Below are 56499 nucleotides of genomic sequence, written 5' to 3'. Positions count from 1 at the left end.
GCTGGCCGGCGACAGGCTGCGTACAACCCTGGGCGAGCGCGCGCCGCGCGCGGGCTTCTGCCTCATGGGCGCCTGCCAGGACTGTTGGGTGCAGAACACCTCCGGCCAGCGCCTGCGCGCCTGTTCGACATTGGCGGAAGACGGCATGAGGCTGGTCGAGGCTTTGCCGGGAGAATGCCCATGACCACGCGAACCGACGCAATCCCTACGCCGCGGATGGTAGTGGTGGGCGCCGGACCCGCCGGCGTGCGGGCGGCGCATACCCTGCTGCGCCACGGCGTGCGGCCAGTAGTGATCGACGAAGCTTCCCTTCCCGGCGGCCAGATCTACCGCCAGAGCGCATCTCCGCGCGGCAGCGCGCGCGCACGCTATGGCTTTGAACACAAGCGCGCCGCCGCCATCCACGCAGCCGGCGCGCAACTGCGCGACCAAGCCGATTACCGCGCCCAGACGGCCGTCTGGAACGCCGCGCCCGGGCATCTGGATCTCGTTTGCGACGGGGAACTCGATAGTCAGCCCTACACGCATCTCCTGATCGCCACGGGCGCCACCGACCGCGTCCTGCCCTTTCCCGGGTGGACCCTGCCCGGCGTCTTCTCATTAGGGGGGGCCCAAATCGCCCTGAAGGGGCAGCATTGCCTGCTCGGGCCGCGCATCGTCTTCGCGGGCAGCGGACCGTTGCTGTATCTCGTCGCCTATCAGTACGCACGCGCGGGCGGCCAGGTGCAAGCCGTGCTCGATACCGCGCCGTTCGCCGGACAAGCCAGCGCCCTGCCCGCGATGATGAGCCAACCGGGCACGCTGGCCAAGGGCCTGTACTACCTGGGATGGCTGCGCGCGCACGGCATTCCCGTGCACCATTCAGCGAACCTGGCGGCCGCGCAGGGCACGGTCCGCGTGGAAGGCGTACGCGCGCGGATAGGCGGGGTCGAGCGCGACTTCGCCTGCGATGCCCTGGCGGTCGGCCACGGACTGCGTGCGGAAACCCAGCTGGCCGATCTGCTCGATTGCGCCTTCGATTTCGAAGCCGCGCAGCGAGCCTGGTTGCCAAGGCGTGACGCTGACGGCCGCAGCACTGTCGCGGGCGTCTACCTTGCGGGAGACGGCGCGGGCATCTCTGGCGCCGCGATGGCGGAACTGGCCGGCGAGCGCAGCGCCCTTGCCATGCTGGCCGACTGCGGCATCGGCATAAGCCTCGCACGCCTGCGCTGGATTAAGCGCAAGCAGGCTGCGCTGGTGCGTTTTCGACAGGAACTGGACCGGGCATTTCCGCTGCCTCCCGCGGACGCGGACTGCGATGACGGCGTTATCGTCTGCCGCTGCGAAGAAGTGCGGGCCGGCGAACTGCGCGCCGCCGCCGCGCAGTTCGCCATCGACGACCTCAATCGACTCAAGGCCCTGACCCGCATCGGCATGGGCCTGTGCCAGGGCCGCATGTGCCAGAGCGGCGCCGCCGAATTGCTGGCTGACTGCCGGCGAATCCCTCTATCGGCAATCGGCCGCCTGCGCGGCCAGGCCCCGGTCAAACCGCTGCCGCTATCCTCCCTGGGCAGCAGCCAGCCATGACCCTACTTCATACGCAAGTCGCCATCATCGGAGCGGGATTGGTCGGCTCCAGCGCCGCCCTGGCCCTGCGGCGCGCCGGCGTTGCCACTGCGCTGATCGAACGCGGCTTGTGCGGCGCGCGAGCCAGCGGCATCAACTTCGGCGGCGTGCGGCGCCAAGGCCGCAGCATCGAACAGCTCCATCTTGCCCAGCGCGCCCACGGCGTCTGGGCGAGGCTGCCCGAACTGATCGGCACCGATGCCGAATACAGGCGCACGGGCCACCTCAAACTTGCCCGTTCACAGTCGGATCTAGACAAGCTTGTCGCCTATCGCGAAAGGGTCCGGGATTTCGACCTGGACCTGCACATCCTGGACCGCGCCGCCCTGCGCAAGCGTTTCCCGGCCCTGGCAACAGACATCGTCGGCGGTTCGCTGTGCCCCGAGGACGGCCAGGCCAACCCCCGCCTGGTCGCGCCAGCTTTCGCCCACGCGGCAGCATGCGCCGGCGCCGATCTGCTGGAACACTGCACCATTGCCCAGGTGGACACCCTGGCCAGCGACTTCCTGCTGACCGCCGCAGACGGCCGCCGCATCCGCGCCGCCACGGTGATCAACGCCGCCGGCGCGTGGGGCGGGGTCGTCGCGGGCTGGTTTGGCGACATCCTGCCCTTGCAGGTCAAGTACCCGACCATGCTCGTCACCGAACCCCTGATGCGCCTGATTGGCGTCTCCCTGGGTGTCGAGGGCGGAGGGTTCTACGCGAGGCAGACCCCGAGCGGCAACATCGTCATGGGCGGCGGCTACGGTCATGCCCTGCCGGGTGACCGCAGCCGGCCCGGCCCTGCCGCCCTGGCAGAACTCGGCCGCAATGGCCCCGCCATTCTGCCCGCCCTTTCCCGCGCCAGCGTCATCCGCTGCTGGTCCGGAATCGAAGGCTACTTTCCCGACAAGAATCCCGTTATCGGTTTCAGCGCCAACGTGCCCCGGCTTCTGCACGCATTCGGATTCTCGGGGGGAGGCTTCCAGATTGCCCCGGCGGTGGGAGAGGTTCTTGCCGACATGGTCCTAGGAAGGGCGAGCTTGAAGATGGAGGAAAGGTTCTCCCCCAGCAGATGGAACGCCCTGACGGCCGGATAGCCTTTCGCTCCGTCGGAGCGAATACGCATCAAGGCCGATCCGCTGTCAGCCCTTCAAGCCAATGCGGGCGCGCCCCACCGCCCCTACTGCACCACCGCATCCACCGGCTGGAACCGCTTGAAATCCCAATGCCTGCCCGGCGCGGCCTCCAGCAGCTGGCGGGTGTAGCCGTCGCGCGGCCGGGTCAGCACTGCTGAAGCCTCCCCCGCCTCGACGATCTGCCCGGACTTCATCACCACGATGGAATTGCAGATCTGCGCCGCCACGCGCAGGTCGTGGGTGATGAACAGCACCGCGGTGTCGGTGCGGGCGCGGATGTCTTCGATCAGTTCCAGCACCTGTGCCTGCACCGACACATCCAGCGCCGACACGGCTTCGTCGGCGATCAGGATGTCGGGCCGCAGGGCCAGGGCCCGCGCGATGCAGATGCGTTGACGCTGCCCGCCCGAAAACTGATGCGGATAGCGGTCCATCGTCTCCGCGCCCAATCCGACGATATCGAGCAGCTCGACGGCCCGCGCGCGGGCCTCATCTTCCGGCACGCCGAAATTGCGCATGCCTTCGACGATGGAATCGCCCACGCGGATGCGTGCGTTGAGCGACCGGTACGGATCCTGGAACACCACCTGGATGCGCTTGCGCACCGGATGGAATTCCCGCTTGGTGGCGGTGGCGATTTCCGTGCCGTCCAGGCGCACGCTGCCGGCGCTGGGATCGATCAGCCGCGCGATGCAGCGTGCCAGCGTGGACTTGCCCGACCCAGACTCGCCCACGATGCCGACGATCTCCTTCTTGCGCAGCGTGAAGCTGACGTCTTGCACGGCATGCACCGTGCGCTTGGCCTTGAAGAAGCCGCGCTCCGAATAGGTCTTCCGCAGGCGCTTCACGACCAGCACCGGCTCGCCTTCGGGCGCCTGCCGCGCCGCCGGCGCCAGGCCCGGCACCGACGACACCAGCATGCGGGTGTAGGCTTCTTTCGGACGCGCCAGGATCTCGTCGCGCGTGCCCACTTCGACCAGCCTTCCCCGGTTCATCACCGCAATACGGTCGGCGATCTCGGCCACCACGCCAAAGTCGTGCGTAATGAACAGCACCGCCGTGTTGTGCGAGCGCTGCAGCTCCTGGATCAGCGCCAGGATCTGCTTTTGCGTCGTCACATCCAGCGCGGTGGTGGGTTCGTCCGCGATGAGCAGCTTGGGATTCAGGATCAGCGCCATGCAGATGACGATGCGCTGGCGCTGCCCGCCGGACAGCTGGTGCGGATACGACTGGTAGATGCGCTCCACGTCGGGCAGGCGCACCGATTCCAGCATGTCCAGGATCTTGCGCTTGCGGGCAGCGGCGTCCATGCCGCTGTGAGTGCGCAGCACCTCGTCGATCTGCCAGCCCACCGTGCGCACGGGGTTCAGCGCCGTCATGGGTTCCTGGAACACCATGGACATCCGGGTGGCGCGCAACTCGCGCAGCCGCTCCGGCGTGCAGGCCAGCACGTCCTCGCCGTCGAGCAGGATGCGGCCCGCGCTGGGCCGCAGCGCATCGGGCGCAAGCAGGCCCATCACCGAAAACGACGTGACGGACTTGCCCGACCCGGACTCGCCGACCACGCACAGCGTCTCGCCGGCGCGGATATCGAAACTGATGCCTTCGACTACGTGGCGCGGCTCGTCCTGTGGCGCGCCCACCAGCGCGACCGACAAGTTCTGCACCTGCAGCACGGGCATTGTGGAATCGTTCATGTCAGACCCTCCGCGCCATCTTGGGATCCAGGGCGTCGCGCATCGCGTCGCCCAGCATGTTCACGCTGAGCACCGTCAGCGCCAGGAACAGGCCCGGCAGCAGGATCAGCTCGGGCCGGACCTGGAAGTACATGCGGCCCTCGGCGATGACATTGCCCCACGACGGAAATTCCGGCGGCATGCCCACGCCCAGGAAGCTCATGACCGCCTCGGACAGCATGGCGGACGCGAAGATGAAGGTGCCCTGCACGATCAGCGGCGCCATCGTATTGGGCACCAGATGGCGCATCATCAGCACGCGGGTGGGCGTGCCCAGCGAAATGGCCGCTTCCACATAGGGTTCGTCGCGCAGGCTCAGGATCAGGCCGCGCACCAGGCGCACCACCCGCGGAAACTCCGGCACCGCAATCGCGATCAGCACCGTCAGCAGGCTGGCGCCGGTAACGGCGACCAGCGCGATGGCCAGCAGGATGCTGGGCACGGACATGATGCCGTCCATGATCCGCATGATGACCATGTCGGCCGCACGGAAATAGCCGGCGATCACGCCCAGCACCAGTCCGGGGATCAGCGCCGCGATGGCGGTGCCCGCGCCGATCATCAGCGAGATGCGCGCGCCGTGGATCACGCGCGACAGCACGTCGCGCCCGTAGGCGTCGGTGCCGAACCAGTGCTCGGCGGAAAACCCCTTCAGGCGCTGCATGGGGTTGATGGCCATGGGATCGGCCAGCCCCAGCAGATTGGCCGAAATAGCGGCCAGCACGATGACCGCCAGCATGACCAGCGCGGCCATGACCGGCCAGGTGGACAGCGTGCGGACCAGCGCCGACCGGGGCCGCTTGCGGGCGGCAGGGGCGACCCCGGCCCCACCCGCGATCGAGTGTACGGAAGTGGACATGCGGATTCCTTCAATAACGGATGCGCGGATCGAACACCGAATACAGGACGTCGATGGTCAGGTTCACGCCGATATAGACCAGCGAGAACAGCAGGATCAGCCCCTGGATCAGCGGATAATCGCGGGCCAGCACGGACTCGACCACCAGCCGGCCCAGGCCGGGCAGGTTGAACACCGATTCCGTGACGACCACGCCGCTGATCAGCAGCGCTATGCTGACGCCGATCACGGTGATGATGGGCACGGCTGCGTTGCGCAGCGCGTGCGCCATCATCACGGCGCGTTCGGTGATTCCCTTGGCGCGGGCGGTGCGGATGAAGTCTTCACCCATCACCTCCAGCACGCTGCTGCGGGCGATGCGCGCGATCAGCGCCACAAAGCCGGTGCTCAGCGCGATGGTGGGCAGCAGCAGGTGCATGCCGAAGGCCACCAGGCCCGCCGACGGCGATTTGTAGCCCTGCACCGGCAGCCAGCCCAGCTTCATGGCGAACAGCAGGATCAGCGCGTAGCCGGTGACGAAGATCGGCACCGAAAACCCCAGCACCGAGAACGCCATCACCGCCCGGTCGGCGCGGGTGCCGCGCCGCCACGCCGAAAAAACGCCCAGCGGCACCGCGATCAGCGTGGACAGCAGGATGGTCGACAGCGCCAGGGCCAGCGACGGCCCCACGCGGCTGCCGATCATCGCCGTGACCGGCGTGCCGGAATGCAGCGACGTGCCCAGATCGCCCTGCAGCACCTGTCCGCCCCACCGCATGAACTGGGTGGCCAGCGACCGGTCCAGTCCCATGTGTTCGCGGATCTGCGCCAGCTGCGTCTCGGTGGCCGCATCGCCCGCCAGGATCAGCGCCGGATCGCCGGGCGTCAGCCGCAGCAGGCAGAACACCAGCACGGCCACCGTCAGCACCACGGGAACCGTGGCCAGGACGCGTCTGAGGATGTAGCTGAACATGGCTTACTTGCTGGCTTTCTTGATGTTCCAGAACACCGGCGCGGGCGAATCCAGCACGCCCGACAGCTTCTTGCTGTAGGCCGCCGCGGTCTCGATCTGGCCCAGCGTGATGGCCACGCCTTCGTCCAGCATTACGTCCTGCAGCTGCTCGGCGATCTGCTTGCGTTCCGGTTCCGTGGCCGCCACCAGGAACTTGTCGCGCAGCGCTTCCACCTGCGGCACGGTCGGCCAGCCGAACCAGGCCTTCTCGCCGTTGGCCGACACGCCGTAGTTGCGCAGCGGATCCATGATCTCGCTGACGTGCCACGTGGTCACGAAAATGCTCCAGCCGCCCTTGGACGTCACGTCGCGGTTGGCGCGGCGCGACAGCATGGTCATGAAGTCCATGGCCTGGAGCTGGACGTTGAAGCCGGCTTGGCGCAGCTGCTGCGCCATCACCACGGGTATGGCCGAGGCCATCGCAATGTCGGTGGCGTGCAGGATCACGACGGGCGCGCCGTCGTACTTGGCTTCCTTCAGCAGCGCCTTGGCCTTTTCGATATTGGACGGCACGATCATGTCGGCGCGGGTGTTGCTGGAGTACGGCAGGTTGCAGCCGAACACCGCGCCGCAGGTCTTGAAGAATTCCGGATCGCCGACCTGCGCCTTCAGGATGTCGTCCTGGCCCACCGCGTACATGGCGGCCTGGCGCACCAGCTTGTTGTCGAACGGCGCATGCAGCTGGTTGAAGCGGTACATGGGCTGGTAGCCCATCTTGTCCAGGATGCGCAGCGTCAGGTCGGGCGAGCTCTTCACCATCGGCACCAGGTCGAACGGCACGGTCTCGATGTAGTCGACCTCGCCGCCCAAGAGGGCATTCACCGTCGTCATCGGGTCGGCCATCGCCACCCACTCCACGCGGTCCACGTTGACCACCTTGCCGCCCGCGGTCCAGCTGGGCGCTTCCTTGCGCGGCACGTAGTCGGTGTTCTTTTCGTAGACCGTCTTCACGCCCGGCTGGAATTCTTTCTGCACGAACTTGAAGGGGCCGGACCCGGTGTAGTCGGTGATGGCCTGCGCCACCGGCGTCTGCGCCACGCGCTTGGGCATCATGAAGCTGGGCAGGCCGCTGGGCTTGCCCAGCGCCGCCAGCACGTCCGCCGGCGCCGTCAGCACGATCTTGAAAGTCTTGTCGTCGACGACGTCCATCGACGCCACCAGCGGCATGAGCTGGCGGCCGGTCTTGTCCGACTGCGCCCAGCGCTGGATGGACGCCACGCAGTCCTCGGCCTTCACGGGCGTGCCGTCATGCCACTTCAGGCCGTCGCGCAGCGTGAACGTGTAGGTCTTGCCGTCGGGCGAAATTTCCCACTTGTCCGCCATCTGCGGCTGGATCTTGTTGTCCGCGTCCGTCGCCAGCAGCGTGTCGTAGATCATGTAGGCGTGATTGCGCGTCTGGTGCGACGCCGTCAGCACCGGATCCAGCACCGTCAGCTTGCTGGCCATCACCACGGTCAGCGTTTCCGCCTGCGCGGGCGCCCAGGCCATGGCGGCGGCGCAAGCCAGCGCCGCGCCGACGCGGCCAAGGCCGTAGCGGGTTTCAAGTCTTTCAGCATTCAGATAAGCCATGTCATTCCCTTGAAGTTTTTATGGATGAACGGGGCCTGTGGCCGGCCCCTCGGGTCAAGTTGCGATCGGATCAGACGATGTCGAACGACAGCGGCGACATCTGTTCGGCGCTGCGGCCGGCGACCAGGTCGCGCGACGGCACCAGCGCCTCGGCGCGGCGCTGGGCCTCGTCCACCTGTTCCGCGGCCTTGCGGTAGTCCAGCGAATTCACCTGCCCTTCATGCACCACGCGCCGGCCGTCGATGTACACGGTGTGCACGGCGCGGTCCGCGGCCGCATAGACCAGGCTGCGCACGGGGTCGCGCGACGGGCGCATCAGGTGGTGGGTCATGTCCACCATCACCAGATCGGCGCGCGCGCCCACCGCGATGCGGCCCAGGTCCTCGCGGCCCAGCGCCGTGGCGCCCCCGACGGTCGCGGCGTGGAAGACTTCGCCGGTGGTGACGGCGCGCGGCGTCTGCGCCATCAGGCGGGCCAGATAGCCCACGTGGCGCATTTCCTCGATCATGTTGTGCGGATAGGTGTCCGTGCCGATGCCCAGGTTGATGCCCGCGCGGCGGTAGCGCCCGAAGTCGCGCAGCGCCATGCCCCGGCGCATGAAGACCGTGGGACAGTGCGCCACGCTGGCGCCCGTTTCGGACAGGATGGACAAGTCGGTGGCCGTGCTCCAGTGCGTGTTCGGGTGGTCGTCCACGAAGATGCCGTGGCCGACGATGCTGCCCGGATCCAGCACGCCCAGGCTGTGCAGCCACTGCACGGGCGTCAGGCCATGGCGGCGCGTGATCTCGTGGAACTCAGGCAGGGACTGCGCGGCGTGCGTCTGCCAGCCGATGCCGCGGCGCTTGGCCTCCTGGTGGCTGGCCTTGAGCAGCTCCGGCGTGCAGGTGTCGATCTGCGCCGGCACCAGCATGCCCGTCAGCCGGCCGCATTCGTGGGCCTCGGCCTTGTCGATCAGCGCCAGCGCGCGCTCCATGCCGGCTTCGCCCGCCTTCTCGTTCCAGTCGTATTCCACGACGTGGCCGTTGCGCGTGTACCAGCGCGCCGAGCGGAACATCGGCGCGATGTACGCGCGCAGCCCGCTCTGCACCATGATGTCGATCCAGTGCTCGTGCGCCACCGACATGTCCACCACCGTCGTCACGCCGGACATCAGCAGTTCCGCGGCGGCCAGCGTGAGCTGCGCGGGCGCGGCTTCCTCGTCGCCTTCCATCGTGGGCATGTACTCGTACAGGTTGGAGTTGTACAGGCCCGCCGATCCGGTCTCGTCCGTGTAGCCCTTGTTGATGGGCTCATGCACAAGGTGGCTGTGGATGTCGACCAGGCCCGGCATCACCATCATGCCGCTGCCGCTGACGATCTCCGCGCCCGGCGCCGCCGCCTGCGCGCCCGGACCGACGTGCGTGATGCGTCCGTCCGCGAACGCCACGTCGGCGTTCTTCATGTACACGTGCCGCTGGCGCGCCTCGTCCCAGGCAACCACAACCTCGGCGTTCTTGATCAGGGTAGTCTTCAACGCAATATCCTCCGAAATGAATGACCGGTATCCGTGCGGCGCGCTAGCGCCAGGCGGGCTGCGCGCCCTTGCGGGCGCTGGGCGGCGCCAGGCTGGGCAGCCCGCGCGGCAGAAACTTTCCTTGGCCCGGCGCGCCCGCAAAGCGCGCGCCGTCCCAGACGATCTGGCCACGCAGCAGCGTCATCGCGGGCCATGCCCGCAACTGCATGCCCGCGTATGGCGTGTAGTCCACCGCGTGGTGCAGGTGCTCGTTGGCGAGCGTGAAATCGCGCTCTTCCCAGATCACCAGGTCGGCGTCGCTGCCGATGGCCAGCGTGCCCTTTTGCGGGTACAGGCCGTAGGCGCGCGCGGGCTGGGTCGCGGTCAGTTCCACGAAGCGGTTCAGGCTGATGCGCCCACCCAGCACGCCTTCGGAATACAGCAGCGGCATGCGGGTTTCGATGCCGGGAATGCCGTTCGGGATGTGGCGGAACGCCACCTCCTGGCCGCCGGGCGTCTTGCCGTTGTCGCCGGTCAGATTGAAAGGCGAGTGGTCGGACGAGAACACCGTGAAAAGGCCGTCGGCCAGGCCCTGCCAGATGTCTTCCTGGCTGGACGCATCGCGCGGCGGCGGGCTGCACACGCAGCGCGCGCCGAAATAGCTGTCGTCCGTGCCCAGGTCGGCCGCGGTCAGCAGGATGTATTGCGGGCAGGTTTCTGCGTAGACGTTCAGGCCCTTGGCGCGCGCCTCGCGGATCTGCGCCACCGCCTCGCCGCCCGAGATGTGCACCAGCAGGATGGGCACGTCGATCAGTTCCGACAGCGCGATCGCGCGGTGCGCGCCTTCGCGTTCCACCAGCGTCGGCCGCGATACCGCATGAAAGCGCGGCGCGGTGCGGCCCGCGGCTTCCAGGCGGCGCGTCAGCCAGGCAATGCAATCGGAGTTCTCGGCATGGATCATCGCCATGCCGCCGTGCGTGCGCGCCACCTCCAGCACATCCAGGATCTGGCCGTCCGACAGCTTGAGCGCGTCGTAGGTCATGTACAGCTTGAACGAGGTGTAGCCCGCCTCGATCAGGCGCGGCAGTTCCTCGTTCAGCACGGCCGGCGTGGGATCGGTCAGGATCAGGTGGAAGGCATAGTCCACGCACGCGCGGCCTTCGGCGCGCCGGTGGTAGTCGTCGATGGCGGCCTGCACGGTGCCGCCCTTGCGCTGCGCCGCGAACGGAATCACGGTGGTCGTCCCGCCGCAGGCGGCCGAGCGCGTGCCGGTGAAAAAGTCGTCCGCCAGCTTCACGGGCGGCGCCATCGGCTGGTCCAGGTGGCAATGCGCATCGACGCCGCCCGGCGTCACCACGCGTCCGGCGACGTCGATTTCGCACAGGCCCGGCGCCAGGCCGCGCCCGATCTGCACGATGCGGCCGCCTGAAATCCCCAGATCCGCGCGGCACGTGTCGCCGGCGGTCGCCAGCACCGCGTCGCGCAGCACCAGATCAAAACCCTGCTTCGTCATATGCGTCAGCCCGTCTGATCCGCCCGTTTCCTTGCCGCGAAAGCGCGGCCGGATGGACATGTTGTGAGCGGATTCTAGGCCGAATACAAAAATGATTACGCTAGTGATAACCCTGAAATATACATTTCAACGGCAAATTGTTAACATTATTTTTGACTGCGCCAGGCCGGGGTTCACAACGACGGCGTCCGATCGGGTATCTTCACGTTCACCCGTCAGGTTGCAGACAACATGACGTCTACAAGCGGCAAAGAACCGCTCATTACCCACGGCGGCGATCCCGCCCTGGCCTCCCGCGCAAACCAAGAACGAGCCCATGGCATCAGACAAACGCGAAACCTCGGTCACCGGCATCTACGAGTGCATCTACCGCGCCATCCTGGACAACCGCCTCAAGCCCGGCACCAAGCTGGTCGAAGAGCGCCTGGCCGAAATCTTCGAAGTCAGCCGGCCGCGCATCCGCGAGGTCCTGGCGCGCCTGGCCCACGAGCAGATCGTTGAACTGTTCCCCCAGCGCGGGGCCTACGTGGCCAAGCCCTCCATCGAAAAAGCGCGCGACGTCTTCGAGGCGCGCCGCCTGATCGAGCCCGCCGTGGTGCGGCGCCTGACGCAGAACCTCACGCCGGAAAAGCTCGCGCGCCTGCGCGAGCACGTGGTCCTGGAACACGACGCCCGCAAGCGCGACGACAAGCGCGCCATCATCCGGCTGGCCGGCGAATTCCACATCCTGCTGAGCGAACTGGCGGGCAACGGCGAACTGGCGCGCACCATGCGCGAACTGTCCACGCTGACCTGCCTGGTCATCTTCCTGTACAACCTGCCCACCGCCACCAGCTGCCGCGACGACGAACACGAACTCATCACCGAGGCCATCGCCGCCCGCGACGCGCAGCGCGCCGAGGAACTGACCCTGCACCACCTGGAGCACATCGAGCAAAGCGTGAAACTGGAATCGGTGGAAGAGTCGGTCGACCTGGAAGACGTCTTCAAGTTCTGACCCCGTTCACGCAAAAAACCCCGGCGGAAAGGCTTTCCGCCGGGGCTTTTTATTGAACCAGGTGTCTGACACCCAGGGTGCGCTGGCCCCGGCATGAAGCGCATCTCACGCGGATGTCAGACACCGTCCTATAGCGAAGGCCGGGATTCAGCAGCCCTGCATCGCCAGCTTGCGGCGGCGGACATTGCTGGCGCGCTGCACCAGCACCAGCGCCAGGCCGGCCGTCGCGATCACCGCGCCGGCGATCGGCACCGCCGCATAGCCCATTCCGGCCGAGATCACCGCGCCCCCGGCCGCCGCGCCCACCGCGTTGCCCAGGTTGAACGCACCCACGTTCATCGACGACGCCAGTCCCGGCGCATCGGTCGCGGCGCGCATCACGCCCATCTGCAGCGGCGGCACCACCGCGAACGTCGCCACGCCGAAGATCAGCAGCGCAACCGCCGCGCCGACCGGCGTCGAGGCCAACCAGGGAAACGCCAGCAGGTCCACGATGACCAGCACCAGGAAGAAGATCAGCGTGCCGTCCAGCGAACGGTCGGCCATGCGCCCGCCCACCCCGTTGCCCAGCGTGAAACCCAGGCCAATCAGCACCAGCATGCCCGTCACGAAGGCCGGCGACGCGCCGGTGATTTCCGCCAGTGTCGGCGCGATATAGGTGTACAGCGTAAACATCGCGCCCGCGCCCAGCACCGTGGTCAACAGCGCCAGCAGCACGGCAGGACTCTTGAGCACCGCCAGTTCATGGCGCACATTGGGCCGGCGGCCCGCCTCGCCCGCCGGCAGCGCCAGCCACAGCGACAACATCGCAATCAGGCCCAGCACGGCCGTGGCGGCAAACGACATCCGCCAGCCGATCGCCTGCCCCAGCCACGTCGCGGCCGGCACCCCGCCCACGTTGGCGATCGTCAGCCCCATGAACATCGTCGCCACCGCGCTGGCCTGCTTGTGGCGCGGCACCACGCTGGCGGCCACCAGCGAGCCCAGGCCGAAGAACGCGCCGTGGTTCAGGCTGGTCACCAGCCGCGCCAGCAGCAGCGTCGTGTAATTGGGAGACAGCGCCGACAGGATGTTGCCGATGGTGAAGATCGCCATCAGCAGGATCAGCGCCTTGCGGCGCGACCAGCGCGAGAACGCCAGCGTCATCAGCGGCGCGCCAACCATCACGCCGATGGCATAGGCGCTGACCAGCATCCCGGCGCTGGGAATCGACACATTCACGCCATCGGCGATCACGGGCAGCAGGCCCATGGGCGAAAACTCGGTCACGCCGATGCCGAAGGCGCCGACGGCAAGCGCCAACAGCGGCGGGCCGGCCTTGACCGGCTGGGTATCTTGGGGATTCATGCAAGTTCCTTGGTTTCGACGGCGCCGGCAGGACGTTCCTGAGGCGCGGCCGGCCAGAATTGGCCGGCGCATCGGAAAGACAGGGGTGCAGTATGACCGCCCGATCCTTGCAGAAAAAGCCGTCTGGCAGGCAAACACTTTTGACTTGGGATCATTAATCGAGAGATGCCCGCCCATCGGGCAGGCATGCCCTCAGGTCTGCAAACCCCAGCGTTTGGCATGTTTGCGGGCGTTCGTCGTCATCCATTGCCCCAGCCGCTCCAGCAGCGTGCGTTCGGTTCCTGCGCTGGCCTGTTCCATCAATGCGGCCTGGACCTGCATCAGCGCGCTTGGCAACGCCGAGACCAGGGATTGCGCCTCCGCGGCAACATAGCGCGCACCAAAGCCCAGGTCGCGCGCCATTGCCTCCAACTGCTCCTTGCCAACGGCCCCCGGTTTGTCTTCCCCGCCGATGGCAAACGCAAACCTGGCGCTCAATCCCGGATACATCGCCGTACACATCAGGTCATAGAACGGCGCAAGGCGGTAGCGCCCATCGCCATCCAGGATCACGGACAGGTTCTTTGCATGGCTGTCGTTGTTGCCTACCAGCAGATTGAACAGCACCCAATGCAAAAACCGTTTCACGTCCGCACCGCCCACACCCATCGCCGCCAGCAGTTCGCGGCAATCCGCCAGCGTCGGACCGCCATCCGATTCGTATTTAACGTCCGACGGCTTGCCTGCCAACTGGCACAGGTCAAGCTGATGAAATCGTCGCAATCCACCCTGCCCATCCGGCTCGCGGTCATAGCGCCGGATCAGGCACGCACGCGTGTCGGGTTGATAGACGGCCTGCGCCACCCCAAGCTCGAGCCTTTGCGCCAATTGCATCACCAGCGTCTCATTGAGGGCCGATGCCCACACGCCGTCCAGGCCGCGGATGTCCGGCTTGAGAATATGCGAAGACGGCGCCGCGCCTTCCGGCAGCATGGGTGATCCGTCCGGCAGGACTGTCAACAGGAGCTTGTCCTGCGCGCCCGCCAGCGAAATCCTCGTGCCCTCGACATTCTCGGCCACGAGCGCCGGCACGCCCGCTTGCTGCAGGCGTGCAGCGATGTCCGCCCAGTTCGTCGGTCGATACCGCGCCGGCGCCGGTGATTCCCCCTGCGGCAGTATCGTCAGCCCGCTGGCGGTATCGCCCCCAACGCTGCGCAGCAGTCCAAACACCGTCGTCGCATGACGGCTGACCTGCAGGAACTTGCGCACATGGCCTTCGGGCAGCAGGTTCTCGAAGTAGGCATGAACGGCTTCATTCGATTGGTCGCCGGGCTGGAGCGGTATCGATGGCGCGATCGGGCGAACACCCGGGTAGCCGAGCCACGCGTCGTCGTAGACGAAACGCAATGGCCTTTCGTCGAACAGGCGGCCAACTTTTCGTCCGTCCTGATACAGATCGAGTGCGTCCACCGTTGTCATGGCAGCCTCGGGCGCTTGGGCGCCACTTGCACTTCCAGGCCCAGCAGATCCAGCATGTCCAGCACCTTCTGCAATTGCAGCGTGGGCTTGCCTCGCTCCAGGTCCACCACGAAGCGGTTGCCGGTGCCGGAAAGTCCGGCCAGATCCGCTTGCAGCAAGCCTTGCGAGCGCCGAACGGCTTTCACCAGTTCGCCCAATTCGACCGAAGAATGGACCGTCACGGGAAACGCGTCGACTTTGGGGTCCATAACCGCCTCCGTTATTACCGTTCGGGAATTTTATCTATCTTTCAGCCAGGTAGCGATAGATAAATTACCGATCGGTAATTTATCTTCCGAATAGCCGATCAAATAACTGAATCATTACCGATCGGTAATATTATGAACACTTCGGATGGGACACCGAGAAGAAATTACCGAGCAGTAATTTCCGGACAGTAATTTCCGATTGAAAGGGCTGGAACAAAAAGGGCGTCCTCTCGGACGCCCCTCTCGTCAGCCCTGCCCGCCGCTTACTTCAGCAGCAGCGCATTCAGCCGCTTCACGAACGCCGCCGGGTCCGCAATCTGCGCTCCTTCGGCCAGCAGCGCCTGATCGAGCAGCAGGCGCGCCCACTGGTCGAACTCGCCGTCTTCCGCCGCGCGGATACGCGCCAGCAGCGGGTGTTCCGGGTTGATTTCCAGCACCGGCTTCACGTTCGGCGCTTCCTGGCCGGCGGCCTTCAGCATGCGCAGCAGATGCGGGCTGAGTTCGTTCTGGCCCACCACCACGCACGCCGGCGAATCCACCAGGCGCAGCGTCACGCGCACTTCCTTGACCTGCTCTTCCAGCGTCTTCTGCAGGCGCTCGACCAGCGGCTTGAAGTCCTCGGCCACTTCGGCCTGATGCTTCTTTTCTTCCTCGTCGGCCAGTTCCGCCAGGTCCAGGCCGCCCTTGGCCACCGACACCAGCGACTTGCCGTCGAATTCACGCAGGTACGACAACATCCACTCGTCCACGCGGTCCGACAGCAGCAGGACTTCGATGCCCTTCTTGCGGAAGATCTCCAGGTGCGGGCTGTTGCTGGCCGCGGCGAACGTATCCGCCGTCACGTAGTAGATCTTGTCCTGGCCTTCCTTCATGCGCGACACGTAATCGGCAAACGACACCGTCTGCGCCTGGTCGCCCGAATTCGTCGATGCAAAACGCATCAGCTTGGCGATGCGCTCCAGGTTGGCCGAGTCCTCGCCCGCGCCTTCCTTCAGCACCTGGCCAAATTCCGACCAGAACGTGGCGTAGTCTTCCGGCTTGTTTTCGGCCATGTCTTCCAGCAGCGACAGGATGCGCTTGGCCGAGCCCTCGCGGATGGCGCGCACATCGCGGCTTTCCTGCAGGATCTCGCGCGACACGTTCAGCGGCAGGTCCGCCGAATCGATCACGCCGCGCACAAAGCGCAGGTACGACGGCAGCAGCTGGTCGGCGTCGTCCATGATGAACACGCGCTTCACGTACAGCTTCACGCCGTGGCGGCCGTCGCGGTCCCACATGTCCATGGGCGCGTGCTTGGGCACGTACAACAGCTGCGTGTATTCGCTGCGGCCTTCCACGCGGTTGTGCGTCCAGGCCAGCGGGTCGTCGTAGTCGTGCGACACCGTCTTGTAGAACTCGCGGTACTGCTCTTCCGTCACGTCCGACTTGCTGCGGGCCCACAGCGCATTCGCCTGGTTCACCGTTTCCAGCTCGTCGGTCTTGACCTGTTCGCCCTTCTCTTGATCCCACTCTTCCTTCGCCATGCGGATCGGCAGCGAGATGTGGTCGGAATAGCGGCGCAGGATCTCGCGCAGCTTCCAGCCGTTCAGCAGTTCGTCTTCGTCGGCGCGCAGGTGCAGCGTCACATCCGTGCCGCGGCCGGCTTTTTCAGCGGCGGCGATGGTGAATTCGCCCTGGCCGTCGGATTCCCACTGGATCGCGTCCGAGGATCCGGCGCGGCGGCTCACCACCGTCACCTTGTCCGCCACGATGAACGACGAATAAAAGCCCACGCCGAACTGGCCGATCAGCTGCGCATCCTTCTGCTTGTCGCCCGTGAGTTGCGAGAAGAACTCGCGCGTGCCCGAGCGGGCGATCGTGCCCAGGTTGGCCACGGCCTCTTCGCGCGACAGGCCGATCCCGTTGTCCGAGATCGTGATCGAGCGGGCCGCCTTGTCATAGCTGACCGTGATCGCCAGTTCGCCATTGCCTTCCAGCAGCTCGGGCTGGTCGATGGCCTCGAAGCGCAGCTTGTCGCAGGCGTCCGACGCGTTCGACACCAGCTCGCGCAGGAAGATTTCCTTGTTGCTGTACAGCGAATGGATCATCAGGTGCAGCAGCTGCTTCACCTCGGCCTGGAAACCCAGGGTTTCGGACGCGGAATTCGTGGCGGTTTGGCTCATAGTTCTACGTAGCTTTGAAAATAAATTAGGGACGGAACAATCGACGACTGGGGCAGTGCGCCCGCGCAGTCTCCGGGAAACCCTACTGATGTGGGGGCCAATGGGAACTTTTCAAGGCCGGGTGGCGGCGCAGCAACCTGACATCCGCCTGTCCTCGGTAAAATCCGGCACTTTTCTACCCTACCCCTCCCCGGCCGGCACTCCGCCATGCAACCCGCCTCCCTGACCCAACCCGCTCCCCACAGCGCGCCCGACGACGCCGACGCCAGCCACGACCTGGTCTACGGCCCCGACGACCGCCCCGCGCCCCCCGTCGCCTTCATCGCCGCCCTGCAGCACCTGCTGGCCATCCTGGTCCCCATCGTCACCCCCGGCCTGCTGATCTGCCAGGCCCTGGGCGTCAGCAGCCGCGACACCACCCTGATCGTGTCCATGTCGCTGGTCATCTCCGGCATCGCCACCTACGTCCAGTGCAAGCGCTTCGGCCCCCTGGGCGCCGGGCTGCTCATCGTGCAGGGCACCAGCTTCAACTTCGTCGGCCCGCTGATCGCCGGCGGCTCGGTCATGGTCAAGCAAGGCACCCCGGTAGAAGCCGTCATGGCCGCCATCTTCGGCGTCGTCATCGCGGGCTCCTTCGTCGAAATGGGCATCAGCCGCATCCTGCCCTTCGTCAAGCGCCTCATCACGCCGCTCGTCACCGGCATCGTCGTGCTGCTCATTGGCCTGACCCTCATCAAGGTCGGCCTTATCAGCATGGGCGGCGGCTTCGGCGCCATGGCCAACGGCACGTTCGCCAGCGCCGAGAACCTGACCCTGTCCGGCCTCGTCCTGGGCACCATCATCCTGCTCAACCGCGTGCCGGTCGTCTGGATCCGCAGCACCGCCCTGGTCCTGGCGCTGGCCGTCGGCTACATCGCCGCCGCCTACATGGGCCGCCTGGACTTCACCGGCGCCCGCGAGGCCGCCCTGTTCCAGGTTCCGGTTCCGCTGCATTTCGGCCTGGGCTTCTCGTGGGCCCTGTTCGTGCCGATGCTGATCATCTACCTGGTCACGTCCCTGGAAGCCATCGGCGACGTCACCGCCACCAGCAAAGTGTCCAAGCAGCCCGTCGAAGGCCCGCTGTGGATGCAGCGCATCAAGGGCGGCGTCCTGGTCAACGGCGCCAACTCGCTCCTGGCCGGCGTCTTCAATACGTTCCCCAGCTCCGTCTTCGCGCAGAACAACGGCGTCATCCAGCTGACCGGCATCGCCAGCCGCCACGTCGGCGTCTGGATCGCCGGCATGCTCGTCCTGCTGGGCCTCTTCCCGGTCGTCGCCGGCGTCCTGCAGGCCGTCCCCGAACCCGTCCTGGGCGGCGCCGCCATGGTCATGTTCGGCGCGGTCGCCGCATCCGGGATCAACATCCTGGCAGGCATCCAGCTCGACCGCCGCGCGCTGCTGATCATCGCCGTATCCCTGGCCCTGGGCCTGGGCGTGTCGCAGGTGCCGGAAATCCTGTCGCACCTGCCGCACTCGGTGAAGAGCGTCCTGGAATCGGGCGTCGCCACCGGCGGGATCTGCGCGCTGGTGATGAACTGGTTCCTGCCCGAGAAGAAGTGATTGGCGGGGCCCGGGTCCCGGTGCGCACATGGTTGCGCGGCCCGGGACGGCCCCCCAGGCAGGCGGTCCGCCGAGGCGGCCGCCTGACAAGATAGGAAAGACCGCATATAATCGCGGTCTTCGCATCTCCCGCAGCCGTCATCTGGACGTGCTCGCGACCCCCTTGCCCGGGTGGTGAAATTGGTAGACGCAGGGGACTCAAAATCCCCCGCCGCAAGGCGTGCCGGTTCGATTCCGGCCCCGGGCACCATCTAAAGATCCCTAGAAACTACAGTTATCTAGCGCGAATCTTCGTCTTTCCCTAACGCTGGGAAAGCTTCAATCTATGGCCAAGTAAGTTTCGATACTGCGGCACAACGCCCAGAGTACGTCGCGAAGCTTTTGTTCGTATATCTATTACTGTCAAAACCTCTTCAGAGTTCGTGACAACCGCCCGTTCTCACAACGGAGACCGGGATTCGAAGCTGCACGCAGCAAGCTGCCCTATTGCGATTTGACCAATCACGAATGCAAGCCGCAGGCTAGCGAGCTATCATCCTGCCAGCCCTCTCTGAAAAAGGCAGGACATGCATAAAGCAATTCAGCGACTGCGACAGTTCCGCGACGACCGGAATTGGCAGCAGTTCCACAATCCTAAAGATTTGGCATTGGCGCTCAGCATCGAGGCCAGCGAACTGCTGGAATCCTTTCTTTGGAAAACTCCTGAAGCCGCTGACCCTGAGAAGGTGAAGGAGGAGCTTGCCGATGTGCTGGCCTATGCCCTTCTACTCGCTGATGCGTACAACTTCGACGTCGAGAAGATCGTTCTGGAAAAAATAGAAAAGAACGAAGAAAAGTATCCCGTTCACAAGGCAAAGGGAACCGCAAAAAAATACAATGAGCTATGAGCCAGGCCCAACTTGTCGAAGTGAACCGATATCGGTTTTCTGCAGAAGCGCTGACGGAAATTGAGAATAACGCTTACGCAGCCAACAACTGGCCGCTTGTATATATCCTTAGCGACGGGGCTACGCGCCGTGCCTACGTCGGCGAGACTACGGACACGATCACTCGGCTGGGTACACACCTTAAGCACCACCAGAAGCAAACCCTGACGACGGTGCACGTTGTCAGCAGCGAGCGTTTCAATAAGTCGGCCACACTCGATATCGAGTCTTCCCTTATAAAGTACATGGCGGCGGACGGCCGTTTCAGCCTGTTGAACGGCAATTTGGGCTTGAGCGACCACAATTACTACCAGAGGGACGAACTCTATTCAAAGATATTTCGTGAGACCTGGGACAGGCTGCGCAGCCAGGGAATTGTGGAAAGGTCGATTGAAGTCATCGACAACCTGGATGTTTTCAAGTACTCGCCGTACAAGTCGCTGTCCGCGGATCAACAGCAAGGCCTGATCGAGATAATGCGGTCCCTGGTCGACCCAACGCTGAAAAACATCGTCGTTCAAGGTGGCGCCGGCTCCGGGAAATCGGTTCTGGCAATATTCCTCTTCAAGCTTATTCACTCCGACCTCGAAGAGCTGGACCTGCGCGAGTTTTCGGAAGAGGAAAGGGAAGTGCGGGAGCTCCTGCGACAGATCAAGCGGCGGATGCCAAGCCCGCGCATGGCTCTGGTGGTGCCAATGAACTCGTTTCGAAGCACCCTGAAGAACGCATTTCGTAATGTTGAGGGCCTGCACCCCGACATGGTCATCAGCCCCTCTGAGCTGGCGAAGCATCATTACGACATCGTCTTGGTGGACGAATCACACCGGTTACGTAAACGCGTCAACCTGGGAGCCTACTACCGCTCCTTCGACAATGCTTGTGCCGCTTTGGGTTTGGACAAGAACACTTGCAGTGAGGTGGACTGGGTCACCCGCCAATCAGACAAGGCCGTCTTCTTCTACGATTCGAATCAGAGCATCAAGCCATCTGACGCCAACGCATCGGACTTCGACTACATCAAGTCTGCGCCGGATAGTAAGGTCATGACGTTGGTCTCGCAGTTCCGGATTCGCGCAGGGCTGAGCTATGTTCGATTTGTCGACGAGCTCTTGAATGTTCGGCTTCCAGCAAGCAAAAAATTCCGCTCAAGCAAATACGAATTTCTCGTCTTTGACGAGCTATCCGACATGGTGAGGGAGATCGAACGCAGGAACAGCAAGTACGGCTTGGCACGTCTGGTGGCCGGCTATTCATGGCGTTGGGTTTCCAAAAACACCCGGGAGTCGTTCGACATTGAGATCGGCAACGTTCGGTTGCGTTGGAACAGGACAAATAAGGACTGGATCAATACGGAGGGCGCCGAGGGCGAAGTGGGCTGCATCCACACTACCCAGGGCTACGATCTAAATTACACGGGGATCATCTTCGGTCACGAGATTCGCTACGACAAGAAGCGGGACCAGATCGTCATCGAAAAAGACAATTACCATGACCGCCTAGGAAAACAGGCGATTGAAGATCCCAATGAACTCAAGCAGTACATACTGAACATTTACCGGACCATCATGCTGCGAGGGATACGCGGCACGTTTGTCTACGCATGCGACGACGATTTGCGAAACTATCTAAAACAGCATGCGGAGAGTTACGAATCCAACGTCATTGCGTTTCCGGAACTAGCGAAGCCGCTGGAACCTTACATCAATTCGGTCCCCCTCTATGATCTGCGGGCCGCCGCCGGCAGCTTCAGCGCGCTTCAACAGGTCGAGCATGAGAAGTGGGTGGCAGTACCGGATGGTATGCCGGTAGGAGAGAACATTTTCGCCTGTCATGTAGTAGGCGAATCCATGAACAAGGTCATTCCTGACGGCGCCGTCTGCCTGTTTCGCTTGAACCCGGTAGGGAGCCGAAATGGGAAAATCGTGCTGGTGGAATGCTCCAGCACCGCGGATGGCGACGGTGGTTCGCGTTATACGGTCAAGGAGTATCAGAGCTTCAAAGTGCACACCGACGAGGGGATTGAAAACCTGCGGATCGTCCTGAAGCCCCGGTCAACCAACCCGGCCCTGCCCCCAATCGAATTGAGCAATGAAGACGACGGTCATCGCTATCGGGTAGTCGGCGAATTCTTGGGAGTGATCCGTTAACTAGCCCAGCGGGGAATATTTTCCGGCCTCATCCATCAGCAGGCACTCCACATCGCAGCCATCTTTGAATAGCGTCTCGCAAGGGCTGCGCTAAATCAGCGGCTTCGCAATGATCGCCTGAAGAGGCCGGCCCGATGAATTGGCAAGGCGGTCGATGTCGCCAAGACGTTTTCCCCGATCACCGCTCCCGCACTGCACCCCGCCGGCCACCATCCGGATCTAAACCATCCCCCGACCCCACCTTGTCCATACTCCAACTTGCCCATACACATCGGGCGAGCGCAGCCAAATAATGGCTCGCATCCAGAGGCCAAATGGCCTAATCCATCGCTGATTCAACCGATGCGCCAAGCACGCCAGCCGCATGCCAGGCGCATCGCTGGACGGGTTCATCCGTCGCGCAAGGAAGTGCCTCATTCCTGATCGCGGCCTCCTCTTCGGGACATCCCGGCAACGCTGCGCCCGGCCTGCCACCCTCCTTCCGCTTCCCCCTGGTCCCAATCCCGCCGGCAGTTCCCGGCAAAGGCATCGGACCGCCCTTCGTCCGGCCATAAGGCCATCACCCTCAAGGAGCCAACGACACAAATACCGGCAGCCCGGCCGCAGTGCCAGTCAGTGCCGGGTTCCGCGCCTGCGCGCTCGTCGAGCCGCTGGGCGACCAATAACCCCATGCGATTTCCACACGGTTCTATCTAACTTTCATTCATATTGTTGGAGGACACTGTCATGTCAGGAAAGAACAACAACACCCCACGGGTGGACAACCCGGGCGAAGAAGATGAAGGCGGGCCGGCCACCGGCAAGTCCGCCTCCGGGGCGCCCGAGAACCCGGATTCTGACGCCGCCGGACTCGAAGCGCTGAGCCAAGAGGCGGAACAACAAGCCGTATTTGCCGAGGCCGGCGTTTCGGACGATCTGCTGGCGCTCAGGGACGCGATCGAGGCTCGATTGCTCTCGGCGTCCGGCGAATCCCGGGCGCAGTCGGATGGATCTTCCTCCGATGGCATCGTCGGCGTCGGGATTGGCTTGCCGGACCCGACCAACGTCACCTTCGGTGCGGGCGGCCCGGGCGAACCGGTGCTGACGATCTTCACCGAGAGCGCGATGCCGCAAGAGGCCGTGCTGGGCCAGGTGGCGCAAGCCGCCGGCACGCGCGCCCTGTCTAGCGTGCCGGTGCAGCAGGTGCCGGTGGGCGTGGTCGACGCCTATTCGCACCGCGCGCGGCACCGGCCAGCGCCCGGAGGCGTCTCGGTGGGACACGTGAATGTCACCGCAGGCACGCTCGGAAGCCGGGCGATCGGGCTGACGGCGCCATGGAACAATCGGCACCTGATTCTCAGCAATAATCACGTGCTGGCGAATTCGAACGTCGCGAGCGTGAACGACAGCATCATCCAGCCGGGCGCGGCGGACGGCGGCCGTCATCCGGGAGACCAGATTGCGGTGCTGGCGCGCTGGGTGCCGATCAACTTCGGCGGCGCGGCGAACTTCGTGGACTGCGCGTTCGGGTGGGCGTGGCACGATCGCATCCGTGGCGAGCAGTATTACCTTTCTGGCGGCAGCGCCGCCTATTACCGCACCGGCACGGCGGCATTGGCCGCGTCCCTCGGGCTGATCGTCGGCAAAAGCGGACGAACCACGGGCCTGACGCAAGGCCGCGTGACGCAGATCGGCGTGTCGGTGAACGTGAACTATGGCGGCGGCCGCGTTGCGCTGTTCCGTAACCAGATCGCCATTCAATCCGTCAACGCCAATCCGTTCTCCGCGGGCGGCGATTCCGGTTCGCTGATCTGGCACTGGGCTTCCGGCGTGCGGCCCGTCGCCCTGCTGTTCGCGGGCGGCGGCGGCACGACGTTTGCCAATCCGATCGCGTCGGTGCTTTCCGCACTGAACATCAGACTGCTGCCCTGATCCGGCCCCTACCGGCCCCCGGCCGCCCTGTCGCTAAACGGGGCGGCCGATTACACTGGATTCGACACGGTTAGAGGAGTTGGCGCCATGAACGATCCACACACCCCAGGGCCAGATTTCTCCGGCGCCGGCCCCGTCGAATACAGCCCGGCCGACACGCAAGCGAGCGGCGCGGCCGGCCAGGTGCTGGCCAGCCAGGAAGCGCGGCTTCTTGCCGTGCCAGGCGTCGTCTCGGTGGGCGTCGGCACCGGCCGCCCCGGAGAAGAGGCGATTGCCGTGGGCGTGACGGACGCCGGCGTGGCGGCGCGCCTGCCTCGGGAAATCAATGGCGTGCCCTTGGTGATTACGGTGACCGGGCCCGTGGACGCGCAGCGTCAGCGCTGACGGCAAGCCAGCTGGGGCGCTGCGACGGCAGCCCCAGAATTGAGCCGGACTCCATCACCGGAGAGCCTGCTTGATCTTGAAAGCAGGCAAGGCGGCGGCACTACCCGTCAGAATGTCTCCAACCCCCACGGCAATTCGGTGAACTGCATCACGAGGTCACGCTCAACGGCCCGGCATCGAGGGCGCGTGGCATGCCCTTGCTGAAAGCTGCCACGCCGCAGCGATGCATGCCCGTTACGCGTCGGCGCTGCTGTCCACGTACACCAGTCCCGCCGCGGCAAGCTTGTCCCGCATGCCGTAGATATCCAGCCCCAGCTCGCCGGCAGCCAGGCGCTTGCGCTTGGCCGCTTCGTTCAGGAGGCGCGCGTCGCAAGCGTCAGCGACCTCAACCGCGCGGGCACGCGGCACCACGCACACGCCGTCGTCATCCGCGATGACGACATCGCCGGGCTGCACGAGCGCGCCGGCGCACACGACGGGCACGTTGACGGATCCGGGCGTGGCCTTGACCGTGCCCTTGGCCGACACGCCTTTGGACCACACGGGAAACTGCATCTCTTTCAACGCCGCCACGTCGCGGCACCCTGCGTCGATGATCAGGCCCTGCACCCCGCGCGCCCGCATCGACGTCGCCAGCAGTTCCCCGAACATCCCATCCTCGTTCGACGATGCGCAGGCAACGACAACGATGTCGCCCGGCCGGCAGAGTTCGATGGCGACGTGCAGCATCCAGTTGTCGCCCGGCTGCGCCAGCACGGTGACGGCGCTGCCCGCGATGGAAGCGCCGGCCTGGATGGGCCGCATGTAGGGCTGCAGCAGGCCGGTGCGCTGCTGCGCCTCGTGCGCGGTGGCCACGCCGGCCGACGCCAGGCGCGCGATGACCGCGCTGTCGGCGCGCTGGATGTTGCGGACGGCGACGCTCATGCCAGTTCTCCTGTGACCTGAGGAAAGACGCGCTGGTAGCCTTCGGCGTACTTGATCTTCTGGTTGGAATTGCGCGATGCCTGCACGCCGCGCTGCAGGGCGACGCGGGTGTAGTACTCCCACAGGTGCTCCTGGGCCGCCATGGTCTCGAAGGCGCGGCGCTTCTGGTCCCAGACCTCGGAGATATCCAGCAGCACTTCAGGCTTCCATTCGCACTGCTCGGGCTGGTGCGGCTCGAAGAGGAACACGGGAGGGGCGCCCAAAACCGGCTGCTCCGGATGGTGCCCGTGGGCCTGGGCGATCACGCGGGCTTCCTGCGCGACGTGGGTGGCCAGCGGGTGGTCGAAGTTGTAGGGGTCTTTCTGCGAATGCGTCAGCACGAATTCCGGCTGCAGTTCGCGGTAGACGTCCACCAGTTCGAACAGCGCGTCGTCCGACACGCGCAGCGGATAGTCGCCGCAGTCCACGAACCGGATGTCGGCGCCCAGGATATCGGCCGCAAGGCGCGCTTCGTCGCGGCGGTCGGCCTTGACCTTGTCCAGCGTCATGCCGGGCTGCTTCCACAGCTTGGCGGATTCGCCGCGTTCGCCGAACGACAGGCACACCACGGTCATTTTCCAGCCGCGGCTGGCGTACAGGGCGATGGCGCCGCCCGCGCGCCAGACGAAGTCCGCGGAATGCGCGCTGACGACCAGCGCGTTCTTTTGCCGTTCCATTTCTATTCCTCTATGCATGAATGCCGGTGCGGCCCGCCGCGCGGCGCCGCACCGGCACGGGCGCGGCTAGTCCGCCTTGATGCCCGCGTCCTTGATGACCTTGGTCCATTTGGTGGTTTCCGCCGCGACGAAATCGCGGAACTGCGGAGCGGTGCCGGGCGTGACGACGGCGCCCATTTCGCCGAAGCGCTTTTTGACCTCGGGGTCCTTGAGGGCGCTTTGCAGGGCGCTATTCAATTTCTCCGTGACGTCCGGCGGCAGATCCTTGGGACCGATCAGGCCCCACCACACGGTGGCCATCGCGCCGGGCAGGCCCTGCGACACCACTGTGGGCACCTCGGGCAGCATGGCGGCCGGCTCGTCGTCCAGCACCGCCAGCGCGCGCAGCTTGCCGGCCTTGATGTGCGAGACGACTTCCAGCGGGTTGATGGACATGAAGGAGATACGCTGACCCAGGAGGTCCGTGACGGCCGGCGAACCACCCTTGTACGGCACGTGCAGCGCCTTCATGCCGCTCTCGCGCTTGAGCAGTTCGCTGGCCAGATGGCCGGAACTGCCGTTGCCCGCCGAGGCGTAGGTGAGCTTGTCGGGGTGCGCGCGGCCATAGTCGGTCAGATCCTTCAAGGTCTTGAACGACGATTCCACGGGCACCACCACGGCCAGCGGCGCATAGCCGATCGCGCCCACCGGCGTGAAATCGCGCGCGGGGTCGAAGGTCAGCTTGGAGAACAGGGCGCCGTTGGCGGCCAGGGTGTTCGATGCCGTCAACAGCGTGTAGCCGTCCGCCGGGGCGCGCGCGACCGCGTCCATGCCGATGTTGGTGGCCGCGCCGGGGCGGTTGTCGACGATGATGGTCTGCTTCAGCGCGTCGCCCATTTTCTGGCTGACCAGCCGGGTGACGATGTCCACGCCGCCGCCGGCGGCATACGGGACGACAATGCGGATCGGCTTATCCGGAAAGGCGGCCTGGGCGGCGGTGGGCAACGGCATCAGCGCGGCGGCGGCCAGCGCGCCCACTCCCACAGCGGTGACAAGGGCGCGGCGGGGCCGCGACGGGACGTAAGCCTTCATGGGTTGTCTCCTGTCTGTCTAGTTGGTATGCCGGCATGATGCGCGGAGTACACTCATATCGTCCAATACCGTTTTTCAAGATCATCTATTTGCTTTCCAAATTGATATGGATTTCCGCCAACTGCGCTATTTCGTCGCCGTCGCCGAGGAGCTGAGCTTCAGCCAGGCCGCGCGCCGCCTGCATGTCAGCCAGCCGCCGCTCAGCCTGCAGATCAAGGCGCTGGAAGAAGAACTGGGGTCGCCGCTGCTGACGCGCACGAGCCGCAGCGTGGAACTGACCCAGGCGGGCGCGCTGTTCCTGGACCAGGCGCGCCGCGCGCTGGCGCACCTGGAACGCGCCGGCGAAGTCGTGCGGCAGTCGGCGCTGGGCGAAACCGGCGAGATCCGCGTGGCGTTCACCGCGTCGGTGCCCATGTTCGACGCCTTCCCCCGCATCGTGCAGGCCTTTCGCACGGAATTCCCCGGGGTGGGCGTGGATCTGAGCCACCAGTCGACCGGCCAGCAATTGCGGGCGCTGGCGTCCAAGAACATCGACGTAGGCTTTCTGCGCCCGTCGATCCTGTTCGTGCCGCCGCCCAACATCGCGACGCTGCCCTTGTGGAGCGACCGGCTGATGGTCGCCATGCCGCAATCGCACCCGCTTGCGCGGCGCAGCACGCCGCTGCCGATGACGGATCTGGCGGACGAATCCTTCATCCTGTTCCCCCGCGGGCTGGGCTGCGGCCTGTTCGACCACGTAAGCGTGCTGGCCAGCCGGGCGGGGTTTGCGCCGCAGGTGGGCCAGGAGGCGCGCGAAGGCGCGACCATCATCGGGCTGGTGGCGGCGGGCATGGGCATTTCCATCCTGCCGGATACGTACATGAAGACGGGCATACCCGGCGTGGCCTATCGCGAACTGGATACGCCGGATGCCCAAAGCCAGGTCCTGCTGGCGTATCGTTCCGAAGACGGTTCCCCGCTGGTGCAGCGGTTCCGCGAGGCCGCCCAGGCCGCGCAGTAACAGGCGCGGGCGAGGCTCGCAGCGGTCATTGAAAGGCCCGCGCCATGACACTCCGCCTCTTCGCGCTCACCCTCTTCGCCATGCTGGCCTTTGCCGGCAATTCCCTGCTGTGCCGGCTTGCGCTCAAGCAGACGGCCATCGACCCCACCACCTTTGTCGCCATCCGCATCGTGTCCGGCGCCGTGATGCTGTGGCTGGTGCTGGTCCTGCGCCGGGAATCCGCGCGCCTGGAAGGCAACTGGGCGGGCGCGCTGGCCCTGTTTGCGTATGCCGTGGCGTTTTCCTACGCGTATACGCGGATCCCCGCCGGGACGGGCGCCCTGCTGCTGTTCGGGGCGATCCAGATCAGCATGATCGTGTACGGGCTGGTGATCGGCGAGCGGCTGTCGTTCGTGCAGGGCTTGGGAATCGGCCTGGCGATCTGCGGACTGGTGGGCCTGATGCTGCCCAGCGTAGGCGCGCCGCCCGTGTTCTACGGGTTCCTGATGATCCTCTCGGGGGTGGCCTGGAGCATTTATTCGCTGCTGGGCCGGGGCTCGAAGAATCCGGCGGCGGCAACGGCGGGCAATTTCATCCGGGCCACGCCTGTCGCGCTGGCGCTGTTCCTTGTGCAGTTCGTGGCGTCGCACATCCGGATCGATGCCGCCGGCGCGGCCTATGCGGTGGTGTCCGGCGCCGTGACGTCGGGGCTGGGCTACATCCTCTGGTATGCGGCGCTCAAGCAGCTGAACGTGACGCGCGCCGCCACCGTCCAGCTCAGCGTGCCGGTGCTGGCCGCGTTTGGCGGCACGGTGTTCCTGGACGAGCCGCTGACGGGCCTGCTGCTGGCCGCGTCGGCGCTGGTGCTGCTGGGCGTCGCGCTGGTGATCCTGAACAAGCGGCCGGCCTAGGCGCCAGCGCCAAAAAAAGGCCGCTCGATCGAGCGGCCCGCAAGACACCGTCACGGCCTGGTGACGGCGCACCACTTTTCAAGCGGTCACACGCTGTCCAGCGCCGACCGGTCCACGCTTGCGGCAGCCGCCTGCGCGGCCCGCATCTCCTCGATGAAGACCGGTGCGCATAGCCCGCCGATCACCGCGGCCAGATCGTGGTCGGCGTTGTCGTAGGCATGCCGTCCGCTCAGCATGTTGAGCGACCCGATCACGCGCCCTTCCTGCCGCACGGGGATGTTGAAGGCCGACTGCAGTCCGCGCTCGATCAACATCGACGCCTCGGAAAACACGGTGCGCACGTCGTCTTCGTTGCTGGCCACGTAGATCTGCCCTTCCTGCAGCACCAGCCGCGACCACGGGCCGTTGCCGGTGGCCTTGAAGCCGCCCAGCGGGCTGATGCTCTCGTCCGAGGTATGCAGCCGCTTCATCAGGCGCTCCTCTTCCAGGTGTACCAGCGCGGTGAAGAGCTTGTGGCCGAACGCTTCCTCGAGCAGCGCCGAGATCGCGGCCCACTGAGCCTGCTGGTCGCGGGCCAGGCCCAGCGTGCGGGCATGCGCGGCCAGGGCGCCCAATGCCATGACGGGTGCATTCCTCATGCGTTGATCTCCTCGAGCACGACGCCGCGCGTGTTCTTGCCGTAGAACAGGATGCCCAGCCCGCCGATCAGCAGGATGGCGGTCATCATGGCGAACACGCCCGCAAAGCCCAGCACCGGGTACGCCACGCCCACGATGGTCGGCGACGCGATGGAGCCGATGCGGGCGAAGGCCGACGCCGCTCCCATGCCGGTCGCGCGGATCGACGTGGGATAGATTTCGGCGGTGTAGGTGTACTGGCCGGCGATGACGCCGTTCATGCCGAAGGACAGCAGCATGCTCAGCATGATGATCTGGTGCTCGCCGCTGGCCAGCGCCAGGCCCAGCGCGGACAGGCACGACAGCAGCATGTAGGCCAGGATGGTGTACTTGCGGCCGATCCGGTCGTTCAAATACGCGGCCGAGAAGTAGCCGGGGATCTGCGACAGGTAGATCAGGATGGTGTACGAGAAGCTCTTGGTGATCGTGAAGCCGCGCTCGACCAGCAGGCTGGGGATCCACACCAGGAAGGCGTAGTAGCAGAACAGCACGGTGATCCAGAAGACCCAGACCAGCACGGTCGTGCCCAGGTATTGCTTGGAGAACAGCGACGCCAGCTTGGCCATCGCGGTCTGCTGGTCGGCGGGCGTGGGCGCAGCCTTGCGCGTCGCGACCGGCTTGGGCAGCGGACGGCCGGTGCTTTGCTGCACTTCGGCTTCGATGGCTTCGCAGATGCGGTTCGCCTCCGTGGTCTGGCCGGTGTGTTCGAGCCAGCGGGGCGATTCGAACAGCGACTTGCGCCACCACAGCAGGAACACCACCGGCACCGACGCGATGATCATGATCCAGCGCCAGCCGTCGTCGCTGAGCGGCACGATGAAGTAGCCCAGCAGGGCCGACATCACGAAGCCGAACGAGAAGAAGCCCGCCAGCGCGCCGGTGAAGCGGCCGCGGTACTTGCTGCTGACGAACTCGGCCAGGTACGGCGCGATGATGGCGCCTTCGGCGCCCATGCCGATGCCGGCGATCATGCGCAGGATGTAGAACTCGTGATAGTTGCGGGCAAAGGCGTTGACGAACGTGGCCACGCAGAACAGCAGCAGCGCCCACATCATGATCTTCTTGCGGCCGTAGCGGTCGCCCAGGATGCCGGAGAACAGCGCGCCGACCAGGAAGCCCACATAGGTGCTGCTGGCGATCCAGCCGATCTGGCCCGTGCTCAGCCCCCATTGGGTGCGCAGCGAGGGAATGATGAAAGCGATGATGCCGGCGTCCAGCGCTTCGAAAGCGAGGCCCAGGCCGCCGATCATCAGCAGCCGGAAATGAAAGCTGCTGAACGGCAGCCGCTCAAGGCGGTCCGATACGGAATACATGGTGGGAAGGTTCCGGAGGAAATAAAGAAAAGGGACGTCAGCAGGCGTTCTTGTGCAGCAGGCCGCGGTTCATGATCAGCTTGATCGAGTCGGGCTTGGTCAGCAGTTCGATGTCGTCCAGCGGATTGCCGTCGATCAGCAGCAGGTCCGCGTAGGCGCCTTCGCACACTTCACCCAAGAGGCCCTCGTGGTTGAGGATCTCGGCGCCGATCAGGGTCGCCTGCTGGATCACCTTGGCGTTGCCCAGCACGCGGCTGCGCAGCACCAGTTCATCGGACTGCATGTAGTGGGTCTCGCCCAGCAGGTCGCTGCCGTAGCCCATCTTCACGCCGACCTCGTCCAGGATCTCCAGCGCGGTCAGGCCCTGCGTGCGCACGGTGGCGATCTTCTTCACGGAATCCAGCGGCAGGCCATAGCGCTCGCCGTCGTTGGCCAGGCCTTCGTAGGTGATCAGGGTGGGCACCATGTAGGCGCCGTGCTCCTTCATCACCTGCGCCGCCTCGCGGTCGACCAGATTGCCATGCTCGATGGTGCGCACGCCGCAACGCACGGCGCGCGTGATGGCGCGGGGCGTGTAGGCGTGCGCCATCACGTAGGTGTTGGCGTTGCTGGCTTCTTCCACGATGGCGATCAGCTCGGCCTCGGAGAAGCCCAGGTTCTGGATGGGGTCATTGGGCGAGGCCACGCCGCCGGACGCCATGACCTTGATCTGCGTGGCGCCCTTGAGGATTTCCTCGCGCACGGCCAGGCGGCAGTTGTCGACGCCGTCGACCACGCGGCCGATGTTGCCGATCTTGACCGAGCACGGGCAGGGATCGAGTTCGTCGTTGCGCTGGCGGAAGTCGCCATGGCCGCCGGTCTGCGACAGGGCCTTGCCCGCGCAGAACAGGCGGGGGCCATCGACCGTGCCGTCCAGCACGGCTTGCGCCAGCGCCCAGTCGGCCCCGCCGGCGTCGCGCACCGACGTGAAGCCCCGGTCCAGCATGCCCTGCATGATGGGCAGCGCGCGCAGGAGCGCCAGCGCGTTGGGCAGGGCCGCGACGCGGCCCAGGTTGAACGACGACGCCACCACGTGGACGTGGCAGTCGATCATGCCGGGCATCAGGGTCATGCCCTTGGCGTCCACGACCTGCGCATCCGCGGGGGCCGATTCATCGGCGCCGATGCGGGTGATCAGACCGTCTTCGACCAGCACGGTCGCGGCGGCTTCGAGGGCCAGGGTTCGGGTATTGAGGATCCTGCAATTCTTGATGACAACCGGCTTCATAATCGACCACGTAAACAGTTCAAAGTGCCTGGAAATAACGGCATGCCGAACTCTACCGGTACAATTCGGGGGTCCGATACCGGGTCTCCCCCTATGCGTTCGACACAAATTTGAACAGCCTTATGAGCATTACTCATACCCCCTATGAGACGTCGCTGCCCCACCCTTTCTGAATTGAATGCGTTCTCCGCGGCGGCCCGGCATCTGTCGTTCTCGAAGGCGGGCAAGGAACTGTTCGTCACGCAAAGCGCCATCAGCCGGCACATCGCCACGCTGGAAAGCTATCTGGGGCACGCGCTGTTCATCCGGGGCACCAATGGGCTGCAGCTCACGCGCATGGGGGCCACGTACCTGAGCCTGATCCGCCCGGCGCTCCACACGCTGGAAAGCGCCACGTCGCAGGTCATGGCGACGCAGCAGTCCGCCAAATCGCTGAACGTCTCGGCCGCGCCGACGTTTGCGGCGCAATGGCTGTTCCCGCGGTTAAAGACGTTCCGCGAGGTCAATCCGGACATCTCCATCAACTTCGTGCGCTACAGCGTCGCCGATTACAAAAGCACCGAACTCGATTTCGACGCCTCGATCCAGTATGGCTATGGGGACTGGCACGACGGCGACGCCAAATACCTGACCGGGCGCGAAACCCGGCTGGTGTGCTCGAAGGAATATCTTGAGCAGCACCCGATACGCAGCCTGGAAGACATCAAGCAATGCACGCTGCTGCAGCACATCGAGATTCCGCTGTCGTGGGAATACTGGTTTTCGACGTACCTGGGCGATTATGACCGGGCGCGATTCGGCCCCGGCTTCAATCTGTTTTCGATGATTATCCAGGCGGCGTCGTCGGGCTTTGGCGTGGCGCTGATGCCGCACTGCCTGATCGAAAAGGAACTGGCCACCGGGCAATTGGTGGACATATTCGGCCGCAGTTTCGAGAGCCCGCTTGGCTATTATCTCTGCGCGCCGAACTGGCGCAGCAACATGGAAAGCTACGACCGGCTGAGCCAGTGGCTGGCGCATGAGTGCTTTCACGGCGGGGACGGCAACGGCGCGGCCGCCGGCAAATCCTGCGAGGCCGATTGCCCGTACTGCGCAACGGCGAAGTGACGGCGAAGTGACGGACCGCGCAGCCTGCACGGCCCGCACCGCGGTGCATCAGCCCAGCTTGGCGCAAGCCCGCTTGATGCGCGCGCAGCCCTCTTCCAGCTGATCCATCGACGTCGCGTACGAAATCCGGAAGAACGGCGACACGCCATAGGCCGCGCCCTGCAGCACCGCCAGGTTTTCCTCATCCAGCAGGTACATGATGAAGTCCTCGTCAGTCTTGAGCACCTGGCCCGCCGGCGTCTTCCTGCCCAGCAGCCCTGCGCACGACGGGAACACATAGAACGCGCCTTCCGGCACATGGCAGGTGATGCCCTCGATCCGGTTCAGGCTGGCGACGATCATGTCGCGGCGCGCCTGGAAGATGCGGGTGCGCTCGGCGATGAACTCCTGCGGCCCGGACAACGCTTCCTGCGCCGCCGCCTGGCTGATCGACGAAGGATTGGACGTGCTCTGCGACTGCAGCTTGGTCATCGCCTTGATCAACGCGGCGGGGGCCGCGCCGTAGCCGATGCGCCAGCCGGTCATCGCGTAGGCCTTGGATACGCCGTTGATGGTGAGCGTGCGCTCCTTGAGCGCCGGCTCCACCTGCGCCATGGTGGCGAAGCGGCGGCCGTCGTAGAGGATGTGTTCGTAGATGTCGTCCGTCATGAGCCAGACGTGCGGATGGCGCAGCAGCACCTCGGCCAGGGCCTTCAGCTCTTGCCGCGAATACGTCGCGCCGCTGGGATTGTTCGGTCCGTTCAGGATCAGCCAGCGGGTGCGCGGGGTGATCGCCTTCTCCAGGTCGGCGGGCTGCAGCTTGAAGCCTTCCGCCGGCGGGCAGGCGACGAAGACAGGCGTGCCGCCCGCCAGCAGGACGATGTCGGGATAGGACACCCAGTAGGGGGTGGGCACGATGACCTCGTCGCCCTCTTCCACCGTGGCCAGCAGCGCGTTGAAGATGATCTGCTTGCCGCCGTTGCCGACGATGATTTCGCCGGCGGCGTAGTCCAGGCCGTTGTCGCGGCGGAATTTCTCGCGGATGGCCGCCTTCAGTTCAGGCGTGCCGCCGACGTCGGTGTACTTGGTGCGCGACTGCGCCATCGCGCGGATGACCGCCTGCGTGACGTTGTCCGGGGTGTCGAAATCCGGCTCACCGGCCGTCAGGGCCACGATGTCGCGGCCCGTGGCGCGCAGCTCGCGCGCGCGCTGGCCGGCCATGGAGCTGGGGGAAGGTTTGATGCGCTGGATGCGCGCGGCGGTCTGGAGCATGGTGTTCCTAAAATGGATGAATTCGGGATGCGGTCAATCACGGCCGGGCGCCTGCGCCCGGCCTCAGGGCAGGGACTACTGCCGCCATTCGCGCAGGTAATCCAGGAAGATGCGGTCCACGCGGGCCTCGTTGCCGTCCGAATGGCCGGCCGAATGCGGCGTGACGATGACGTTCGGCAGATCCCACAGCGGCGATCCGCCATCCAGCGGCTCGTGCTCGAAAACATCCAGGTAGGCGCCGGCCAGAGACTTGGCGCGCAGCGCGCCGATCAGGTCCTGCTCGACGACGACTTCGCCGCGCGCCACGTTGACCAGCCGCGCGTGCGGCGCCATGTTCGCCAGCACGCGGGCGTCCACCAGTCCGCGCGTGCGGTCACTGAGGGGGCACGCCAGCACCAGCCAGTCGGCGCGGCAGGCGATCCGCGCCAGATCCTCGAAAGCATGGGTTTCCACGCCGTCCGCGGCAGGCGCGGCCGCGCTGCGCACGGCGATCACGTTCAGGCCCAGCATCTGCAGATAGCCGCCCAGCTGACGGCCGATCGGGCCCCAGCCCACGACCACGGCGGTCTGCCCGGCAAGGTCGCGCGGCAGCAGGCCGCCGATCAGCGGCGTCCATGTGCGCGCGCGCTGCGCCTCGAACATCTTCGGGAACTCGCGCGCCAGCGCCAATATGCCCGCCAGCGCGGTCTGGGCCACCACCTGCCCATTGGCGCCGGACGAGGTCGTCACACGCACCCCGCGTTCTTTCAGTTCGCCGAAGATGGGCCGGTCCGCGCCCGCCGAATGGGCGTGCACCCACGCCAGCCGGGGCGATTTGCGCAGCGAGACATAAAAGGATTCCAGCGGCTCCAGCACCCGGTGCTTGGTCGACAGCCCGGTCACGTCGCGCGAGATGAAGGCCAGGTCGACGTCCGCCGGCTCGCTGCCGTGCGTCTGCGCCGCAATGACGGGTTCGAACGCGCGGCTGCCCAGGGTTTCCGAGACGGCATCGCCGATCCGGTCCAGCGTCTGCGCCGACATCAGGACGCGCAGGGGATGTTGTGTGGTCATGTTGGCGTCCTAGTCGCGGAATGAGGGATCCATGCGGTCCAGCTTGCGCAGCAGCGCCGGCCACTCCATGACGCCGTAGGGGCGCCGGGTGCCCGGCTGGTAGTTGTTCCAGGTTTCCCGCAGCACCGGATCCGCCACGCGCGCCAGCGGCGAGTTCGCCGACATGGCCGCCAGCTGCGAACGGCAGGCCAGCTCCAGGCGATGCATCCAGTTAAAGGCTTCGCCCACGCTGTTGCCCACCGTCAGCGCGCCGTGGTTGCGCAGGATCAGCGCTTCGCCGCGGCCCAGGTCCGCGATCAGCGATTCCTGCTCCGCCACATCCAGCACGACGCCCTGGTAGTCGTGGTAGCCGATCTTCAGGAAGCGCATGGCGGTCTGGGTGATGGGCAGCAGGCCGCATTCCAGCGCGGACACCGCCATCGACGCCCAGCTGTGCGTGTGAATGACGCACGCCACTTCGGGGCGCGCGGCGTGGATCGCGCTGTGGATGACATAGCCGGCCTTGTTGACGCCATAGCCCAGATCGCCGAAGTCGGGCTTGGACAGCACCGTGCCCGCATGGCCCACCTTGATCAGGCTGGACGCGGTGATCTCTTCGTACATCATGCCGTAGGCGTTGATCAGGAACGCGCCGTCTTCGTCCGGCACGCGCGCCGAGATGTGATTGGCCATCATGTCCGACATGCCGTACAGGTTCACCAGCCGGTAGCAGGCGGCCAGGTCCACGCGCGCCTGCCATTCCGCGGCGGAACACCGGTCCCGCATCGACTCGATCTGCAATACGCCCGCACTGCTCATTTCGCTTCGCTCCCTGTTGCACGCAATCGGCGCCGACGCGCGCCGCGCCAGCATGGAAGAAATTCTAGAGCGGGGTTTTCTTCACTACAAATTGTTGATTTTTGCTTATTATTCGGTTTTGCCAATATATCCAGCGTGCCCCGCGGCGCGCCCCCCCGGTTCCGGAGCATGACGATGAAGCGCAACATCACGCTGCGGCATTTCCGCAGCTTCGTGGCGGTGGCCAACACCGGTTCGTTCACCGAGGCCGCGTCGCAGCTTTTCCTGACCCAGTCTTCGCTGACCGCGACGATCCAGCAGTTCGAGGAAGCGGTGGGCGTCAAGCTCTTTGACCGCAGCACGCGCCGCGTGGCGATGACCACCGAGGCGGCCCGCTTCAAGGCCGAGGCCGAACGCATCCTCAGCCAGTTCGACGGCGCGCTGAGCGACCTGGAAGCGCTGTCGCAGGGCCGGCAGGGCCACGTCAGGATCGCGGTGGTGGCGTCGGTCACCAACTACTTCCTGGGCGACGCCATCGCCGCTTTCCGCCAGGCCTATCCCAAGATCACGTTTTCGCTGCACGACGCGGGATCCGAGCTGGTCGAGAAGATGATCGCCAACGGCGACATCGATTTTGCGATTTCCACGTCGCATCATGGCTTTGACGAGCTGGTCTACACGCCGCTGTTCGAGGACCGCTACGGGGTGGTCTGCGCCGTGTCGTACGCCTATGCGCAAGGATCGCGCGCCTTGAAATGGGCCGACCTGGATCCGGCCGAATACGTGGGCTTTACCGAAGACACCGGCATCGGCGCGTTCCTGCGCGCGCATGCCGGCAAGCCCGGTTTCTTCGAACAACAACACGACGAAGTCTCCCGGACGTCGTCGCTGCATGCGGTGCTGCGCGGCGGCGGACGCTATTCCATCCTGCCGGCGCTGGCGGCCAGTTCCATCGCGCCGCCTCCCGCCGGACCGGGCGCCGAACCCGGCCCCTTCGTATTCCGCGAGTTGAGCTCGCCGCGGCTGTCGCGCGAGGTCTGCCTGATCACGCGCCGCCTGCGTTCGCTGTCGGCCAGTTCAGAGCTGTTCCTGCAATACATGCGGGACGTCATCAACGAAAAGCCGGTGCCGGCGGGCGTGAAGGTGCTGGGACGCAGGGACAGGAAGGCGCGCCAGCAAGAGAAAGCGCCGCAGCCATGACGCCGCGGCGCCAAGCCCCTACTGCGCCGCGATCTTCGCTTCCTTCACCAGCTTGCCCCACTTGGCGCGCTCGGCTTCGATGTGCGCCGAGAAGTCCTGGGGCGTGCCGCCGGTGGCCTGCGCGCCCAGTTCGGTGAGTTTCTTGCGCACGCTCTCGTCCGCCAGGATGACATTGAGCTCCTTGTTGAGCCTGTCCACGACCGGCTGCGGCGTACCCGCGGGCGACACCACGCCGGTCCACGACAGCGACTCGTAGCCCTTGAGCCCGGCCTGGTCCAGCGGCGGCACGCCGGGCAGCACGGACAGCGGCCTGGCGCTGGTGACGGCCAGCGCCTTCACCTTGCCGGACTGCGCCAGCGGCACCGCGGACGGCGCATTGTCGAAGATCATGTTGATCTGCCCGCCGACCAGGTCCACCAGCGCCTGGCCGCTGCCCTTGTAGGGCACGTGCATCAGGTCCACGCCCGCCATGTTCTTGAAGAGTTCACCAGACAGGTGGGTGGAGCTGCCCGCCCCCGACGACGCGAACGAATACTTGCCGGGAATGGCCTTGGCCAGCTTGATCAGGTCTGCCACGCTGGACACGGGCAGGTCGTTGTTCACGATCAGCACATTGCTGATGGACGCGGTGTACACCACAGGCCGCAAATCGCGGTCGGCCTTGTAGCCGGGGTTGCTGTACAGGAACTCGTTGATCGCCAGGATGCCCGTGGTGCCGAAAAGCAGCGTCTGGCCGTCCGGCGCGGCCTTGGCCACCATCGCCGCGCCGATGTTGCCGCCGGCGCCCGAGCGGTTTTCCACCACGACGGGTTGCTTCAGCGCGACCGCCAGCCGTTCGGCCAGCAGCCGCCCGATCACGTCGGTCGATCCGCCGGGCGCGAACGGCACGACCAGCGTGACCGGCCCCTTCGGATAAGCCGCGCCATCGGCGTTCGCCGTCGTGGCGAAAGCGCACAGCGCGGCCATGGCCGCGCCGGCCAGTTTCCACTTTCTCATTTTTTTCCCCTTGATTTTGGGTTGCAGGTGATGCAACCCCGCCGATCATAGGGAGTGAAATCCTGAGCAACAAATGAGAAATTCCGGCTGATTATTCGATGCCGCCAATATATTCGGGATTGCCCGGATCCTCAGGCGCGCTGCGTCTTTGCGCCGCGCAGCAGCCTGCCGGGCAGCTCGCCCGTGGCCTCGCCCTGCTCGAAAATGGGTACGCCGTTCACCAGGGTGGCCGCGTAGCCGTCGGCGCGCTGCACCAGCCTGCGCCCGCCTCCCGGCAGGTCGAACACCATCTCCGGACAATGCACTTTCAAGACATCCGGGTCGATGATGTTCACGTCCGCCTTGTAGCCGGGCTGCAGCAGCCCCCTGTCCCGCAAGCCGTACACCATGGCCGTATCGCGCGTCTGCCGCCGCACGATGTGCTCCAGCGGCAGCAAGGGGCCGCGACGCCGGTCGCGCGTCCAGTGGCTGAGCATGAAGGTCGGCATGCTGACGTCGCAGATGTAGCCGCAATGGGCGCCGCCGTCAGACAGGCTGTTGACCGTGTTGGCGTGCTGCATCAGCTGATGCAGGTGGTCCAGGTTTTCGTAGGAATAGTTGAACGACGGGTAGTAGAGAATGGCGCGCCCGTCGTTCTCCAGCATCAGGTCATAGACCAGCTCCAGCGCGGGACGTCCGGTGCGCGCCGCCATCGCCGCCACGCTGTCCTCGGGCAGGGGCTCGTAATCCGGGTCCTGGCCCAGCCGGTAGATCTTGTGGAAGCTGCTGAACAGGGTTTCGGCGCGGCGGTCCAGCAGCCCTCGCTGTTCGCTCATGATTTGCCGGCGCGTCTGCGGATCGCGCAGCCGCGCCAGCTTTTCGGCCAGGGGCAGCGCATGCAAGGTCTGATAAGTGGGGTGCGCGATGAAGGGATGCAGCGAACTCTGCCACGAAAAAAGAATGCCCAGCGGCCGGCCGCTAATCCCGGCCAGCAGCGGCACGCCGTCGTCGCGCGCCTTGTCCAGGGTGCGCACGATCTGCTTCCAGACGTCCGGCGCGCCATCCGTCTGCTGCAGGTTGAACAGCACCGGCAGGCGGTTGTGGCGGGCAAGCTGCTCCAGCCACGGGATTTCGCCTTCCATGGCCGGATGATTGGCCGTCATCTGGAATACGCCATGGCCGACCTCGCCCATGACGGAACCCAGCGCGCTGATCTCTTCGCCGGTGGCGAAGGTGCCCGGCGGATACTTGCGCTCGTCGTACTTGTGCAGAAAGGTGCGCGACGTCGAAAAGCCCACCGCGCCCGCCTGCAGCGCCGCGCGCACCACTTCGCGCATCGCCAGCAGATCGGCGGGCGACGCCTCGTCGTGATGGATGGCGCGGTCGCCCATCACGTAGGCGCGCACCGCGCTGTGCGGGATCTGCGCGCCGATGTCCAGCGCCTTGGGCCGGCGGTCCAGCGCGTCCAGGTACTCGGGAAAGGTCTCCCAGTCCCACTGGATTCCTTCAGACAACACCGAACCCGGGATGTCCTCCACGCCCTCCATCACCTTGATCAGCCATTCGCGCCGGTCCGGCTTGACGGGCGCGAAGCCGACGCCGCAGTTGCCCATGATGGCGGTGGTGACGCCGTGCCACGTCGACGGGCTGAGATACGGGTCCCAGGTCGCCTGGCCGTCGTAGTGGGTGTGGATGTCCACCCAGCCCGGCGTGACCAGCGCACCCCTGGCATCGATCTCTCGCCGCCCCGGCCCGGCCTTGCCGCCCGCCTGCGCGATCCGTCCGCCGTCGATGGCAAGGTCGCCCGCACAGGCGCCAGCGCCCGAGCCGTCCACGATCGTTCCGCCGCGTATCACTACATCATGCATCGCATTCTCCTGAAGGCGCAAAGCCCTGTCCCTGCGTATCCGCTACGCGCGTTCGCCGCGCGCGCCTGTTACTCCAGCACCAATCCGATCCGGCGGATGACATCGCCCCAGCGCGCGCTGTCGCGCTGGACGATGGCCGAGAACTCCTTCGGGCCCGCACCGCTGACCTCGTTGCCCTGCGACACGATGGTCTGCGTGACCTCGGGCGATTGCAGGGCGGCGCGGAAGACCTCGGCCACCCGCTCGGCCAGCGCGGGCGGCATGTCGCCCGGGCCGAAGATGCCCTGCCAGCCCACGATGTTCAGGCCCTCGATGCCCTGCTCTTCCAGCGTGGGCAGTTCCGGCAGCACGCTCAGCCGGCGATCCGTCGCGGGGCCCAGCAGCTTGACCTTGCCCGCGCGGGCATTCTCCACCGCCGTCGCGGTGCCGTCGAAGTACACCTGCACGTCGCCGGCCAGCAGCGCGCGGCTGGCGTCGGCGGTGCCCTTGTAAGGCACGTGCACGATGTCCGTGCCCGTCTTCATCTTCAGGATCTCGCCGTTCAGGTGCGAGGTCGAACCCAGGCTGTACGAGGCGTAGTTCAGCTTGCCCGGATTCGCCTTCGCATAGGCAATCAGTTCCGCCGTGGTGGAGAACGGCGCATTGTTGTTGGCGACCAGCACCGTCGCGGACCGCACCGCCTGCAGCACCGGGGTGAAGTCCTTCACCGGGTCGTACGGCAGCTTCTTGTACAAGTGCGGATTCTGCGTGTGCGTGACGACGATGGTGTACAGCAGCGTGTAGCCGTCCGGCTTGGCGCGCGCGACGTCCTGCGCGCCGATCATGGTGCCGGCGCCGGGCTTGTTGTCGACGATGACGGACGCGCCCGTCTGCTGCGTCACCTTGGCCGCCAGCATGCGCGCCAGCGAATCCGACCCCGACCCCGCGGGGAACGGCACCACCATGCGTATCGGCTTGCCCGCCGCCGGCCAGGCGTCGGGCTGCGGGGAAGGCGCCGCGACGGTCGCCGTACAGGCCAGGATGCTCAGCGCGGCGGCGGCGCGCCAGCCCGCCAGATGGAAAATCGGCATGCGATTCATGTTGTCTCCTCCTGCGAGGTTGGCGTGTCGCGAGCTCGCGCAGCGCTCTGTCGTGGTGTTTTCCCGGATGCCTCGAGCGTTGCGCCCGGCCCCGTGGTCAAGCTGTTTTAGTCTTGCAATTGACCCGAATCAAATGCATATTTGGCGCATTCCCGATGAGAAAAATACATGGGCCTGACGATACGTTCGCTCCAGCACTTTTCCGTCCTTGCCGAAGAGCGGCACTTCTCTCGGGCGGCCCAGCGCTTGCACCTGACGCAGTCGGCGCTGACGCGCAGCATCCAGGCGCTGGAGGAAACGCTGGGCCTGGTATTGGTGGACCGCGCGTCCATCGGCGTGACGCCCACGCAGGCCGGAAAAATGGTGCTCGATCGTTCGCGCCGCATCCTTGGCGACGTCCTCGCCCTTCGGCGCGAGGCCGAACTGATGAGAGGCCACGACACCGGGCGGGTCAATTTCGGCGTGGGCGCCTTTCCCGCCGCCGGATTTTTGTCGCCGCTGCTGGTGCGCCTGGCGCGCGAACACCCCGGCCTGAGCGTGCATGTGGAAATCGAAAGCTGGCAGCGCCTGCTGGACAAGCTGCTGCAGGACAAGCTGGACTTCGCGGTGGCCGTCACCCACAGCCTGCCGCCGCCGGCGGATTTCACCGTGCGCGCGCTGCCGCCGCAGCACGGCGGACTCTTCGTGCGCGCCGGGCATCCGCTGCAATGGGTGCGCAAGCCCAAGCTGCGCGCCGCGCTGGCGCAATACCGCCTGGCCGCCACGGACTTGCCCCAGCGCGCGCGTGAGTACCTGGCAAAGCTGTACCAGGTAGGCGGCCCGGACGAACTGCCCATCGCTTTCGAGTGCGACAGCGTCAGCGCGTTGCGCGATGTGGCCGTGGGCAGCGACGTGGTGCTGTTCTGCACACGCGAGGCCATCGCCGCGGAACTGGAACAGGGCATGCTCGTCCCCTTGCCCCTGTCCTACCCGGCCACCGGCCCGCTGACCTACAGCGTGATCCACCGCGCCCGGCGCAGCCTGTCGCCCACGGCGGAACGCATCATCACGCTGGTGCAGGCCTATCTGGCTGGCGAGGGGCCAGCCCCCGATACCCCGCCTTCCGCCCGGCGCCGCAGCGCCGCAAAACGCAGCTGACGTGCGCCCGGCGGATCAGTTGACGCGCCGGGGCAGCACCGCCCGCATCCACCGCGACAGAAGCGGCCGGATGCGCTGGTTGTGCAGCAATATGGCGCCGAGCACGCCGATGAACGCGCCGATCACGGTATCCAGGAATCGCGCCTCGATCACGTCGATGGGGTAGCCCTGCCCCAGGTGCGGCGCTTCGGCCAGGAAGATCGTCAGCGGCGTGATCAGCACCACCGCGCTGGCGTAGTGGCGCACCACCAGCGTCTCGATCCCGAACGACAGCGCCATCATGACCAGGCTCAGGGTCCAGACATTGAGCGGCAGGCTGAGCAGCGCCCACGCCACGCACAGGCCCACCGTGGTGCCCAGGATGCGATGCAGCTGCCGGCTCCAGGCCGCCCGCAGGCTGGCCCCCTGGATGATCGCCAGGCAGCTGACCGGCACCCAATACGGCCGCTGCAGTTGCAGCAGTTCCGCCACCAGCAGGGATATCCCCACGAAGAGGCCGATGATCACGGAGTCGTAGACGACGAAATCGAACGTGGGCTTGGGCAATTCAACGGCAGGCGGTGGCGGCGCCACGCGCGTCATGTGCAGGCAATACGCAAAGGCCACCAGGCACGCGACCAGGCAGCCCAGCGCCACCATGCTCACGCGCAGCGGCACGTCTTCGATCGTGCCGGGCGTGTACGCCGCGATCGCCGTGGCCATGATGAAGAAGAGGCTCCCCGGCGGCCCCAGCCGGTAGCAGCGGCAGACCATGTTCACGACCATCGCGATCAGGGTCAGCGCCGCGATGGTCGCGGTGGGCCAGAACTGGGTCAGCGCCCCCAGCGCGTAGCACGCCACCATGCCGAAGGACGCGGCCAGCAGCATCATCATGCGGATCTGCAGCGAGGCATTGGGCAGGCTCAGGAACACCATGCCGCCCAGGCTGGACATCAGCCCGTAGTCCATGCGCCCGAAATACGCGCCCACCATCAGCGGCAGGCCGGACGAAAGCGCCGCGGCCAGCGGCATTTCCCAGGGCCGGTCGCTGGTGTTGACCCGGGTCAGCTCGGTCCATGTGCCGCGCAGCTGGTTTTTGACAAAGTCGTAGGAACGGCGCGGCTTGCCGTCCGGTTCCGGGGAGTCGTCACTGCTTTTCATGGGGAGGCCTGAATGGCGGTCCTGTGCTGGCCGGGCTCTGTCGCGCGAGAGGCGGTTGTTGCCGCAAGCGGTTCGCCGGGGCCATGGCGTTCATCGGGGAAGCGCCCAGTATGGGCGATCGGTCCGGAGACGGCAAACCGGCTGGCTGTCCTACTTTTCTTGCCTGCGTCGCCACGGCCGGGCGCAAGCCGGTAGCCTCGTCAAATTCCGCCCCCCGGATTTAACGGGAATTCCCTGATTCTCCCCCCAACACCCCCTGGCTACCATTCGCCGCACTTCAGCCTTCGGCTGAGCGATAACAGGCGCAAATTCGCGCGGAGACACCATGAAAGCACTGAAACTGGCTGCGGCCGGAACGGCCTTGTTCATTTCCTCCTTGAACGCCCATGCCGGCGCGACCTTCGAGGCGGTCAAGAGCAAGGGCTTCGTCCATTGCGGCGTATCCACGGGCGTTGCCGGCTTTTCGGTGAACGACAGCAAGGGCGGCTGGATCGGCCTGGACGTGGACCTGTGCCGCGGGCTGGCCATCGCCCTGTTCGGCGATGCCTCCAAGGCCAAGATCCAGGCCATCAGCGCCGTCCAGCGCTTCACCGCCCTGCAGTCCGGCGAAGTCGACGTGCTGACCCGCAACACCACCCTGACGCTGACGCGCGACACCACGCTGGGCCTGATCGGCGTGGGCGTGAACTACTACGACAGCCAGGGCATCATGGTGAACAAGTCCCTGGGCGTGAAGAGCGCCAAGGAACTCGAGGGCGCCACCGTCTGCGTGCAGCCCGGCACCACTACCGAACTGAACCTGGCCGACTGGTTCCGTTCGCAGAACGTCACATTCAAGCCGGTCGTGGTCGAGCGCCTGGACGAAATCATCCGCGCCTTCGCCGTGGGCCGCTGCGACGCCTTCACCGGCGACAAATCCCAGCTCGCCGCGGCGCGCAGCAACCTGGAAAATCCGGAAAAGTACGACATCCTGCCCGAGAACTTCTCCAAGGAACCGCTGGGCCCCATGGTGCGCCAGGGCGACGAGCAGTGGTTCAACCTGGTCCGCTGGACCATGTTCGCCATGCTGGAAGCCGAGGAATACGGCGTCACGTCCAAGAACGTGGACGAAATGCTCAAAAGCACCAACCCCAACATCCAGCGCCTGCTGGGCGTGACGCCCGGCATGGGCAAGAACCTGGGCGTGGACGACAAGTGGGCCTACAACATCATCAAGCACATCGGGAACTACGGTGAAAGCTTCGAAAGGAACCTGGGCCCGAACAGCCCGCTGAAGCTGGAACGCGGCCTGAACGCGTCGTACCGGAACGGCGGCCTGATGTACGGCTGGCCGGTAAGGTAAGGGCCCGGGCGGCCGCGGCGCTGGATTTCGGCCCCTGCCCGCCTGGGCAGGGCCGCCGTCCGCTTACACTGAAGGCGCCGCTGGACCCAGCGGCCTTCGCTGTCCGCCTGTTGCCCGCCCATGACCACACCTTCCGTTTCCGCCCAGTTCACCCCGGCGGGATTCGTCCCCACTGAAGAACAACGCAAGATCCAGACCTCGCGGAACCGTACCACCCTGGTCATCGCCAATGCCGGCGCCGCCAAGACCACCACCCTGGCCCTGCGCATCGGCGAAGCCCTGACCCGGGGCCTGCCCCCCGAAGAGATCCTGGCGCTGACGTTCACCGACGAAGCGCGGCAAGTCCTGCAAACCCGCCTGCAGGACGTGGGCATCGCCTACGCCACCGCGCGGCGCGTCAACGTCCAGACCATGGAAGGCTTCGCGCAGCGCGTCCTGGCGAACCTCGAAGACGGCAAGCCGGAAATCCTGCACTCAAGGCGCGAACAGCAGGACCTGGCCCTGGCGGCGCTGGAAAGCGTGGCGCTCAGCAACCCGCAGTACGCGGATTCGCTCGACATCCGCACCCACAACACGGCCGTCAGCCAGTTCCTGGACAACCTGCTGCGGCTGAAAGCCACGATGGCGGTCTCCGCCGATGGCAGCGACGATCCCGAATACGCGGCAGCCAGCGCGGGCGTTCCCCTGACCGACTACCTGTGGGCCGTCGAATACGAACGGCAGCGCGTCGACGTGTTCGGCCAGGTGGCCGCCCGCGGATTCTTCGATGCCAGCTACGACCTGGCCAGCCGGCTGTCGGCGGACCCGGATGCGCGCCACCAGCTGCCGCACTTCAAGCTGGTGGTGTGCGACGAAATGCACGACGTCAACGAGGCGTCGTTCCGCATCCTGGAGGCGCTGTTGGGCGTCGACGTCAGCTGGTTCGTCGGTGTCGGGGACAAGGACCAGGTCATCTATTCCCACCTGGGCGCGGACGAGTCCTTCCTGCAGCACCGCGTCGCCGCCAGTTTCCCGGATTGCGCCAGGCTTGCCCTGACGATGACGTACCGCCACGGGCCGCACCTGGCGTACGCCATGGAAGCCTTCAAGAACAAGCCCGTCGACTCCAACCTTCCGCTGCGCACGGATATCCGCGAATCGGCCTATGCGGCGGCTCCGGGCGCGTGCGGAGCCGAAGTCCTCAAGGCCGTGCAGCAATGGAAGCAGGACAAACGGCCCCTGGACGGGTGCTGCATCCTGCTGCGCGACGCCCACCAATCCATAGAAATCGAAAACGCGCTGATGAACGCGGGCGTGCAATACCGCACGCTGACGATGCACAGTTACCTGCTGCGCGAAGAGATCCTGTTCCTGCGGGGCATGATCGCCATCGCGCTCGACGATTTCCACCACGTCGCGGCCCCCGCCACGCGCGAAGCGATTGTCGGAGCCCTGGCCACGTTTGCGCAGGTGCCCCTGTCGCCGCAGGATCTGCGCGAAGCCCAGGCCACGCTGTCGAAGGAACCGTCGGCGCTGAAGCATTTCTTCGACGGGCAGATCCAGCGCGTGGGCAACGTTGCCGCACGCACCCGCATCGCCGATGCCGTGTCGCACCTGCGCGGCCTGTCCGCCGACGCGCCCGCCCACGGCGCGCTGGAGGAAGTCTGCCGCATCATGGACATGGAGAACCTGGCCCGACGGCTGTATATCCATCCCTACGACGCGTCGGTGGTGACCAAGTCCGTACAGGGATTCATCGCGACGGCGAGCGAGTCCGGAAAGACCCTGCGCGAGTTCTCCGAATGGATCGGCGCCGCGGAAGCCTTCGCCGGCGCGCGCCCGGGCAAGAACACGGTTTTGATCGACTGCATCGCGAACGTCAAGGGCAAGGAATTCGCGCACGTCGTCCTGCCGTTCATGGACGCCGGCGAATTCCCCAATCCGCTTCGGGAACTCGAAGAAGAAAGAAACCTGTTCTACGTCGCCGCGACCCGCACAAAATCGCGGCTGAGCCTGATTGCCCCTGAAGCGTCCGCGCAGCGCAGCCCGTTCCTGGCGCAAATGCAGCTGGACAGCATCCAGGCGCGGGCCGACAACACCTTGCGCCGCAATCTGGCCGTGCCCGCGAAGGCCCTGGGCCATCGCGACCTGAAGGTCGCATACGCAAACCGGGACGTGGTGAAGAAGATGGGAGCGCAATGGGATCGGACCCGGAAGGTCTGGTACGTGCCGGCCCATCTGGACCCCGAACCGTTCAGGGAGTGGTTCGCGGACCTTCCCTAGGGTTAGCCGCAATTTGCGTGTCTGCGCGTGCCCCGTACCGTACGAGAAATATGTTTATCGTACAAAGTCCGGATCACATTTTTGGAGCAGCACGTGAAGCAGTAGGTCTATAACCCAAGGGGAAGTCGTCATGAAACGTCGCAGTGCGTTGAAGCTGATGGGGGCCGCCGCCGGCCTGAGCCTGACCGGCGCAAGCTGGGCACAGAGCGGGCCTTATCCATCCCGAGTCATCAAGATCATCGTCTCGTCCACACCAGGAAGCGCCACCGATCTTGCGGGGAGGCTGGTCGGGGACCTGCTCTTCGCCAAGTACGGCCAGAGCGTGGTGATCGAGAACCGCGCCGGCGCCGGCGGCGTCATCGGCATGCAGGCGGCCGCCGCCGCCAAGCCTGACGGCTACACCCTGACCACAGGCGGCCTGGGCCATAACGTGCTGCCACCCGCCACCCTGCGCGGGCTGCCCATCGACATTCCCACCGCCCTGCTGCCCATCGCCCAGGTGGCCGAATTCGTCAACGCGCTGGTGGTGCGCGTGGACCACCCCGCCAACACGGTGCCGGAACTGATCGAATATCTGCGCGCCAGCAAGCGCAAGCCGCTGTACGGCAGCAACGGCGTCGGCAGCTCATCGCAGATGACGGCGGAGCTCTTCGCCATGCGCACCGGCCTGAAGTTCGACCACGTGCCCTACAAGGGCGCCAGCGAAGCCTTGGTGGGCACGGCGAACGGCGACCTGGACGTCTGTTTCATGAACCTGCCGCCCACGCTGGCCATGGTCGACGGCAAGCGCCTGAAGGCGTTGGCGGTCACCAGCGCCTATCGGGCCCGGCAATTGCCCAATGTGCCGACGATGCAGGAACAGGGCATGGCGGACTTCGACGTCACCAGCTGGCTGGGCATGTACGCGCCCGCCCAGGTCGATCCCGCGATCATCGCGCAGCTGTCGGACGTCATCGTCACCGGATTGGCGACGCCCGAGTTCCAGGCCCGCATCATCGGCGCGGGATTCGAGCCCAAGCTGCGCAACGCGGCGCAGTTCCAGGCGTTTTCCGCCGCGGAGCTCAAGCGCTGGCGCGAAGTCGCGCAGCAGGCCGGCATCGTCGTGGACTACGGCGGCAAGTAGCGCACGCAAGCGCCGACAGTCCGGGGCCGCCCCGATTGGGCGGCCCCGGCCTTGTTCGCGCAACACGCATCAGGCGCGCGCCTGCCAGACCTCCGGATTGACCATGGCCTGCGGCTTCTGGCCGCCCAGCGCATCCATCAGGTTCGCCACCGCCAGGTCGATCATGGCGCGCCGCGTTTCGTGGGTGGCGCTGCCCACGTGGGCCTGCAGCACCACGTTGGGCAGCGCGCACAGCGGGCTGTCGGCCGGCAGCGGCTCCTGTTCCATCACGTCCAGCCCCGCGCCCGCGATCGTGCCGTCGCGCAGCGCCTGGACCAGCGCGGCCTCGTCGATGACCGCGCCGCGCGCCGTGTTGATCAGGTAGGCGCTCGGCTTCATCAGCTCCAGTTCGCGCTTGCCGATGGAATGGCGCGTCTCTGCAGACAGCGGGATATGCACGCTCAGCACGTCCGACGTCTTGAAGAGCGCGTCGCGGTCGACAAAGGTTGCCAGCCCTTCGGCCTGCGGATCCTGGCGGCGGTTGTGATAGACCACCTTCATATCGAAGGCTTGCGCCGCCCGCGCCACCACCCGGCCGATCCGGCCCATGCCCAGCAATCCCAGCGTCTTGCCGCGGATGTCGCGCGTCAGCGGAAAAGCGCCCTTGGTCCAGGCGCCGCTGCGCACGAAGGCGTCGCCCGCCACCAGGTTGCGCGCCAGGCACAGCATCAGGCCGATAGTGACGTCGGCCACCGCGCCATCCAGCACGCCGGGCGTATTGCAGATCAGCACCTTGCGCCGCGTGGCGGCCGCCAGGTCGACGTTGTCGAAGCCCACCGCGAAGTTCGAGCTGACCTTTAGCGCCGGCAAGGCGTCCAGCAACGCCTGGTCGACCTTGGTGCGCACGGTGCAGACCATGCCTTCGATCTGCGCGCGCTGATCGGCCGGCAGCACCTCGGCGGGATTCTGCCCGGTGGGCACTTCGATGATCTCGCAGCACTGCGCAAGGCGTTCGCGCAGGTCGGCCGGCACGGGCGCGGAGACGATGACTTTGGGCTTTTGATTCATTGAGGGCTCCAGAAAAGGTCAGGGTTCGATTGCTTCGACGTCGGTGGCGAAGACCTGCTGCTCGCCGGCGTCGACCAGCGCGGGTTCGGTCGGATGGTCCAGGTAACGGACGATCAGCCAGAAGCCGTCTTGCGGGTTCTCGATGATCTCGGCGAGCGCGCCGCCGGCCATGCGCACGCGCACGCCGGGCTGCAGATCGACGAGATTGATGGATTTGTTGTCGGCCATGGCGGTGGGCTCCAAAAGGCCGCGGCTACAGTTCGAGCTGCGTGGACGGCACGCGCACGCGGATGCCGTCCAGCTCGGGGTTCATGATCACCTGGCAGGACAGGCGGCTGGTGGCGCAGCGTTCGGGCACCACTTCAAGCAGCGCCTCTTCCGCCATGCCGGGCGGTTCCAGTCGCGCGTACCAATCGGCGGCCACCTGCACATGACAGGTGCCGCAGATGGCGCCGCCGCCGCATTCGGCGACGATGCCGTCCAGGCCGTCGCGCCGCGCCGCCTCCATCAGCGACCAGTCGTCGGGAACGTCCAGCGCCTGTTCGGCGCCGTCCGGCAATTCAAAGATGGCAGAGGGCATATCGTCTCCCTGGTGTATGTCCACACTTATGCGGCTGTTTCGGGCGAGCCGATGCGCGGCACGCCCTTGATGAATTCCACGGGGCTGTCGACGGCTTCGATCGCCGCCAGCCGGCCCTGCTGATAGCGTTCCACCAGCCAGCCCTTGGCGGTGGGCAGCAACACGTCGCGGCACGGCTCGGCCGGATTGACCAAGCCCGCCATCTGCAGGCGCCGGCCCTGCTGTTCGGACCAGAAGGTCGGCGGGCGCGGGGCGGGCGGGCTCTTGCCGGCGATGGCGGCCGCCGCCGTGCGCGCCTGCGCCAGCGCGTTCTGCACGCTTTCGATGCGGGCATAGCGCTGCAGTTCGCCGCGAAAGGCACTGGCGCAATCGCCGATGGCGTACACATCGGGCGCCGACGTCCGGCAGCACTCGTCCACCACCACGCCGTCCAGGCAGATCAGGCCGGCCGCTTCGGCCAGGGCGGTTTCGGCGACCGCGCCGATCGACACCAGCACCAGATCCGCATCCAGCGCACCGCCATCGGCCAGGTGGGCGCGCCAGCCCGTTGGGATGTGCTCCCAGCGCGCCACCGCCGCGCCGTGGCGGATCTCGATGCCGGCCTCGCGGTGCAGGTCGCCGATGCGGGTGGCCGTCGGCTCGGACACCTTGCCGGCCATCACGTTGCCGCCCTGCTCCAGCACCAGCACCTCGGCGCCCAGCTTGCGCGCCGAACAGGCCGCCTCCAGCCCCAGGTATCCCGCGCCCACCACCAGCAGCCGGATTCCCGGCCGCAGCGCCTCGCGCAGCCGGTGCGCATCGTCCAGGCCGCGCACGGAATACACCTGCTCGCCCGCCACGTCGGCAATACTCCGCGCACTCGCACCAGTCGCCAGCACACAGTGCTCATACGCCACAACCTTTCCGGACTGCGTGCGCAGCGTGTGCGCCGCGGTATCGATACTGGCGACCGGATCGCCCGCCATCATCACCACGCGCGACTTCTCGTAGGCGCTGTCGGCGCGCAATGCGATGCGCTCGGCGCTCGTCGTCCCCGTCAGCAGCGCCTTGGACAGGGGCGGACGCTCGTAGGGCGGGTGCGACTCCGCCGCGAACAGCGCCACGTCGCCTTCGACGCCGGCCGCGCGCAGCGCCCACGCGCACTCCACCCCGGCATGTCCCGCGCCGATGATGGCCGTGTGGACCCGCTGCGGATCGGATGGCATTTCCGTCATGGTCAGGCTCCGAATTTCAGGGAAATGCTGGCCTTCGTGGCGACCTGCTTCCAGCGCGCCAGTTCGGCCCGGTTCAATTCCGCGAACGCCGCGGCCCCGGTGGGCCTGGGCTCGAAGCCGGCGGCGGAGAGCGTCTCGGCCGACTGCGGCAGCGCCATGCCTTCCTGCAGGGCCGCGCTGAGCTTCTGCACGATGTCCGGCGGCAGTCCGGCGGGGCCGTACAGCCCCAGCCAGCTCGTCACGTCGAAATCGGCCACGCCCTGCTCCGCCATCGTCGGCACGTCGGGAAGCTGTTTGCTGCGATAGCTGCTGGTGACCGCAATGGCGCGGATCGAGCCCTTGCGGATCAGTCCCATGACCGGCGGCAGATTGCTGAAACTGAAATCCAGGTTGCCGTTGACCACGTCCACCAGCATCTCGCCGCTGCCCTTGTACGGCACATGCAGCAGATTGGTGCCAGTGTGCTGGGCAAAGAACGCGGTGGTCAGATGCACCGACGAACCAATGCCATTGGAGCCGTAGTTCAGCCCGTCCTTGCTGCGCTTGCGCGCCGTGGCGATAAGGTCGTCGACGCTGCGTATCGGCGAATCGGCGCGCACGATCAGCACGTTGATGAATTCGGCCATCTGTCCGATCGGCGTGAAGGCGCGCGAGGTGTCCAGCGGCAGCCCGGTCACCGTGGCCATCGGCAGCACCATCCCGCCCAGGCCATTGAGCAGCAGCGTGTAGCCGTCCGCCGGCGCCGTCGCCACCTGCTGGCTGCCGATCATGCCGTTCGCCCCGGGGCGGTTCTCCACCACCACCGGCTGGCCAAACTTGCGGCTCAGGATCTCGCCCGCCAGGCGCCCCGCCACGTCGGTCACGCCGCCCGGCGGATAAGGCACGATGAGGCGTATCGGCTTGCTCGGAAAGGCCCCGTCAGCGGCCCGCGAGATCCCCGTGGCAGCCAGCGCGGCGCCGCCGGCGATGGCTTTCAATACAGTACGTCTATGCATGCTGCGACTCCAGGTATGGGCGAGCCTCGCCCTTCCGGCGGACAGGCCCCGAGTGGAAAGAAAACCATCGAATGAATGCCGGCAATGCGGCCGGCGCGGCTGTGATCGGCGCTAGAAGAAGATCGTCAGCGCCTTCGAAAGGAGAACGTTCTGGTCCAGGTGGATCTCCCGCTGCAGGATCGTCCAGCGTCCGTCGCGCCTGCGCAGGACGTCCTCGCGCTTGCCCACGAAGAGGTTGACCTCGGCCTGCAGCCGGTTCTGATAGATCAGGAAGCGCGACCGCACCCGCACCAGATCGCCGCCGCCCTCATCAGGCGTCACGTCCAGCACGCGGATGTTGGTCACCAGATGGGACACGCGCGAGGCCGGCTCTTCGGCCCAATGAATCCCGGTCTTGATCTGCGCCACCCGCTGGCGAAGGGTGTCGATGCCTTCATCGAACCAGGCCGCGTCCTGCTTGCCGGAGTACTCCTGCGCCATCGCGTCGCGGCGCACGTTGCGCGTGAGCGGCATGCGGTAGGCGATGTCTTCGTCCAGCAGGCCCAGCCACGCGTCGAAGTCGCGATGGTCCAGCAGATCGGCCTCCAGGTGCAGGAAGCGCTGCGCTTCCCACCAGAGCAGCATGTCGTCCACGCTGTCGTCCTGCGCCACCGGCGCGTCGTTGTCGATGGTCGCGTTCATGCCGCCTTCTCCTCGATGCGCACCGCACGCGCCATCAGTTCGTCCCACGACAGGCCGTTCATGAACTGCGCCCAGCGCCGGTAATAGGCGCGCGCGTTCTCTTCCGTGTATTCCCCGTTGACCGCACAGCCCGGAATCTCCGGCACCGGCTGCACATGCCCCACGCCCATCTGGTAATTGAAGTAGAGCTCGCGCGACATGGCGCCCATGCTCGCCTCGGTGGCGCCGGTCCAGTTTTCCATGTCGTCCGATTCCGTCATGCCGCCCGGCCCCGAATAGCGCAGGAAATAGTGGCGCGCCGCTTCCTTGACGGCCTCGGGCGCGTCCTTGTCCACCAGGTACATGCGCCACATTTCCATCTCGGTCGCGCTGATGGGATGGAACACCGCCAGCGTGCGCGGCTGGCGTCCATGGAACGACATGTTCGGAAAAATCGTGCCCACGCTGGTCTGCACCCGCATGGCAGATCCCAGCGTGCGTTCGCGCTTTTCGTGGATCTGGCGGTAGTACGCTTCCACTTCGGGATAGCGCCCGTATTGCGGCACGTACGGGCCTTCCTCATAGAACGGCAGGCGTCCCAGCAGCCCGTGCCCCAGGTCCGGGAAGCAGATGGCGGACCGGCTGACGGACGCATCGCGCCGCCCCTTGCCCCCGCCCGGCCCGATGCCCACGATGTCCACGGAACGGTGGCTGATGTCGTGGTACAGGTCGCCGATGAAGTTTTCGGGCGCGAACTTCCAATTGCACTTGATGCGCCACTTCTGCACCCCGCCGATCACCTCGGAGCCGCCCGGGCTGCCGTCGCGATGGTCCAGCGCCGCGTCCAGGTACAGGCGCATGTTGCCCAGGTAGTCCTCGAACGGCGGCGCGTCCGCGTCCCAGGTCGCGAACACCGCGCCCTTGTAATTGACCACCTTGGCCACCGTCTTCAGGCCCCACTGCTTCTTGTCCAGCTCGCCCTTGTAGTGCGTCGCATGGCCGGGCACGCCGACCAGCTCGCCGGGCCGCTCCACCAGCTTGCCGTCGGTGGAAAAGCTCCAGCCATGGTATGGACAGGTGAAGGTCCGGTTGTTGCCGTGGTCATAGCGGCACAGCTTCATGCCGCGGTGCGCACAGCTGTTGAGCATGACCTGGATCTGCCCCTGCCGGTCGCGCGTCAGGATCACGGACTCCGTGCCCATGCGCGACACGAAATAGTCGTCGGGCTTGGGCACCAGGCTCTCGTGGCCCACGAACAGCCATGCGCGCGAGAACACCTGCTTCAGTTCCTGCTGGAAGATCTCGTCGTCCACGAAGATAGACCGGCTGACCAGCCCTTCGTCGGCGCGCACCAACTCATCGATCGTCTTATGACCCATCACCACTTCCCCTTGGAGGATGCCCTTGATTGGGCGCCTACGGTCTTTCCGCCGTGGCCGCCGCTGTACGCAGACGTGCTTCCGTGTTGTCGACGTGCGTGCGCGCATGCTGCCGCGCCAGTTCCACGTCGCCTTTCTCGATGGCGGCGAACAGCGCCTCGTGCTCTTTCTGCGCCTGCGCGCCGCGCCCCGCGATCTTGGCCGACCGCGAGCGCGACACGCGCAGGTTCTTCTTGAGCAGCACCGCCAGGAAATCGAAGAAATTCAGATAGTGTTCATTGCGCGTCGCGCGCGCGACGCATCGATGGAATTCCATGTCGGCATCCACGCCCACCGCCACATCGCCGGACGCGATCGCATCGGCCATCTTGCGCAGGGCGAGCCGCATGGCCGCCAGGTCTTCGTCATTGCGGCGCGCAGCCGCCAAGGGCGCGGCCTCGATCTCGAAGCCCCGGCGCAGTTCCACGATGCGCAGCACCTGGTCCGCATCGCCGATGTCCGCGGCCTGCATGCGCAACACCGACGGCCGCGCCGTCTGCATGACGGTCAGGCCGCGTCCTTGCTTGCTTTGTACGATGCCATCGCCCTTCAGGCGGGAAACCGCTTCGCGCAGCACCGTGCGCGAAACGCCAAGCCGGGTCGCAATGGTCTGCTCAGGGGGCAGGACCTCGCCGACTTGATAGTCGCCGCTGGTGATCTCATCCAGCAGCATCTCGGTGACCCGGTCAGTCAGATTGGGCTCTGACGAAAACGGCGCGACCGATTCTCTTTTCAACAGTACTCGGGAAGCTGAATCAGGCATAGGAAGTCTCGTCCGAAAACGTGCATCTCATTGCCAGCCCGCGTTGCCTCGGCTGTGGACGCGCCCTGGGTGGGGCGCGTTGAAAATACGATAATCGTATAAGGATGGGAGGGGGTATTAGGGGAAGTGCGGATGTGGAGTCATGCTGAGCTCTCCCTGCAATTCAGTACTCGCCCTCTATGACGCAGACCTTCGAAAGATCCTATCCCGATGAAAATCCAGATAGTCAGAAGTCTGGCTTGAGAACGCGCCGACGTTCAAACTGGTCGTCAGCCCCCACGCATTTATCACCGGTTCCACTTCAGGTACAACCAACAGATCCCCGTCATCCCCAAACGAAATCCACCCTTGGTCGAACAGACGATCCACATGCGGCGCCAGCATTAACCCGTTGTGCCCATCCAATCGCTCTGAATTCGAGCTATCCCGCCAAGGCTTGATATGACTGGCGATCAGGAAGTTCGGATCTGAAACTCCTGTAAGGCGGCAGCGGGGCTCCAATCGCAAGACCTCCCGTCGATACGACCCTTGCCCCAAGCGTGCTTGATACAACCGCACCTTTTCGGTAGCCGGAATATCCTGGGCGTTGACCTCGGCATCAACGGCCAGATCGACGATCAACGCCTCATTCACGCCCACATTGCGAATCAACCAATCACCAAACTCCCGACTGATTGAAGTCAGATAAGCCATTTGTGCATTGCCATTGGGCAGTAACGGCGCATTCTTCGAGGCCAAGAAGGGATTGATGGTTTCGACGAAGGGCCTTAGCGAGAAGGGCAGCGGCAACATCTCCCACTGCACTCCAACCTCCCATCCCAAAGTGCTCCAACCGTTCTCCACATAACCCGGCTTCGGTGGCGAATCAAAGGCACTCGTCAGCGCAACGCCCACGGCCCGAACGTGCTGTTTGGCGTAGGAGATGATCATGTCGCCAGGAAGAACTTTGGCGACGTTGAGCCACGGAGTCCTCTGCACGTCCCCCGGATGAACCTGCGGACACCAGATATATCCGCCTCCTAGCTCGGCCTTGTAGGACTTGCTGTGATTCACCCACCAGAAATTCATCCTTCGCTCCTTGTTATCTTTTGTAATAGTAGCGAAGTATCTGGAGCAACTTGAAAGTCCGAGCAAGAACTGGAAGCCTATTGCCCCCAGTGCCAACGCAATCCCCGTTTATGATGGCAAGGTAGTGAGTCCGCCCAAATGCGTTACTCTCCCCTCCCCAAATCAGTCTGCAAGGAGCCTCCACATGGCACAAGCCTCCGCCCGTCACATCCTCGTTTCCACCGAAGCGAAGGCCAATGAACTGAAGACCGCCATCGAAAACGGCGCCGACTTCGCCCAGCTGGCCAAGGAAAACTCCAGCTGCCCGTCGAGCCGCGACGGTGGCAATCTGGGCACGTTCGGACCTGGCCAGATGGTCAAGGAATTCGACACCGTCGTATTCAGCGCCCCGGTTGGCGAAGTCCAGGGCCCGGTGAAGACCCAGTTCGGCTATCACCTGGTTGAAGTGACCAGCCGCAAGGACTAAGTCCCGCTGCCGCATGCAAGAAGGCCGCCGCCAGGGTTAACAAGCGGGGGGCGTCTT

At 65.6% G+C, this 56499-nt stretch carries 50 protein-coding genes and 1 tRNA gene (1 of these 51 only partly in view); 19 read left to right on the top strand and 32 right to left on the bottom strand.

Going from position 1 to position 56499, the window contains the following annotated elements:
- The 3 genes in view from ABE485_RS10600 to ABE485_RS10590 are tightly spaced (each overlapping or abutting the next) and all read left to right on the top strand, a layout consistent with a single transcriptional unit that may run on beyond the window.
- A protein-coding gene (locus tag ABE485_RS10600; protein ID WP_346515257.1) for a (2Fe-2S)-binding protein crosses the window boundary here: on the top strand, nt 1-184 show its 3' portion. 113 nt of this gene lie to the left of the window's left edge; 184 of the gene's 297 nt are visible here — the last part of the coding sequence; the start codon falls outside the window, past its left edge; it ends in the stop codon at nt 182-184.
- A complete protein-coding gene (locus ABE485_RS10595; RefSeq protein ID WP_346515256.1) occupies nt 181-1566 on the top strand; it encodes an NAD(P)/FAD-dependent oxidoreductase in 1386 nt (461 codons plus the stop codon). The genes ABE485_RS10600 and ABE485_RS10595 overlap by 4 nt, the downstream gene beginning before the upstream one ends.
- Nucleotides 1563-2684: an NAD(P)/FAD-dependent oxidoreductase gene (locus ABE485_RS10590; RefSeq protein ID WP_346515255.1), complete on the top strand. Its 1122-nt coding sequence runs from the start codon at nt 1563-1565 to the stop codon at nt 2682-2684. The genes ABE485_RS10595 and ABE485_RS10590 overlap by 4 nt, the downstream gene beginning before the upstream one ends.
- An 83-nt stretch (nt 2685-2767) precedes the next feature.
- Here ABE485_RS10590 and ABE485_RS10585 read toward each other — a convergent pair whose 3' ends face one another.
- The 6 genes from ABE485_RS10585 to hydA all read right to left on the bottom strand — a co-directional run bounded on the left by ABE485_RS10585 (nt 2768) and on the right by hydA (nt 10883).
- A complete protein-coding gene (locus ABE485_RS10585) occupies nt 2768-4420 on the bottom strand; it encodes an ABC transporter ATP-binding protein (RefSeq protein ID WP_346515254.1) in 1653 nt (550 codons plus the stop codon).
- A gap of 1 nt (nt 4421) precedes the next feature.
- Nucleotides 4422-5318, bottom strand: a complete 897-nt coding sequence (locus ABE485_RS10580; RefSeq protein WP_346515253.1) for an ABC transporter permease — start codon at nt 5316-5318, stop codon at nt 4422-4424.
- Between the two features lie 10 nt (nt 5319-5328).
- Nucleotides 5329-6270, bottom strand: a complete 942-nt coding sequence (locus tag ABE485_RS10575) for an ABC transporter permease (RefSeq protein WP_346515252.1) — start codon at nt 6268-6270, stop codon at nt 5329-5331.
- A 3-nt stretch (nt 6271-6273) separates the two neighbouring features.
- Nucleotides 6274-7878, bottom strand: a complete 1605-nt coding sequence (locus tag ABE485_RS10570) for an ABC transporter substrate-binding protein (RefSeq protein ID WP_430795413.1) — start codon at nt 7876-7878, stop codon at nt 6274-6276.
- A 70-nt stretch (nt 7879-7948) separates the two neighbouring features.
- Nucleotides 7949-9391 (bottom strand): amidohydrolase family protein, encoded by a 1443-nt coding sequence (locus ABE485_RS10565; RefSeq protein WP_346515251.1) that lies wholly within the window; start codon nt 9389-9391, stop codon nt 7949-7951.
- Nucleotides 9392-9434: 43 nt separating this feature from the next.
- Complete coding sequence (hydA, locus tag ABE485_RS10560; protein WP_346515344.1) at nt 9435-10883, bottom strand: dihydropyrimidinase; 1449 nt, start codon at nt 10881-10883, stop codon at nt 9435-9437.
- A 316-nt stretch (nt 10884-11199) separates the two neighbouring features.
- Between hydA and ABE485_RS10555 the strand changes: the two genes are divergently transcribed.
- Entirely contained in the window at nt 11200-11880 is a 681-nt protein-coding gene (locus tag ABE485_RS10555; protein WP_346515250.1) for a GntR family transcriptional regulator, read from the top strand.
- Between the two features lie 147 nt (nt 11881-12027).
- Here ABE485_RS10555 and ABE485_RS10550 read toward each other — a convergent pair whose 3' ends face one another.
- From ABE485_RS10550 to htpG, 4 genes are all read right to left on the bottom strand, one after another.
- On the bottom strand, nt 12028-13227 hold the full coding sequence (locus ABE485_RS10550) for an MFS transporter (protein WP_346515249.1): 1200 nt from the start codon (nt 13225-13227) through the stop codon (nt 12028-12030).
- A gap of 192 nt (nt 13228-13419) precedes the next feature.
- Nucleotides 13420-14685 carry a type II toxin-antitoxin system HipA family toxin gene (locus tag ABE485_RS10545; RefSeq protein ID WP_346515248.1) on the bottom strand — a complete coding sequence of 422 codons (1266 nt, stop codon included), beginning with the start codon at nt 14683-14685 and terminating at the stop codon, nt 13420-13422.
- On the bottom strand, nt 14682-14933 hold the full coding sequence (locus ABE485_RS10540) for a helix-turn-helix transcriptional regulator (RefSeq protein WP_346515247.1): 252 nt from the start codon (nt 14931-14933) through the stop codon (nt 14682-14684). Before ABE485_RS10540 ends, ABE485_RS10545 begins: the two co-directional genes overlap by 4 nt.
- A gap of 263 nt (nt 14934-15196) precedes the next feature.
- Complete coding sequence (gene htpG, locus ABE485_RS10535) at nt 15197-17095, bottom strand: molecular chaperone HtpG (protein ID WP_346515246.1); 1899 nt, start codon at nt 17093-17095, stop codon at nt 15197-15199.
- 207 nt (nt 17096-17302) lie between these two features.
- Between htpG and ABE485_RS10530 the strand changes: the two genes are divergently transcribed.
- The 6 genes from ABE485_RS10530 (at nt 17303) to ABE485_RS10505 (ending at nt 24062) form a co-directional block, all read left to right on the top strand.
- Nucleotides 17303-18694, top strand: a complete 1392-nt coding sequence (locus tag ABE485_RS10530) for a uracil-xanthine permease family protein (RefSeq protein WP_346515245.1) — start codon at nt 17303-17305, stop codon at nt 18692-18694.
- Nucleotides 18695-18859: 165 nt separating this feature from the next.
- Nucleotides 18860-18944, top strand: a tRNA-Leu gene (locus ABE485_RS10525).
- 316 nt (nt 18945-19260) lie between these two features.
- Nucleotides 19261-19581, top strand: a complete 321-nt coding sequence (locus ABE485_RS10520) for a MazG-like family protein (protein ID WP_346515244.1) — start codon at nt 19261-19263, stop codon at nt 19579-19581.
- Nucleotides 19578-21767 carry a DNA/RNA helicase domain-containing protein gene (locus ABE485_RS10515; RefSeq protein ID WP_346515243.1) on the top strand — a complete coding sequence of 730 codons (2190 nt, stop codon included), beginning with the start codon at nt 19578-19580 and terminating at the stop codon, nt 21765-21767. Before ABE485_RS10520 ends, ABE485_RS10515 begins: the two co-directional genes overlap by 4 nt.
- 726 nt (nt 21768-22493) lie before the next feature.
- Nucleotides 22494-23678, top strand: a complete 1185-nt coding sequence (locus tag ABE485_RS10510; RefSeq protein WP_346515242.1) for a hypothetical protein — start codon at nt 22494-22496, stop codon at nt 23676-23678.
- Between the two features lie 87 nt (nt 23679-23765).
- Nucleotides 23766-24062, top strand: coding sequence for a hypothetical protein (locus ABE485_RS10505; protein ID WP_346515241.1), 297 nt, complete (start codon nt 23766-23768; stop codon nt 24060-24062).
- 234 nt (nt 24063-24296) lie between these two features.
- Here ABE485_RS10505 and ABE485_RS10500 read toward each other — a convergent pair whose 3' ends face one another.
- The 3 genes from ABE485_RS10500 to ABE485_RS10490 form a co-directional block, all read right to left on the bottom strand.
- A complete protein-coding gene (locus ABE485_RS10500; protein ID WP_346515240.1) occupies nt 24297-24986 on the bottom strand; it encodes a 4-carboxy-4-hydroxy-2-oxoadipate aldolase/oxaloacetate decarboxylase in 690 nt (229 codons plus the stop codon).
- Nucleotides 24983-25702 (bottom strand): PIG-L deacetylase family protein, encoded by a 720-nt coding sequence (locus ABE485_RS10495; RefSeq protein ID WP_346515239.1) that lies wholly within the window; start codon nt 25700-25702, stop codon nt 24983-24985. The genes ABE485_RS10500 and ABE485_RS10495 overlap by 4 nt, the downstream gene beginning before the upstream one ends.
- A gap of 66 nt (nt 25703-25768) precedes the next feature.
- On the bottom strand, nt 25769-26773 hold the full coding sequence (locus ABE485_RS10490) for a Bug family tripartite tricarboxylate transporter substrate binding protein (RefSeq protein ID WP_346515238.1): 1005 nt from the start codon (nt 26771-26773) through the stop codon (nt 25769-25771).
- Between the two features lie 106 nt (nt 26774-26879).
- On the opposite strand from ABE485_RS10490, the gene ABE485_RS10485 reads away from it, so the two are divergent.
- Entirely contained in the window at nt 26880-27773 is an 894-nt protein-coding gene (locus ABE485_RS10485; protein WP_346515237.1) for a LysR family transcriptional regulator, read from the top strand.
- Between the two features lie 44 nt (nt 27774-27817).
- On the top strand, nt 27818-28663 hold the full coding sequence (locus tag ABE485_RS10480; protein WP_346515236.1) for a DMT family transporter: 846 nt from the start codon (nt 27818-27820) through the stop codon (nt 28661-28663).
- Between the two features lie 86 nt (nt 28664-28749).
- Here the strand turns inward: ABE485_RS10480 and ABE485_RS10475 are convergent, their stop codons facing one another.
- From ABE485_RS10475 to ABE485_RS10465, 3 genes are read right to left on the bottom strand one after another with little or no spacing between them, the layout of a single operon-like run.
- Nucleotides 28750-29301, bottom strand: a complete 552-nt coding sequence (locus ABE485_RS10475) for a GAF domain-containing protein (RefSeq protein ID WP_346515235.1) — start codon at nt 29299-29301, stop codon at nt 28750-28752.
- Complete coding sequence (locus ABE485_RS10470) at nt 29298-30653, bottom strand: MFS transporter (protein ID WP_346515234.1); 1356 nt, start codon at nt 30651-30653, stop codon at nt 29298-29300. The genes ABE485_RS10475 and ABE485_RS10470 overlap by 4 nt, the downstream gene beginning before the upstream one ends.
- A gap of 37 nt (nt 30654-30690) precedes the next feature.
- On the bottom strand, nt 30691-31920 hold the full coding sequence (locus ABE485_RS10465; RefSeq protein WP_346515233.1) for a metal-dependent hydrolase family protein: 1230 nt from the start codon (nt 31918-31920) through the stop codon (nt 30691-30693).
- A gap of 174 nt (nt 31921-32094) precedes the next feature.
- Between ABE485_RS10465 and ABE485_RS10460 the strand changes: the two genes are divergently transcribed.
- Complete coding sequence (locus tag ABE485_RS10460; protein WP_430795414.1) at nt 32095-33027, top strand: LysR substrate-binding domain-containing protein; 933 nt, start codon at nt 32095-32097, stop codon at nt 33025-33027.
- 48 nt (nt 33028-33075) lie between these two features.
- Here ABE485_RS10460 and ABE485_RS10455 read toward each other — a convergent pair whose 3' ends face one another.
- From ABE485_RS10455 to ABE485_RS10445, 3 genes are all read right to left on the bottom strand, one after another.
- Nucleotides 33076-34278, bottom strand: coding sequence for an aspartate transaminase (locus ABE485_RS10455; RefSeq protein ID WP_346515231.1), 1203 nt, complete (start codon nt 34276-34278; stop codon nt 33076-33078).
- A gap of 75 nt (nt 34279-34353) precedes the next feature.
- Nucleotides 34354-35328 (bottom strand): D-2-hydroxyacid dehydrogenase, encoded by a 975-nt coding sequence (locus tag ABE485_RS10450; protein WP_346515230.1) that lies wholly within the window; start codon nt 35326-35328, stop codon nt 34354-34356.
- A 9-nt stretch (nt 35329-35337) separates the two neighbouring features.
- Nucleotides 35338-36126 carry a class II aldolase/adducin family protein gene (locus tag ABE485_RS10445; RefSeq protein WP_346515229.1) on the bottom strand — a complete coding sequence of 263 codons (789 nt, stop codon included), beginning with the start codon at nt 36124-36126 and terminating at the stop codon, nt 35338-35340.
- Nucleotides 36127-36300: 174 nt separating this feature from the next.
- Between ABE485_RS10445 and ABE485_RS10440 the strand changes: the two genes are divergently transcribed.
- The gene (locus ABE485_RS10440) at nt 36301-37305 is read left to right on the top strand and encodes a LysR family transcriptional regulator (protein ID WP_346515228.1); all 1005 of its coding nucleotides are present in this window, start codon (nt 36301-36303) and stop codon (nt 37303-37305) included.
- Nucleotides 37306-37323: 18 nt separating this feature from the next.
- Here the strand turns inward: ABE485_RS10440 and ABE485_RS10435 are convergent, their stop codons facing one another.
- The 3 genes from ABE485_RS10435 to ABE485_RS10425 form a co-directional block, all read right to left on the bottom strand.
- A complete protein-coding gene (locus tag ABE485_RS10435; RefSeq protein ID WP_346515227.1) occupies nt 37324-38301 on the bottom strand; it encodes a Bug family tripartite tricarboxylate transporter substrate binding protein in 978 nt (325 codons plus the stop codon).
- A 131-nt stretch (nt 38302-38432) separates the two neighbouring features.
- Entirely contained in the window at nt 38433-40148 is a 1716-nt protein-coding gene (locus tag ABE485_RS10430) for an N-acyl-D-amino-acid deacylase family protein (protein ID WP_346515226.1), read from the bottom strand.
- A 68-nt stretch (nt 40149-40216) separates the two neighbouring features.
- Nucleotides 40217-41227, bottom strand: a complete 1011-nt coding sequence (locus tag ABE485_RS10425) for a Bug family tripartite tricarboxylate transporter substrate binding protein (RefSeq protein ID WP_346515225.1) — start codon at nt 41225-41227, stop codon at nt 40217-40219.
- Between the two features lie 168 nt (nt 41228-41395).
- On the opposite strand from ABE485_RS10425, the gene ABE485_RS10420 reads away from it, so the two are divergent.
- Entirely contained in the window at nt 41396-42364 is a 969-nt protein-coding gene (locus tag ABE485_RS10420; protein ID WP_346515224.1) for a LysR family transcriptional regulator, read from the top strand.
- A gap of 15 nt (nt 42365-42379) precedes the next feature.
- Here the strand turns inward: ABE485_RS10420 and ABE485_RS10415 are convergent, their stop codons facing one another.
- The gene (locus tag ABE485_RS10415) at nt 42380-43504 is read right to left on the bottom strand and encodes an FUSC family protein (RefSeq protein WP_346515223.1); all 1125 of its coding nucleotides are present in this window, start codon (nt 43502-43504) and stop codon (nt 42380-42382) included.
- 325 nt (nt 43505-43829) lie between these two features.
- On the opposite strand from ABE485_RS10415, the gene ABE485_RS10410 reads away from it, so the two are divergent.
- The 3 genes from ABE485_RS10410 to ABE485_RS10400 all read left to right on the top strand — a co-directional run bounded on the left by ABE485_RS10410 (nt 43830) and on the right by ABE485_RS10400 (nt 48231).
- A complete protein-coding gene (locus ABE485_RS10410; protein WP_346515222.1) occupies nt 43830-44846 on the top strand; it encodes an amino acid ABC transporter substrate-binding protein in 1017 nt (338 codons plus the stop codon).
- 120 nt (nt 44847-44966) lie between these two features.
- Nucleotides 44967-47108 (top strand): ATP-dependent helicase, encoded by a 2142-nt coding sequence (locus tag ABE485_RS10405; RefSeq protein WP_346515221.1) that lies wholly within the window; start codon nt 44967-44969, stop codon nt 47106-47108.
- A gap of 130 nt (nt 47109-47238) precedes the next feature.
- Entirely contained in the window at nt 47239-48231 is a 993-nt protein-coding gene (locus tag ABE485_RS10400) for a Bug family tripartite tricarboxylate transporter substrate binding protein (RefSeq protein ID WP_346515220.1), read from the top strand.
- A gap of 69 nt (nt 48232-48300) precedes the next feature.
- On the opposite strand, the gene ABE485_RS10395 is transcribed toward ABE485_RS10400, so the two are convergent.
- The 9 genes from ABE485_RS10395 to ABE485_RS10355 all read right to left on the bottom strand — a co-directional run bounded on the left by ABE485_RS10395 (nt 48301) and on the right by ABE485_RS10355 (nt 55976).
- Nucleotides 48301-49278 carry a 2-hydroxyacid dehydrogenase gene (locus ABE485_RS10395; protein WP_346515219.1) on the bottom strand — a complete coding sequence of 326 codons (978 nt, stop codon included), beginning with the start codon at nt 49276-49278 and terminating at the stop codon, nt 48301-48303.
- Between the two features lie 18 nt (nt 49279-49296).
- Complete coding sequence (locus tag ABE485_RS10390; protein ID WP_346515218.1) at nt 49297-49506, bottom strand: hypothetical protein; 210 nt, start codon at nt 49504-49506, stop codon at nt 49297-49299.
- A gap of 25 nt (nt 49507-49531) precedes the next feature.
- The gene (locus tag ABE485_RS10385) at nt 49532-49858 is read right to left on the bottom strand and encodes a 2Fe-2S iron-sulfur cluster-binding protein (protein ID WP_346515217.1); all 327 of its coding nucleotides are present in this window, start codon (nt 49856-49858) and stop codon (nt 49532-49534) included.
- 26 nt (nt 49859-49884) lie between these two features.
- Entirely contained in the window at nt 49885-51072 is a 1188-nt protein-coding gene (locus ABE485_RS10380) for an FAD-dependent oxidoreductase (RefSeq protein ID WP_346515216.1), read from the bottom strand.
- Between the two features lie 2 nt (nt 51073-51074).
- Complete coding sequence (locus ABE485_RS10375) at nt 51075-52067, bottom strand: Bug family tripartite tricarboxylate transporter substrate binding protein (RefSeq protein WP_346515215.1); 993 nt, start codon at nt 52065-52067, stop codon at nt 51075-51077.
- A 111-nt stretch (nt 52068-52178) separates the two neighbouring features.
- Entirely contained in the window at nt 52179-52748 is a 570-nt protein-coding gene (locus tag ABE485_RS10370; protein WP_346515214.1) for a 3-phenylpropionate/cinnamic acid dioxygenase subunit beta, read from the bottom strand.
- Nucleotides 52745-54106, bottom strand: coding sequence for an aromatic ring-hydroxylating dioxygenase subunit alpha (locus tag ABE485_RS10365; protein WP_346515213.1), 1362 nt, complete (start codon nt 54104-54106; stop codon nt 52745-52747). The genes ABE485_RS10370 and ABE485_RS10365 overlap by 4 nt, the downstream gene beginning before the upstream one ends.
- A gap of 37 nt (nt 54107-54143) precedes the next feature.
- On the bottom strand, nt 54144-54881 hold the full coding sequence (locus ABE485_RS10360) for a FadR/GntR family transcriptional regulator (RefSeq protein WP_346515212.1): 738 nt from the start codon (nt 54879-54881) through the stop codon (nt 54144-54146).
- A 204-nt stretch (nt 54882-55085) separates the two neighbouring features.
- Nucleotides 55086-55976 (bottom strand): HNH endonuclease, encoded by an 891-nt coding sequence (locus ABE485_RS10355; protein WP_346515211.1) that lies wholly within the window; start codon nt 55974-55976, stop codon nt 55086-55088.
- Between the two features lie 184 nt (nt 55977-56160).
- On the opposite strand from ABE485_RS10355, the gene ABE485_RS10350 reads away from it, so the two are divergent.
- On the top strand, nt 56161-56442 hold the full coding sequence (locus tag ABE485_RS10350) for a peptidylprolyl isomerase (RefSeq protein WP_006385706.1): 282 nt from the start codon (nt 56161-56163) through the stop codon (nt 56440-56442).
- Nucleotides 56443-56499: the final 57 nt, after the last annotated feature.

This window comes from Achromobacter spanius, from assembly GCF_039673305.1.
Classification (GTDB): domain Bacteria; phylum Pseudomonadota; class Gammaproteobacteria; order Burkholderiales; family Burkholderiaceae_B; genus Achromobacter; species Achromobacter spanius_F.
Note: the sequence above shows the minus strand (reverse complement) of the source record. Positions and strands in the feature narration are given on the sequence as shown.

Bases quoted from the DNA above. Each gene is read 5' to 3' on its own strand.
- ABE485_RS10365 (WP_346515213.1), bottom strand. From the start codon at position 54,106: ATGGGTCATAAGACGATCGATGAGTTGGTGCGCGCCGACGAAGGGCTG.
- ABE485_RS10400 (WP_346515220.1), top strand. From the start codon at position 47,239: ATGAAACGTCGCAGTGCGTTGAAGCTGATGGGGGCCGCCGCCGGCCTG.
- ABE485_RS10435 (WP_346515227.1), bottom strand. From the start codon at position 38,301: ATGAGAAAGTGGAAACTGGCCGGCGCGGCCATGGCCGCGCTGTGCGCT.
- ABE485_RS10515 (WP_346515243.1), top strand. From the start codon at position 19,578: ATGAGCCAGGCCCAACTTGTCGAAGTGAACCGATATCGGTTTTCTGCA.
- ABE485_RS10490 (WP_346515238.1), bottom strand. From the start codon at position 26,773: ATGAAGGCTTACGTCCCGTCGCGGCCCCGCCGCGCCCTTGTCACCGCT.
- ABE485_RS10440 (WP_346515228.1), top strand. From the start codon at position 36,301: ATGAAGCGCAACATCACGCTGCGGCATTTCCGCAGCTTCGTGGCGGTG.
- ABE485_RS10570 (WP_430795413.1), bottom strand. From the start codon at position 7,878: ATGGCTTATCTGAATGCTGAAAGACTTGAAACCCGCTACGGCCTTGGC.
- ABE485_RS10380 (WP_346515216.1), bottom strand. From the start codon at position 51,072: ATGACGGAAATGCCATCCGATCCGCAGCGGGTCCACACGGCCATCATC.
- ABE485_RS10430 (WP_346515226.1), bottom strand. From the start codon at position 40,148: ATGCATGATGTAGTGATACGCGGCGGAACGATCGTGGACGGCTCGGGC.
- ABE485_RS10450 (WP_346515230.1), bottom strand. From the start codon at position 35,328: ATGACCACACAACATCCCCTGCGCGTCCTGATGTCGGCGCAGACGCTG.
- hydA (WP_346515344.1), bottom strand. From the start codon at position 10,883: ATGACGAAGCAGGGTTTTGATCTGGTGCTGCGCGACGCGGTGCTGGCG.
- ABE485_RS10550 (WP_346515249.1), bottom strand. From the start codon at position 13,227: ATGAATCCCCAAGATACCCAGCCGGTCAAGGCCGGCCCGCCGCTGTTG.
- ABE485_RS10540 (WP_346515247.1), bottom strand. From the start codon at position 14,933: ATGGACCCCAAAGTCGACGCGTTTCCCGTGACGGTCCATTCTTCGGTC.
- ABE485_RS10495 (WP_346515239.1), bottom strand. From the start codon at position 25,702: ATGGAACGGCAAAAGAACGCGCTGGTCGTCAGCGCGCATTCCGCGGAC.
- ABE485_RS10455 (WP_346515231.1), bottom strand. From the start codon at position 34,278: ATGCTCCAGACCGCCGCGCGCATCCAGCGCATCAAACCTTCCCCCAGC.
- ABE485_RS10465 (WP_346515233.1), bottom strand. From the start codon at position 31,920: ATGAAGCCGGTTGTCATCAAGAATTGCAGGATCCTCAATACCCGAACC.
- ABE485_RS10580 (WP_346515253.1), bottom strand. From the start codon at position 5,318: ATGTCCACTTCCGTACACTCGATCGCGGGTGGGGCCGGGGTCGCCCCT.
- ABE485_RS10470 (WP_346515234.1), bottom strand. From the start codon at position 30,653: ATGTATTCCGTATCGGACCGCCTTGAGCGGCTGCCGTTCAGCAGCTTT.
- ABE485_RS10545 (WP_346515248.1), bottom strand. From the start codon at position 14,685: ATGACAACGGTGGACGCACTCGATCTGTATCAGGACGGACGAAAAGTT.
- ABE485_RS10530 (WP_346515245.1), top strand. From the start codon at position 17,303: ATGCAACCCGCCTCCCTGACCCAACCCGCTCCCCACAGCGCGCCCGAC.
- ABE485_RS10485 (WP_346515237.1), top strand. From the start codon at position 26,880: ATGGATTTCCGCCAACTGCGCTATTTCGTCGCCGTCGCCGAGGAGCTG.
- ABE485_RS10410 (WP_346515222.1), top strand. From the start codon at position 43,830: ATGAAAGCACTGAAACTGGCTGCGGCCGGAACGGCCTTGTTCATTTCC.
- ABE485_RS10415 (WP_346515223.1), bottom strand. From the start codon at position 43,504: ATGAAAAGCAGTGACGACTCCCCGGAACCGGACGGCAAGCCGCGCCGT.
- htpG (WP_346515246.1), bottom strand. From the start codon at position 17,095: ATGAGCCAAACCGCCACGAATTCCGCGTCCGAAACCCTGGGTTTCCAG.
- ABE485_RS10500 (WP_346515240.1), bottom strand. From the start codon at position 24,986: ATGAGCGTCGCCGTCCGCAACATCCAGCGCGCCGACAGCGCGGTCATC.
- ABE485_RS10590 (WP_346515255.1), top strand. From the start codon at position 1,563: ATGACCCTACTTCATACGCAAGTCGCCATCATCGGAGCGGGATTGGTC.
- ABE485_RS10385 (WP_346515217.1), bottom strand. From the start codon at position 49,858: ATGCCCTCTGCCATCTTTGAATTGCCGGACGGCGCCGAACAGGCGCTG.
- ABE485_RS10395 (WP_346515219.1), bottom strand. From the start codon at position 49,278: ATGAATCAAAAGCCCAAAGTCATCGTCTCCGCGCCCGTGCCGGCCGAC.
- ABE485_RS10520 (WP_346515244.1), top strand. From the start codon at position 19,261: ATGCATAAAGCAATTCAGCGACTGCGACAGTTCCGCGACGACCGGAAT.
- ABE485_RS10405 (WP_346515221.1), top strand. From the start codon at position 44,967: ATGACCACACCTTCCGTTTCCGCCCAGTTCACCCCGGCGGGATTCGTC.
- ABE485_RS10575 (WP_346515252.1), bottom strand. From the start codon at position 6,270: ATGTTCAGCTACATCCTCAGACGCGTCCTGGCCACGGTTCCCGTGGTG.
- ABE485_RS10390 (WP_346515218.1), bottom strand. From the start codon at position 49,506: ATGGCCGACAACAAATCCATCAATCTCGTCGATCTGCAGCCCGGCGTG.
- ABE485_RS10370 (WP_346515214.1), bottom strand. From the start codon at position 52,748: ATGAACGCGACCATCGACAACGACGCGCCGGTGGCGCAGGACGACAGC.
- ABE485_RS10375 (WP_346515215.1), bottom strand. From the start codon at position 52,067: ATGCATAGACGTACTGTATTGAAAGCCATCGCCGGCGGCGCCGCGCTG.
- ABE485_RS10425 (WP_346515225.1), bottom strand. From the start codon at position 41,227: ATGAATCGCATGCCGATTTTCCATCTGGCGGGCTGGCGCGCCGCCGCC.
- ABE485_RS10445 (WP_346515229.1), bottom strand. From the start codon at position 36,126: ATGAGCAGTGCGGGCGTATTGCAGATCGAGTCGATGCGGGACCGGTGT.
- ABE485_RS10355 (WP_346515211.1), bottom strand. From the start codon at position 55,976: ATGAATTTCTGGTGGGTGAATCACAGCAAGTCCTACAAGGCCGAGCTA.
- ABE485_RS10585 (WP_346515254.1), bottom strand. From the start codon at position 4,420: ATGAACGATTCCACAATGCCCGTGCTGCAGGTGCAGAACTTGTCGGTC.
- ABE485_RS10505 (WP_346515241.1), top strand. From the start codon at position 23,766: ATGAACGATCCACACACCCCAGGGCCAGATTTCTCCGGCGCCGGCCCC.
- ABE485_RS10555 (WP_346515250.1), top strand. From the start codon at position 11,200: ATGGCATCAGACAAACGCGAAACCTCGGTCACCGGCATCTACGAGTGC.
- ABE485_RS10595 (WP_346515256.1), top strand. From the start codon at position 181: ATGACCACGCGAACCGACGCAATCCCTACGCCGCGGATGGTAGTGGTG.
- ABE485_RS10420 (WP_346515224.1), top strand. From the start codon at position 41,396: ATGGGCCTGACGATACGTTCGCTCCAGCACTTTTCCGTCCTTGCCGAA.
- ABE485_RS10480 (WP_346515236.1), top strand. From the start codon at position 27,818: ATGACACTCCGCCTCTTCGCGCTCACCCTCTTCGCCATGCTGGCCTTT.
- ABE485_RS10510 (WP_346515242.1), top strand. From the start codon at position 22,494: ATGTCAGGAAAGAACAACAACACCCCACGGGTGGACAACCCGGGCGAA.
- ABE485_RS10475 (WP_346515235.1), bottom strand. From the start codon at position 29,301: ATGAGGAATGCACCCGTCATGGCATTGGGCGCCCTGGCCGCGCATGCC.
- ABE485_RS10350 (WP_006385706.1), top strand. From the start codon at position 56,161: ATGGCACAAGCCTCCGCCCGTCACATCCTCGTTTCCACCGAAGCGAAG.